A 56562-nucleotide genomic window follows, 5' to 3' on the forward strand; every position below is an offset into this window, starting at 1 on the left:
AAATCGTTTTCGATTAACTCAATACCTGTGAGTGTCCACACAGATTACTTGATAAATTGTTAAAGAGCATTTGCACATCTCGGTAGTTCCGAGTGGCTAGGGCTGCGTATTCTACGCAATCCCTTGTTCGCGTCAAGCAGTTTTTGCAAACTTTTTGAGGCTTCACTTTTCAGTGACTGACCACCCTATCGCCTTAGCTACCAAGTGTTTCGACGCTGCGTTATCTGCTTTGCCGTGTCAGTGGATGCGCATTATAGGCAGTTCTGATTTGGGCGCAAGGGCTTTTTCAACGATCGGCGATCGCAAGTCGATCTTTTAATCGCTTCGCTGAATTAAGAAACAAAATGAGGGGAAATCACACAGAACCAATCGGGATCATGCAATATCAAAGGCCGCTAAAGTTCGTTTTTTCATCAATATGCTAGTGTAATTGCTAATAATTCATTACCATATACGAGCTGTTAACAGTTAATTATCAATTCCTCAGAGAACCTATTATATGCAAAAGCCATTTCTTATTGTTTTGATTGTCGCCATCCTAGGCGCATTGGCAATATCTCAGTTCACACCAGAGCTTTATTCAGCGATCGCATTTTTTACTGGTGCTATTATTGCGAGTGTTATTTTCACACTTCAGCCATCTGCCGCTAACGCTACCGGCGGTGATACTTACACTGGACCAACCATGACACTCTATGTAGGCAATCTGCCTTACCGTGTACATGAAGGTGAAGTGAAAGAATTATTTGGCAAATATGGCCCTGTTAGCTCAGTGAGATTGGTTCGCGATCGCAAGACTGGACGTCGTAAAGGTTTTGGCTTTATTGAGATGTCTGAAGCGGGCGCTAAGAAAGCGATGGCCAAGCTGAACGAATTCGAATTCCAGGAGCGTACGCTCAAGGTTCGTGAAGCCAAGTCTCAAGACACAGATAAAAACGAAGCAGCACAGGCCAGCTAATTTAATCCAGCTTATCTGACATTAGCTTTATCTTTAGCGGCACCAGAGCTTAGCTGCCGGTTTTCATCAGGCTATCGTTAAAGGCGGTAGCCGAACTGAATCCCCAGGCAGCTAAGGTCTTACTTAACCCCTCGGAAATCGTGTTCGTCGTGAACAGCGCCCGGCTCTTACCTCTCTCTCCGCTATTATCAGCATCAAGCAGACTCACCACTCTAGCCGCGATAGCGTTGGATGAATCTAGTAGATGCACAGACTCTCCCAACTCACGCTGCAGCTCTTCTCTCAAAATCGGAAAGTGAGTACATCCCAAGACTAAGGTATCCAGTCCAGACGCCTTTATCGGCTCCAGGATACGATGCAGCGCCTCGCGATCGACCGGCTTCTGAGCCATCTTATCCTCTGCCAGATAGACCAACTCAGAGGAGCCAAATCTGTCTACACGACAATTACTGGCAAACTGATCGATCAGATCTTGAGTATATTGGCGATTGACTGTCCCTGGGGTCGCCAGCAACCCCAGATGTTTCTTGTGCGATAGGGCCGCCGCGGGTTTGATGGCCGGCACCACCCCTACCACAGGAATGGTCAGGCAGCTTCTTAGTGCAGGCAGGATAAGCGTACTGGCGCTATTACAGGCCACCACCATGATATCGGCCTGGCATTGGGCAACCGCTTGACTGATTAAGGTGACACAACCCTGTATCAGCTCCTGTTCATCGAGTTCGCCATAGGGCAGCCTGGCATTGTCAAACAGATAACAGTAATTCGCACTGGGAAGCTGTTCTCGCACTGCCGCCAATATCGACAGTCCTCCTACCCCAGAATCGAACACGAGTATATTTGCTGACAAATTGGCTCTCCTATCACTAAAAAGGCTGGTACATAGAAGCAGGGATTTTTTCACATTCCCGGTTAAAGCTAAAGCCATTGCGCTCACAATTGGCTTTTCAGGCGGGTTAATCGCCCGGGAAAGTCCGCTACAATGTTAGCCACCCCCTAGACATCAACGACAAGTAGTATACTATTTGCGCCCCCATAGACAGCAACGGTGTTAAGAAATGAATCTAGAAGCAATGGATCCTCAGCAATACGACGCGCAGCTCGATGTGAAACGTCAGAAACTAGCGCAGCTATTTGCCGACTTCGAGACACCCGAGCTGGAAGTGTTTGCCTCACAGAAGGCCCATTACCGCATGCGCGCCGAGTTCCGTGTCTGGCATGAGGGTGAAGATCTCTACTATTACATGTTTGATAAGGCGCTGAACCAGAAGGTTCGTTGCGACCAATTCTTACCGGCGAGCCAACTGATCAACGACATGATGCCCGAGCTGATGGCGGCCTTGCGCCCCAATCAGGTCCTGCGTCACAAGCTGTTCCAAGTGGACTTTCTCTCAACCCTCAGCGGTGAGATCTTAGTTTCACTGCTTTACCACAAGCAGCTCGATGCCCAATGGCAGCAGGAAGCCGAGGCGCTTAAGCAAGCATTATCGGCTAAGTTCAAGGTGAACATCATAGGCCGCGCCCGTAAGCAGAAGCTGGTGATGGATCGCGACTTCGTCATCGAATCCCTGCCGGTCAATGGCAAGGAGCTTATCTATAAGCAAGTTGAGAACAGCTTTACCCAGCCCAATGGTGAGGTAGCGATCAAGATGTTGGAGTGGGCCATAGATATCACACGTAATAGCAGTGGTGATCTATTGGAGCTCTACTGCGGCAACGGTAACTTCTCTATTGCCCTGGCGCAGAACTTCAACCGGGTATTGGCTACCGAGCTGGCCAAGCCATCAGTCGACTCGGCCCAGTACAATATCGAGGCGAACCAGATTGAAAACCTACAGATCATCCGCATGTCGGCGGAAGACTTTACCGATGCCCTCGCCAAGAAGCGCAGCTTCAGACGTTTAGAAGGCGTGGATTTGGACAGCTATGATTGCAACACCATATTTGTCGACCCACCGCGAGCCGGCCTAGATGACAATACCCTGTCTATGGTGCAGGGCTATGAGCGGATCCTCTATATCTCTTGTAACCCCAACACCCTGCTGGATAACCTCAAGGTGCTGGACAAGACCCACAAGATCACCCGCTTCGCGCTGTTCGATCAGTTCCCGTACACAGATCATATGGAGTCAGGCGTGTTGCTAGAACGCCGTTAATCTAAAACGAGCATCAAAAAAGGGGCCAACTGGCCCCTTTTTTAACGCTAGCGATGTTCCATCTTCTGCTGCAGGCATTCGGCGCCCTTAGCCACCATGCGCAGCTGAATCACCAGACGATCGGCCAAGATCTTACGATCGACCCGCTTCATGTCCAGCGCTGCCGCCCCGGCGTTAAATACTAAGGTCACTAAGGCCTCCGCCTGAGCCCTGGCCAGCTCGGGGGTTCGCTTGGTGGTGGCCTCTGTGTAGTGAGCTAACTCTGAGATGAAGTGTTCTATCTCTCTGGCCACTGCCGCGCGAAACGGTGCCGAGGTGCCCGAGCGTTCATGCAGCAGGATACGAAAAACGTTGGGATTAGACTCCAATACCTCCATAAAGGTATCGACTGAGATGCGAATCACGCTACCACCGGCCTCGGCACGCTGGCGGCCCTTGCGCATCATCTGTCTTAGGGTCAGACCCCCCTCATCCACCATAGTGAGCCCCAGCTCATTCATATCTTTAAAATGACGATAGAAAGAAGTTGGCGCTATGTTGGCCTCGCGTGCCACTTCCCGCAGACTCAGGCTAGAAAAGCTGCGTTCGGCACTTAATTGATTAAATGCCGCATCGACCAAGGCGCGACGCGTTTTTTCTTTCTGCTGTGCTCTGATACCCATCATGATGAATCCACTAGATAAAACTCAATCTGGCAATCATACCTTCTTTAAGGCAAAAACGCAGCCCGCCTTGACCTGCCCTATTAAGTCGGTAGAATTGGCGTACAGATGTACGCTCAAGTAAAAAAGAATCTGGACATTATAATGAAAAAACCTCCCCTCATCTGGACCAATATTCTCCTCTTTGCCATCACCTTCTTAGGTGCTGTCATTCTCGTACCTTGGTACGGCATCACCTATGGCTATGGCATGGCAGAATGGGTTGCCTTTGTCGGGCTCGCCTTCGCCAGCGGTTTGTCGATAACCGCCGGATACCACAGGCTCTGGTCCCATCGCACCTATAAGGCGCACTGGTCGGTACGTTTTCTTTTTGCCTTGGGCGGTGCCTTAGCACTGCAAAACAGCGCCCTGCATTGGTCGTCGGATCACCGCATCCACCACAAGCATGTGGATAACAACGACAAGGACCCCTATTCGGCTAACATGGGTTTCTGGTACAGCCATATCGGCTGGATGCTTAGAGAGTATCAGGCGCAGCGTTATCACGATTATAAGAACGTCCGTGATCTGCAAAATGAGAAAATTGTGATGTGGCAGCACAAATATTACCTGCCGCTACTCCTCATCATGAATATTGGCCTGCCAGCACTATTGGGCTGGCTCAACGGCGATGTGTGGGCCATGTTGCTCATGGCGGGTCTGCTACGCCTGGTCGTCGTGCATCACTGCACCTTCTTCATCAACTCGCTCGCGCATATCTGGGGCAGCCAGCCATACACAGATAAGAACACGGCACGAGACAACGGCGTGTTAGCGCTGTTTACCTATGGCGAGGGTTACCACAACTTCCACCACATCTTCGAAAACGATTATCGCAACGGCATCCAATGGTGGCATTACGATCCTACCAAATGGTTGATCAACGCCATGGCCTGGACCGGACTGGCCAACAACCTCAGGGTCACCCCCCAGGAGCGCATCGAGAGTGCCAAGCTACAGATGCAGTTGAAAAAGGCGCAACACAAGGCCACACAGCTTGCCAACCACGAAGAGATCCTGGAAAAAATTCAGGCGGAATATGAGCTGCTCAAGACGCATATTGCCGATTACTATCAGGCGCATAAGGAGCTACTGGAAGCCAAGCGCAAACAGCTGACCACACATCAGCTGATGCAACAGGTAGAGCACCTGAAACAGGAGCTACTAACGCGCCAGAAACAGTGGAAGTCACTCACCACAGGCTTTGCCTAACCCATTCTCGAAGAGGCCATCCCAAGGGGTGGCCTTTTTTCACTCTGAAATAAACAGGAATGATAGCGGCCTCCCGCCATTCATATCTAAGTTAGGCGATTGAAGTGCCGCACCTATGGGTCTATCATGAGCGGCTCTCCATTTTATCCAGAGATAGTTTGCGGTTATGTCAGTAGAAAAGATTAAACTCACCGAATACAGCCACGGTGCTGGCTGTGGTTGCAAGATTTCACCTAAGGTACTAGGCACCATACTGGCCTCTCAGCTACCCAGCTTTGACGATCCAAACATTCTGGTAGGCAATCAGACTCGTGACGATGCCGCCGTCTATCGCCTCAACGATGAGACTGGCATCATCAGCACCACAGACTTCTTCATGCCGATAGTGGATGATCCCTTTACCTTCGGGCGAATCGCGGCGACCAATGCCATCAGCGATATCTACGCCATGGGTGGCACGCCCATGATGGCCATCGCCATTCTTGGCTGGCCGGTCAATGTCTTGCCAGCGGAAATCGCCCAGCAGGTGGTCGATGGCGGACGTCAGGCCTGTAAAGATGCGGGGATCATGTTGGCTGGCGGCCACAGTATCGATGCGCCAGAGCCTATCTTCGGCCTCGCGGTAACAGGCCAGATCCCCTTAAACGAACTCAAACAGAACGACACGGCCAAGGCGGGTGACAGACTCTATCTGACCAAGCCGCTAGGTATCGGCATACTCACAACGGCGCAGAAGCAGAAGAAGCTTGCCGAGCAAGATATCAATATTGCCCCTGACGCCATGTGTCAGCTGAACAAGATAGGCGCCACCATTGCCAAGATCCCAGGCGTTAACGCCATGACAGATGTGACAGGCTTTGGCTTGGCAGGCCACCTCATCGAGATGTGCCAAGGCGCAACGCTGGCGGCCAGGGTCGATCTGAGCGCCCTACCCATGCTGCCTAAGGCAATGGACTACCTCAAGCTTGGCTGCATTCCAGGTGGCACCCATCGCAACTACGACAGCTATGGCGAGCATCTGCCCCAGGTGAACGACGAGCAGAAAGCCCTATTGTGCGACCCGCAAACCAGCGGCGGCTTGCTGATTGCCGTATCAAACAGCCATGAGGCCGAACTGCTTGCTCTGCTAGAAAAACAGGGGCTGCCCACACAGTGTATTGGTGAGCTAGTGCCTCAAACCGAGTCGCAGCCACTGGTGGAACTGATCTAATGGGCCATCTAAACGACAAGATTATCCCCGCGAGTGAATATGCTCGCATCCTGGCATCTGACCATCCCATCATGGATGTACGCGCTCCCATAGAATTTACCAAGGGCGCCTTTCCCGCCAGTAGCAATCGTCCCCTGATGCAAGATGATGAAAGGCAACAAGTGGGGACCTGTTATAAGGAGCGAGGCCAGGACGCCGCCATCGCCCTCGGCCATTCTCTGGTATGTGGCGAGGTCAAACAGCAGCGGGTCGATGCCTGGCTCGCCTATCTCGACGCCCATCCCGAAGCCTATCTCTATTGCTTTCGTGGCGGACTGCGCTCTCAGCTGACTCAACAGTGGCTAGCCGAGGCTGGCAGAGCCGTGCCCTACATTCAAGGCGGCTATAAGGCGATGCGTCAGTTCCTTATCGACACCATAGACAGGGCGCCAGAGGTGAAACCTATGTTGATCCTCAGCGGCATAACCGGCAGCGGTAAGACAGACTTTCTGCTGCAGCGGCAAGAGGCGGTCGATCTCGAAGGGCTCGCCCATCATAGGGGCTCGAGTTTCGGTCGCTACCATGAGGCGCAGCCGACGCAGATCAACTTCGAAAATAGCTTAGGGGTCGCCCTGTTGAAACACCACCAGAGCGCCGCGCGGGATCTGCTGCTAGAAGATGAGAGCTATCTCATTGGACGCTCTGCGCTACCCAAGGCTTTCTACATGGGGATGCAGACCGCCAGTGTCATCATCCTTGAGGAGCCGCTCGAGGCCAGGCTGACACGCCTGCTGGACGAATATGTCCACAAGATGCACAAGGGCTATATCGAGCGTCTGGGCGAAGAGGCCGGATTCGACGCATTTAGTGAGTATCTGGCAAACAGCATCTCAGGTATCAAGAAACGCCTCGGCGGTAAACAACACGACGAGCTGCAACAGCTGATAAGAGACGCATTAGCGGTGCAGCTACAGTGTGGCGATACCCAGGCGCACCTTGAGTGGATCGAATTGCTACTGAGCAAATATTACGATCCCATGTATCAGTATCAGATAGCCAAGAAAGCCGAGCGGGTGATCTTCCAGGGCGACCATAAGGCCATGCATCAATGGTTGGATGAATACGCCGTTCGCTAGGGCCTGTTTATCTTTCGCGTTCATTTTTGCAGCATTCTGTATCGCTTTTATACAAGGCAGAGCGATTGTAATGTGGTGTGCTACATCAATGAGCGATAACGCAGTAGAAAAATGATACAGACGCTGCCCGCAGGATTCGTCTTGAGCACGTTCAACTCTTTGTTACTCGGTTTTTATATAGAATAACTATACTACAAGCCTCATGCCGCGATTTGAACGTGCTCAATTAGAACAAAATTTGTTATCAAAAGGTCAACAGGCCCTAGCACACTAAAACCTTATAAAGTTAAACCACCGAAAACATAAAGCCAGGCATCATGCCTGGCTTTTTCTAGCAAAAACGGCAAGCCGCTAGGATGAGGGCAGCATGGCCTCGACCCGCTCGCGCAGCAGATGGCGGTTAGCCTCGGTACCCGACACCACATCATCGAGATCAACCGATATCTTAGACCAGAAGCGTTTGGGTCTGGTGCTCAGGGCATGACCATCCTTATGACTGAAGTAGGAGCCCCAGAGACCACTGAGCGCCATGGGGATCACTGGGACAGGATCGCGGGCGAGGATCTTGTCGATGCCGGGGCGGAATTCGCCCAGCTCACCGTTAGGGGTCAGGCGCCCCTCGGGGAAGATACACACCAAGTCTCCATTGGCCAGCGCCTGATGAATAGCCTCAAACGCCTGATTATAGGTTGCCTCACACTGACGCGGGGAACAGATGGGGATCACTCCCGCGTGGCGAAACAGATATTTAAGCAGTGGCATCTCGCTGATAGACTTATCCATCACGAAACGGATCGGACGGGTCGAGGCGCCCATGATGATCAGCGCGTCCACATAGCTGACGTGATTGCACACTATGATGCCGGCGCCCTCGCTGGGGAGTTTGTCGCGGCCGGTCACGGTGACGCGATACAAAATATGGCTCAGCAGATAGCTGACAAATCTCTGGGTAAACTCAGGCACCTGACTATAGACATACAGGGCAACCACGGCATTGAGCAGCGCCAACAATAAGAAGAGATCTGTGATGGCCCAACCTAGGCCCTCCAACAGCAGAATAGACAGCGCAGCCGAGACCACCATGAACAGGGCATTCATTATGTTATTTGCGGCGATTGCCTGAGCACACTCGCCCCTATTGGCGCGCGACTGAATGAAGGCATACAGAGGCACGATAAACAGACCACCGCTCACCCCCACCATAAACAGGGCAAACATCACCCGGTAATGCTGCGACTCGGCGATGAAGCGACTAAAGCTATAGACGGTCTCGGCCTGGGCCGGCAACTCGGGGAGTGACCACAATAGATCCACACCAAACAGGGTGAGCCCGGCCACACCGAAGGGCAATAGACCCAGTTCGACGTGTCCAAAAGAGAAACGCTCACACAGGAAGGAGCCCACCGCGATACCGATAGAGAACAGGGCCAACAAGAGCGACACCACGGTCGCATCGGCATGCAGGTGCAGCTTGGCAAAGTTGGGAAACTGGGTCAGATAGGTCGCCCCAAGAAACCAGAACCAGCTGATCGCCAGGATCGCCATCCAGATACTCGGGGTTTTTCTGACCTTAGCTATGCTGCGCCAGGTTCCCGACAAGGGCGCGAAACGAATCTTAGTGATCGCGCCTTGAGGCGGCATGGCTGGAATCGCCCGGCTGGCCAGGTAGCCGGCAACGGCCAGTACAAACACGGTCGCTGCGGTAGCGATAATGCCCTTGTCGCTGGCCACCAGAAGCCCGGCGCTGAGTGTGCCTATCAGGATCGATAAGAAGGTGCCCATCTCTACCCAGGCATTGCCCGTCACCAGCTCATCTTCCGCTAAGGCCTGAGGCAGGAGCGAATATTTTACCGGCCCGAAATAGGCGGACTGACTGCCGGTTAAGAAGAGCAGCACTAACATCACCATATAACTCTGGCTCAGAATCGCCATGGCCGCGCAGGACATGATCACCAGTTCCAGCTGTTTTAAGCGTCTGATCAATTTGGCCTTATCCATGTTGTCGGCCACCACTCCCGCGTGGGCGGAAAACAGGAAGAAAGGCAGGATAAACACGCCGGCGGCAAGGTTAACGAACAGGTTTACGCTGATGGGCAGATCCTCTATCTGGCTATAGGTCACCATCAGAAGCAGCACATTCTTGTAGATATTATCGTTGAGTGCCCCCAGGCACTGAGTGGCAAAATAGGGAAAAAACCGCTTGGTTAACAGCATAACGCCTCCTTGTGATAACCCAATCCTTTAAGTTGAACCGCGATATGGTGGCGAATGGCCTCCTCGATACTTATCCCGGGAGCAAAGAGCTTATCGTCCAGCGCCAGACACACCAGGCCATGCACGCCCCCCCACAGGGCTCGGCTCGCCAGTAATCGTTGCTCACCGGATAGCTCGGGCAACAGCTCGCCCAGGCAAGACTCTATCAAGGCAAACAGCTGCGCAATAAGCCGGGCATGATGCTCGCTCAGCCCCAGCTCATCGGTTGCCTTAAGCTCGAAGATCAGCTGAAAGGCTCTAGGCTGCTCGAAGGCAAATTGCTGGTAGGCGTTGGCCATTGCCTCGAGTGGATTCGAGTCATAGGCTTGAGAGACTTGTGCATTAGAAGCCAGGCGCTGGTATAGCTGATCCAGCGTCAACTCGGCGACGGCTAGCAGCAGACCCTGATAGCTCCCGAAGAGATTCACCAGGGTGCTGGGCACATAGCCGACAACTTGAGCCACCTTGCGCAGGCTCAGGCTATCGAGTGGCTCGACCGCCAAATGCTGCAGCACGGCGGCGATTGCCATCGCCCGAATCTCATCATGAGTATGTTCCTTACGTCTTGCCATCTCGGCCCCATCCCTCTGTCAATTTGCGTTCAAGTTACCAGCAAGCAAAATAAAAAACAACGTTCATAATAAGATTATTTTTCGGCGACCAGAATAAAGAGGGAAATTTATCGGCAGAGTGTCATGAGAACTCTGTCTTCGTCTGGACCGAAGTAGTCGGCCTCCAGCCCTTGCTCAACAAAGCCTAACCTGGCATAGAGGTACCTGGCAGGATTATCCGGCGCCACGGTGAGCTTCACCTGTGTCACGCTAGCGGGTAGCGCGCTTAAGGACTCTACAATCAAACGCCTGCCTATGCCTCGCCCCTGAGCAGCACTATCGACGGCGACCGAGAGGATCCAGGCACTGTCTACCCGTTCGCTCCTGGCCAGCAGTATGTAGCCCAGTAGACATTCGTTTTCGTCACAAGCGACTCGCAGGCCGCTTGGCCAGCAGTCGAAACTCTGGCGAAAGAAGAAGTCTGGATAGGCATGAGCACCAAATAGTCCCTGCTCCAGACGATAGAGCGCCTGCAGCTGGTGCTTACCAGCCGCCTTGATAGAAATATGAGGGAGATTATTCACGGGTTAACAGCTCGTCCCATGGCAGGTGGGTCGATCCCACGACGATAAAGTTGGGATTCTCCAAGGATTCACGCTCGTTATAACTCAGTGGCTGTAGCTCGAGATCCATCACCTGGCCGCCTGCCTCTTCGATAATGATCTGCGCCGCGCCCGTATCCCACTCACCCGTAGGACCGATACGCACATAACAGTCGGCGCGGCCTTCCGCCACCAGACAGCTCTTAAGCGCCGCACCGCCCAGCACCACTAGCTCGCAGTGTTTGGGATGATTGAAAAGCTTCAATACTGACTGGGGATCCTGACGACGACTCACCGCCAGGCGCAAACAAGGCTCATCGTCTGTGGTGAGCTGTTTGCTGGCGATACGCACCTCGCCCTTGCTGCTGCGCTTATAGGCGCCCAGCCCCGCAATGGCGTAATAGACCACGCCCGTCATAGGCACATAAACCACGCCCATGATAGGGCGATTGTGCTCGACTAGGGCGATGATCACCGAGAAGTCACCGCTACCGGCAATAAACTCGCCTGTGCCATCTAGGGGGTCGACTAACCAGTAGCGCTGCCAGTCGGCGCGCTCGACGTAGGGGATATCGGCATCTTCTTCGGATAAAACCGGGATCTCAGGGGTGAGACTGTTAAGCTGGGAAGCGATGATCTTATGGGCCGCGATATCGGCAGAGGTCACCGGGGTATTGTCGGATTTCACCTCTTTGTCAAAACTGCCCTCGAGGTAGATCCCTTTAATGGCTTCTCCCGCCTCGATGGCAATCGAAATCGCCTGCTCAACATACTCTTCTGGCTTCATCACAACTCCAACAGCCTACATCTGGCAATGCCTAATATGATAATTCGGATTAACTACTTTAGTTTTAGATGTTTCTGTGCCAAAAACAAGGCGCTAACGCTTCGAGATTCGGAAAAGTCATCTTCTAATAACAACTCAGACCACTGGCTCAATGGCCAGCGCACCAGCTCTATGGGTTCGGGCTCGTCACCCTGCAATCGGCTCTCGTACAGATCCTCGGCAACGAAGATCTGCATCTTGCTGGCAAAGTAGCCCGGCGCTAGGCTCAGCTCCATCAGATGGGTCAACTTACGGGCACCAAAGCCGATCTCCTCCTGCAGCTCTCGGTTGGCCGCCTGGGCATGGGTCTCGCCTGGATCCACCAAGCCTTTGGGAAAGCCCAGCTCGTAACTATGGGTGCCTGCCGCATATTCGCGTCCCAGCAGGAGTTCCTCGCCATGCACAGGCACCACCATCACGGCGCCGCGGGTATTACCCTTCATGCGCTCATATTGACGCTCAACCTGATTCGAAAATTTTAAATGCACCTGCTCTATCTGAAACAGACGGCTCTGGGCAACAACTTCGGCATGTAGGATCTGCGGCTTTTTGTCCGACATTGAACTTCCTGAAAAATGGCGTTTGCTTAACCACTCAATCTTACTATGATGGGCCTAATCCACAACTCAAACCAAGGAATTTTTTTACTACCTTTATGTTTCCCTGGAATAAGATAGACACCGTATTGTTAGACATGGACGGTCCCCTGCTGGATCTGCATTTCGACAACCACTTCTGGCTCAGCCTGGTGCCTCAGGCCTTGTGTCAGCAGCGGCAAATTCCACCGACCGAGGCCCAGCAACTGGTAGAAAGCGCCTATGCCAAGGTCTTCGGCACCCTGGAGTGGTATTGCCTCGAATATTGGCAACAGGAGTTGGGCCTGGACATTCTGGCGCTGCATCACACCCTGGTCGACAGGATCCAGCTGCGTCAGGACAGCATGCCCTTTCTCGGCACGCTCGCCAAATACGGCAAGCGGCGCATCTTAGTCACTAACGCCCATCCCCACAGTCTGGCGTTGAAGCTCAAACATACCGAGCTGGCTAACGGGTTAGACGAGATGCTCTCCAGCCACACGACCGGCTATCCCAAGGAGCATCCCGAGTTCTGGCGTCACCTGTTTAATGAGTTTTCCCTGGATCCCAGCCGCTGCCTGTTTATCGACGACAGTGAGCCCATTCTACTGGCGGCCCAAAAAGCCGGCGTAGGCTATCAGCTAGGGATCAAGAACCCCGACAGCCAAAAGCCGCACAAGCAGTTTGCCGACTTCCCGGCCATCGACGATTACCATCATCTACTCGTCTCCCTGGAACAGGCTCAACGAGACTAGCCGCCTGCGCTTTACGCGTTAATCGCTTGATGCGACTGGCAGAAAATCTGGTTAATACTTGCACTGTATAAAATACTGTATATACTGACAGGTACTGTATGGAAAGACAGGATTAATCATGAGACCCTTAACCCCGAGACAAGCCGAGATTTTAGATCTGATTAAACGCAATATTGCCGACACCGGCATGCCGCCTACCCGTGCGGAAATTGCGCGTCGCTTAGGCTTTAAGAGTGCCAATGCTGCCGAGGAACACCTCAAGGCGCTGGCCAAGAAAGGTTGCATCGAGATCATGCCCGGCACCTCACGCGGCATTAAGCTGACCCAAGAGGAAGAGCCTGAAGATCTCGGTCTGCCTCTCATTGGCCAAGTCGCCGCCGGTGAGCCAATCCTGGCTCAGGAGCATGTGGAGCAACACTATCAGGTTGACCCAAGCATGTTCCGCCCCAGCGCCGACTTCCTGCTGAGGGTCAAGGGGGACAGTATGAAGGATATCGGCATTCTCGAAGGCGATCTGCTGGCGGTACATAAGGTCGAACAGGCCAGAAACGGTCAGATCATCGTTGCCCGTGTGGAAGACGATGTCACGGTTAAGCGTTTCGAGAAGCGTGGCAGCACTGTGTTCCTTCATGCAGAAAACGAAGAATATTCCCCTATCGTCGTCGATCTCACCACTCAGAGCCTGAGTATAGAAGGCCTGGCCGTTGGCGTTATTCGAAATGGAGACTGGCAATGAACAACCTCATGGGCATGGCGCCACGCCATCCAGGGCTGTGGGTCGATCTCGACAGCTCGCTTAAGCGCGGCGATAGAAACACTATCTCGACGACGGCAAGTTCGACTCAGGGCAAACAGGAACTTCAGGCTCTCACTCCTGAACTGGCCAGACTCAGTCAGCAGGGGCAGTGGGTGGTGCTGATCAGCCCACCAAACATAGGCTACAAACAGATGCTGGCCGACGGCGGTGTTCGCATGGATCGTATATTACTTGTGCACACCAAGGATGAGGTCGAAACTCTGTGGGCGATGGAAAAAGCCCTCACAAGTGGTACATCCAGTGCGGTGATCTGCTGGGCGCAAACCTTGGATGCCCGTGATAGTCGTCGGCTACAGATCGTCGCCAAGAATACCCGCGCGTTAGGAGTAGTGATCGAAGATGCGAACGGTCACTTACCTGCCAGCCCGTTTTCCCAAGAGGATCGCAGCGATCAGCCCTCGAATCTGTTTAGCTCGCTACACTGATCATCCTCGCACTACCTTTCCATACAGACGCCCCGCAAGGGGCGTTTTTGTGTCTGTTTTGTTTAGCAAAATAAAATAAAAGTGATCTTGATCAATATTTAAACAGCCATTAAGTTAGTAATAGATATCAACGATTATTTGTTATATCGCACAATTTGGTTGTCGGCTTGAGCGGCGAAAATAATCCTGTAACACCTCGCCCACGGAAGCTGAAATTGGTCTGATATATTCAGCCGTAAGTGCAAGCGTGGTCACCACCAACAGAACAAGAGTTTCACCACCGACGCACTTTGAAGTCATCGTTGCTTTTTTGGGAACTGAAGAGTTTGCATAGAGCCGAGACATACTGTGTGGCTCTTCTTTGTAGTTGCCTTCGCAATTGACAGAGGAGAAGTCTAGTGAAGCAAGTGTTGTGTTGTTTGCTGGCGTTGCTATTTACGCCCACCATACTCGCAGCAGATATGCCCCTGAATATGACATCAGGGGTCACAGAGATCAGTAATAAGGTGTTTAGCCTGCATATGACGATTCTCTATATCTGTTGCGCCATAGGCCTGGTCGTCTTTGGCGTGATGATCTACTCCATCATCAACCATAGGCGTTCTAAGGGTGCCGTCGCGGCAAACTTTCATGAGAGCACTAAGGTAGAAATCGCCTGGACGATCGTACCTTTTGTCATCTTGATCCTTATGGCCATCCCAGCCACCAAGACACTGATCGCCATGGAAGATCCCAGCAATGCCGATCTCACCATTAAGATCACAGGCTCCCAATGGAAATGGCACTACAGCTACTTCGATCAAGACATTAGCTACTACAGCCTGCTCGCCACTCCCAGAGAACAGATAGAGGGCAAGGAGGACAAAGGCGAACACTACCTGCTGGAAGTCGACAAGCCGCTGGTGCTACCGGTCAATCGTAAGATCCGTTTCCTGATGACCTCAGAAGATGTGATCCACTCCTGGTGGGTCCCCGCCTTCGCGGTAAAGAAAGATGCAAACCCAGGCTTTATCAACGAAGCCTGGACCCGTATCGACAAGCCCGGCATCTATCGGGGGCAATGCGCCGAGCTCTGCGGCAAAGACCATGGTTTCATGCCCATCGTGGTGCAGGTACTCTCGGAAGCCGATTTCGATAACTGGATTGTAGAACAGGAGGCCAAGGCCAATGCGGCCGCCGCCGAGGCTCAGGCCGCCCTGTCTAAGACCCTGTCGAAAGATGAGCTGATGGCCCAGGGTGAGCAGGTCTATATGGCCCGCTGCGCCGCCTGCCACCAGCCAAATGGCGCCGGCCTGCCGGGTGTATTCCCCTCGCTCATCGGCAGCCCAATCATCAAAGGCCCTGTCGCCGATCACCTCTCTGTGGTGCTACACGGTCGATCTGGCACGGCGATGCAGGCCTTCGCGCAGCAGTTGACCGCCACAGAAATTGCCGCCGTGGTGACCTACGAGCGTAATGCCTGGGGCAACGACAGCGGCGATATGGTTCAGGCAGCCGACGTTAACCAGGCAAGCTCAGGTGCGCCAAGCGGCACAGATGCCGGTACAAATGCCGAGACGGCTCAACCGACACCTCCACCAGCAGCCACAACGACCGAGTCAACCGAGCCGGCCTCCTCTAATGATGACGCTAAAGCAGTGGTTTTAGACGACCTCAGCATGGATGAGCTGATGGCTAAGGGCGAGCAGGTTTACCTCGGCCACTGCGCCGCCTGCCACCAGGCCACAGGCATGGGTCTGCCGGGCGCCTTCCCGGCACTCAAGGGCAGTGCCATCGCCACAGGGCCCGTTGATAACCACATCGACATAGTGCTTCACGGCAAGCCGGGTACCGCCATGCAGGCCTTTGCCAGCCAGTTAACGCCTCAGGAACTCGCTGCGGTGATCACCTTTGAGCGCAACGCCTGGGGTAATAACACAGGCGATATGGTTCAGGCAACAGACGTCAATCAAGCAGGTCAATAGGGAGGCATTATGAATGCAATAACGCGTGAAGCAGATATGGATGCCACTCATATTGGCGAACATTCGACCCACCATGAGGAGCATCCCACGGGAATAAAACGTTGGCTGTTTACCACCAACCATAAAGATATCGGTACCCTCTACCTCTGGTTTAGTTTCATCATGTTCTTAACCGGCGGCGCCATGGCCATGGTGATCCGTGCCGAGCTATTCCAACCGGGTCTGCAACTGGTGGAGCCTAACTTCTTCAACCAGATGACCACGGTACATGGTCTGATCATGGTATTTGGCGCCGTGATGCCAGCCTTTACCGGCCTGGCTAACTGGCTGATCCCTATGATGATAGGGGCGCCAGACATGGCCCTACCCCGCATGAACAACTGGAGCTTCTGGATCTTGCCCTTCGCCTTTGCGATCCTGATTAGCTCGCTGTTCATGGAAGGTGGCGGCCCTAATTTTGGCTGGACCTTCTATGCCCCGCTGTCGACGGCCTATAGCCCGGACAGTACGGCCTTGTTTGTCTTCTCGGTACACATCATGGGGATCAGCTCCATCATGGGCGCCATCAATGTGATCGTCACCATAGTCAACATGCGCGCCCCCGGCATGACTTGGATGAAGCTGCCACTGTTTGTCTGGACCTGGCTGATCACCGCCTTCCTGCTGATCGCCGTGATGCCAGTGCTCGCCGGTGTGGTCACCATGGTACTGACAGACAAGTTCTTCGGCACCAGCTTCTTCGATGCCGCCGGCGGTGGTGATCCTGTGATGTTCCAGCATATCTTCTGGTTCTTCGGCCACCCCGAGGTCTATATCATGATCTTGCCATCCTTCGGCATCATCTCGGCCATAGTACCCGCCTTCAGCCGCAAGAAACTGTTTGGCTACTCCTCCATGGTATACGCCACCGCCAGCATCGCGATCCTCTCGTTCCTGGTCTGGGCGCACCACATGTTTACCACAGGGATGCCTGTGTTCGCCGAGCTCTTCTTCATGTACTGCACCATGCTGATCGCCGTACCGACCGGGGTGAAGGTATTCAACTGGGTCGCCACCATCTGGCGCGGCTCACTTACCTTCGAGACCCCCATGCTGTTCTCGCTGGCCTTCATCATCCTCTTCACCATAGGCGGCTTCTCCGGGCTGATGCTGGCCATCACGCCGGTGGATTTCCAGTACCACGATACCTACTTCGTCGTGGCTCACTTCCACTATGTACTGGTGTCGGGCGCCATCTTCTCCATCATGGCGGCGGCTTATTACTGGCTGCCTAAGTGGACGGGACACATGTATAGCGAGAAGCTCGGCAAGCTGCATTTCTGGTGCTCCGTCATCTCGGTGAACGTGCTCTTCTTCCCCATGCACTTCCTGGGGCTGGCAGGCATGCCGAGACGTATTCCGGACTACTCGATTCAGTTTGCCGATGTTAACCAAATTGTCTCTATCGGCGGCTTCGCCTTCGGCCTGTCGCAACTGATCTTCCTGGTGGTGGTGATCAAGTGCATTCGCGGCGGTGAGGCAGCACCCAGCAAGCCGTGGGATGGCGCCGAAGGTCTGGAGTGGACCCTGCCGAGCCCGGCCCCCTACCATTCATTCTCGACACCACCCGAGGTGAAATAGCATGACGGACACTAAGGCGTACTCCAACCGTAAGCTGATCGGCCTATTGCTACTAGGTTGCGTGGGCATGTTTGGCTTCGGATTCGCCTTGGTACCCCTATACGATGTGCTATGTGAAAAATTAGGCATCAATGGTAAGACGCAATCGACCGCCGCCGAATATAAGGCGGTGACCATAGACACCAGCCGTACGGTAACGGTCGAATTTATGGCTCAGACTCAGAAAGATATGCCCTGGGTCTTCGCCCCCGAGATGAAACGTATTCAGGTGCATCCGGGTGAGGTGGTCCGCACTCAGTTTCACGCCAAGAACCTCTCGGCGCAGCAGATTGTCGGACAGGCGATCCCCTCTGTCTCTCCGGGTCAGGGCGCGGCCTACTTCCACAAGACGGAGTGCTTCTGCTTTAACCAGCAAAGACTCGAAGCCAATGCCGATGCGCAATTACCCTTGATCTTCTACGTCGATACCGAGCTGCCCGAGCAGATCTCGACACTGACCCTCTCTTATACGCTATACAACATCACCGACAAGGGGTACGTAGGTGATGTTGAGCAAGGAGCTGCGAAATGACAAGCAAACATGAACATTACTATGTCCCCGCCCAGAGTGCCTGGCCCATCATAGGTGCCTTCGGCCTCTTCCTGATCGCCTATGGCGCCGGCAGTTATGTACAGCAGTTACAGACGGAACAAACCAGTGGTGGCTATATCCTCACCGCAGGCATCGCCGTTATCCTCTACATGGTCTTCGGCTGGTTTAGGACCGTGATCGGCGAGTCCATGTCTGGCCTCTATTCCAAACAGATGGACCGCTCCTTCAGGCAGGGCATGAGCTGGTTTATCTTCTCCGAGGTGATGTTCTTTGCCGCCTTCTTCGGTGCCCTGCTCTATGCCCGCACCATTGCCGTGCCTTGGCTCGGCGGCGCCTCTAACAATGCCATGACTCACGAGGTACTCTGGCCCAATTTCCAGGCGGTTTGGCCCCTGGTGACCACACCGGACGGCACCAAGACGGAAGCCATGGGATGGACGGGCCTGCCCCTCTACAACACCATCATACTGCTGACCTCGTCGGTCACCCTGCACTTCGCCCACGTGAGCCTGGAGAAGAGTAAACGCACCGCGCTCACCCTCTGGCTGGGGATCACTATACTCTTAGGTCTCGCCTTCCTCTTCCTCCAGGCGAAAGAGTATGCCCACGCCTATCAGGAGATGGGGCTGACCCTCTCCTCCGGCGTCTATGGCAATACCTTCTTCCTGCTCACTGGATTTCACGGCATGCACGTGACCCTGGGAACCATCTTCCTGTTCGTGCTCTTCTTGCGGGTATTAAAGGGGCATTTCACGCCTGATAAGCATTTCGCCTTCCAGGCGGGCAGTTGGTATTGGCACTTTGTGGATGTGGTCTGGCTATGCCTGTTCGTATTCGTCTATGTCCTCTAAGGAGGCTAGTGATCGCCTATTAATAGGGTCTGGGATTTGGGGTGATCACCCCAAGTCCCAGGGCTATCAACAGCAAGAGCACCACCAGCACAGAGAAAAGCACGCGCCGCCCCAGATACTGACTCATGGGCGCCTTACTTTCTCCCTTCACCAAGACAAATAGGGCCCGGCCAAGATTAAAGATAATGAAGACCAACAGCAGTACTAAAACGACTTTAAACAGCAATATTTCGCTCATGAAGGCTCCCACAATTCGCGGCGGCACGATTTTTCTCGTTTTAGTTACTTTGCTGGTATTCACCATCTTGGTCAAGTTGGGGCTGTGGCAGCAAGGCAGAGCCGCCGAGAAGCAGGCACTGCAACAGGCGCTCGAACTCAAGCAGGCCGCCACGCCGCTGGATTATCGGCAACTACTTAGCCTAGCCGAGCACGAATCCCTCACCGGATACCGATTGGAGGTCACCGCGACGCCTATAGACGCCCCCGCCATACTGCTGGATAACCAGGTCTACGAGGGTCGCGTCGGCTATCTGGCCTATCAGGTGATGCGTGTCGAAGCCGATGCGCCTTTACTAATGATCGAACTCGGCTTCATCGACAGTGGCCTAGACAGACAAAAGTTACCCCAAATAACCCGAATAAGTCAGACGGTGACATTAAGCGGGCGTGTCTATCAGAGGGCTAGTAACCCCTTGAGCCGACATCTACTGGCCGAAGTGGGCGCTCCCATGCGAATTCAAAACCTTAACCTGACCGAGCTATCTCAGCAGCTAGGCATGCCGTTGGCCCCCGCCATACTGCAACCCGAGGCGATACCGGGCGGCGCACTGCCACATCCCTGGCAGCCGATCCCCATGAGTGCACAGAAACACCAGGGCTATGCCCTGCAGTGGTTCTCCATGGCGACTGTCTTTCTAATACTCATGACTTACCTTCTGATATTTAAGGGAAAAATAAGAAATCCAGTGAAAACGAATGAGTGTCGTAACTTGTTGCGTAAAGACATCTGACCCTGTAGGTTAATCAATAGGCACCTTGATAAAGACGGTGCCTACCCAGGTAAATGGTCACTTCCTAGCCGTCTCGGGGAGTTGATATTTTTCGGTGTCTGGCGCGTGCTAACCCATAAAATAATCAACCAGAGGATTAAGATGAGATCCCCAAAGAGCCGAGGCGCAAAACCCCTAATTATCTTACTGCTGGTCTTTGTCTTGCCCGTGGCGGTAGCAAAACTGGTGCTGAGTCTGAACCTCTATCATGGCGGCGCCACCAACAAGGGGGAGCTTCTGCCGCCCGACACCAACTATGCCCGCCTGGCCATGACCAATCCCATGCCCAAACACTGGCAGATGATCTACCTGCTTCCGGCACAATGCGATCAGGCCTGTATGAACCGACTCTACATACTGCATCAGAGCCAGATCGCCCTGGGGCGAGACCAGCACAGGGTCAATCCCATTATATTATTGCAAGCTGACAGCGATCTCATGGCGCTGCAGGAGAGTGAGTTCGACTTCACCACGGCCCAGGCCACCGAGGCGGTCAGCCAGATGCTGACCCGGGAGGAGATCATCATAGTGGATCCGCTGGGTTCGCTGGTGATGCGCTACCCCCAGGTTGAAGATGAACAGGCCCAGCTGATGCTCGGCAAAGCGTTGATCGCCGACTTAAGAAAGATGCTTAAACTGTCGAGGGTCGGCTAATGCAGATGACATCGGTACTGAAACTCACCTTAGTCTTTACCCTGTGCGTGATCTTAATGGGGGCCTACACCCGACTCTCGGACGCCGGCCTAGGCTGTCCCGACTGGCCGGGCTGCTACGGCATGATCAAGGTGCCCACCCAGAGCCATGAACTGGCCAAGGCCCAGGACAGCTTTCCCGAACATACGGTAGAACCAGAGAAAGCCTGGCTGGAGATGATCCACAGGTATATTGCCGGCACCTTAGGCCTACTGGTCGCCTTCATCCTCTTCATCAGTTTCAGGCAGCCCGACGCCCCTAAGAAGCTCCCCAGCTTTATCGCCCTATTGATCCTGTTCCAGGCGGCGCTGGGGATGTGGACGGTCACCATGAAACTCATGCCCGTGGTGGTGATGTCGCACCTGATCGGCGGTTTCACCCTGATCTCCCTGCTATGGCTGCTCTACCTCAGAACCAAGCCACTGCGACTACCCGGCGGCGAACCCAGGCTGAGAAAACTCGCCCCCTACGCCCTCTTCTGCCTCGGCTTACTCGTGCTGCAGATCATCCTGGGCGGCTGGACCTCATCTAACTATGCGGCGCTGGCCTGCACCACACTGCCCATCTGCGAAGGGGACTGGGTAAGCAATCTCGACCCACTGCATGCCTTTTACCCCCTACATAAGACGGAAGGCAGCTATGAGTTTGGCATACTCGACTACTCCTCCCGCATGACTATCCATGTGGCGCACAGATTCGGTGCCATCATTACGGCGACAGCCCTGCTTTGGCTGATCTACCGCATGATCAAACTGTCTCACTCTCAGCTACTCAGACGCAGTGCCTGGGTGCTACTAGGCTTGTTGTGCCTACAGATAGCACTTGGCATCAGCAATGTTGTGCTGCACCTCCCCTTGGGAGTTGCCGTATCCCATAACGCGGGCGCCGCACTCTTATTACTCACCCTGGTTTTCATCAACTACGCCCTGTGGCGTAAGGCATAAGGAGGCATCGCCATGGCCAAACCTATGACAATCACCAAGCATGCCGTTACCCCTCTCCCCTGGCGCGCCTATCTGGAGATGACCAAGCCAAGGGTAGTCGCCCTGATGCTGTTGACCGTATTGGTCGGCATGTGCCTGGCGGTACCTGGCGCCGTACCGGTTCAACCCTTAATCGCCGGTCTAATTGGCATAGGCATGATGGCGGGGGCGGCTGCGGCCTATAACCATCTGATCGACCGCCGCATCGACGGCCTGATGGCCCGAACCTATAATCGTCCGCTCCCCAAGGGGCGCGTCTCCATCACCAAGGCGTTGACCTTTGCGACCGGGATGGCGATTCTCGGCTTTATGCTGCTCTACTGGGCCGTCAACCCGCTCACCGCCTGGCTCACCTTCGCCAGCCTCATAGGCTACGCGGTGATCTATACCGCCTATCTCAAGCGTGCCACGCCACAGAATATCGTCGTCGGCGGCCTGGCCGGAGCCATGCCACCGCTGCTGGGTTGGACGGCGATAACCGGCGAGTTTCACGGCCATGCCCTGCTGTTAGTGATCATCATCTTCGCCTGGACGCCGCCCCATTTCTGGGCGCTCGCGATCCACAGACGCGCCGAGTATGCCAAGGTCGATGTGCCCATGCTGCCAGTGACTCACGGCGTCGAATTTACCAAGACCTGCATCCTGCTCTACACGGTTTTACTGGCGCTGGCCTGTCTATACCCTGTGCTCGTTGGCATGTGCGGTCCCCTCTATCTGGTGGGGTCTACCCTGTTAAGCTGCGGCTTTATCTATAAGGCCTGGCAGCTCAAGTATAGAGACCAACTGGGACTGGCGATGCAGGTGTTTCGCTTCTCCATCTACCACCTGATGCTGCTCTTCTTGCTGCTCTTGGTCGACCACTATCTCTGGAGCTAACGATGAAGCCAATACTGGTCATCATTACCTTACTCATCTTCAGCGGCCTGGGGGCGATCGCGGCGGTTAACTACACAGCTAAGCCCACGCCGCCCGAGTTGCTCACCAGCTATCGCTATCCCCAGCAGCGCCCCTTGTCCCCCTTCGAGCTAACCGATCAGAACGGCAAGGCCTTTACCAACGAGCAGCTTAAGAACAAGTGGAGCCTGTTCTTTGTGGGCTATACCTCCTGCCCGGATGTGTGCCCCACCACGCTTGGCAAACTGGCGGCGGCCTATCAACAGCTGGAAGGTGTGGTGGATCTGCAGGTGGTGTTTCTGTCGGTCGACCCTGCACGGGATACCCAGGCAAGGCTCAAAGATTACATCAACTTCTTTAATCCCAACTTCGTTGCCATCACGGCGCCCCATAGCCAGTTGCTCCCGCTGACCCGGGAACTTGGCTTCGTCTATACCATGGTGGGCGAAGGCGAAAATTATCAGGTGGATCATAGCGCCTCCATGGTGCTCATCTCTCCCGACGGCACCCGAATGGCGACGGTTAAGCCCACCAGCCTAGATCCTCGTCAGCTACCTCAAATCCGCAACAAGCACCTCATTCACGATGTGATCGCCCTGGCGACCCACTATGGTGAGTAACAAAATCCTTCACTGTCGGCTCCCACACGGGAGCCGACTTAGTTAAAAAACTGTTATTTTTCAGGCAAGCCTCTTATTTACCGTCTATCTTTTGATCCTAGTGGAGTCTTAATGACAGGGATTGTAGAGGAGCCCCCCGATGACCCAGAGTCCGATCCGCTTGGCGTCTGAGCTGACGATTCGTAACATCCAGCAGGTCCACCATGATATTGCCGAACAGCTCACCGCGTCTGATACCTTGAGTATCGACGCCAGCCAGTTGACCCGGGTCGATACCTCAGGTGCCCAGCTGCTCTACTTTTTGCATCACTATTGCCAAACGCACCACCACGCCATCGAATGGACACCTCCCGCGGAAGAGGTCGGGCATACCTTGGCCGAGTTGGGGCTCGACGCGGCACAGATCTTTGCGCTTACTCAGGAGACAATTCAAGAATGAAGAAAATACTCGCAGTGGATGATTCTGCCTCCATGCGTCAGATGGTGGGCTTTACCCTTAAGACGGCTGGATTCGAGGTTACCGAGGCCTGCAATGGTGACGAGGCGCTGACCCAGGCCAAGAGCCAGGACTATGACTTAGTGATCTCAGACGTCAACATGCCAGTGATGGACGGTATCACCCTGATCCGTAACCTGCGCACCCTACCCAACTACAAGTTTACCCCTCTACTGATGCTCACCACCGAGTCGGGCAGCGACAAGAAGCAGGAGGGACGATCGGCCGGTGCCACCGGCTGGATAGTCAAACCCTTTAATCCCGACCAGTTGCTTGCCACGGTCAACAAAGTATTACGTTAATTTGATTGGATGGTGAGATATGGAAATCGATCTGAGTCAATTCAGCCAAGTCTTCTTCGAAGAAAGTCTCGAAGGCTTGGAAAGCATGGAATCAGAGCTGCTGAAATTAGATATCGCCGCGCCGGATCCTGAGGCGATCAACACCATCTTTCGCGCCGCGCACTCCATCAAGGGCGGCAGCGCGACCTTCGGCTTTACCCAGGTTGCTAACTACACCCACCTGCTGGAGACATTACTCGACGAGATCCGTGACGGTCGCCGCGAGATGACCAGTCATCATCAGGACATCTTGCTGCTGTCGGTCGATCTGCTGCGCAACATGCTCGATGCCGTGATGCACCAACAGACCTTCGACGACCCTATGCTCAGCGAACTTGAGCAGAAATTTGCCGCCGAGCTGAACCAGGCTAACTCGCCAGAGCAAACACCAAACGACCCCGAGACGCCAGAGCTAACCACCTGGCAGATCACCTTCAAGGCGGGGACGGACATACTCAGGTACGGTAACGATCCCCTGCTGATGTTCAACGAGCTCAACCTGTGTGGCGAGCTTAGGGTCGAGCTTGTCCCCCAGGAGATCCCCGACTTCACTCAGTATGACCCCGAGGCCTGCTATCTCACCTGGTCGCTCACCCTCACCACTGACCAGCCCCTGTCCCGTCTCAAGGAAGCCTTCGAGTGGGTCGAGGATGAATGTGAAATCGATTATCAGGCGCATACGCAAGAGAGCGCAACACCGCCAGCCGAGGCTGAAGCCCCATCAGAACCGGTTAGCCAAACCGATACACCAAACAAGGCTGCCAGCCCGGTAAAACCCAGCGTGGTGAGTAGTAAGAACCAAGATGCGGGTTCGATTCGTGTCAGCATCGAGAAAATAGATCTGCTGATCAACATGGTGGGCGAGCTGGTGATCACCCAGGCCATGCTCGGCCAGATTGGTCAGCAGGAGGAGATGACACCAGAATCCTTCATCACCATGAAGCAGGGACTGGAGCAGCTGGCCAGCCACACCCGGGATCTGCAGGAGAGCGTCATGCAGATCCGTATGCTGCCCATCAGCTTTGCCTTTAACCGCTTCCCCCGTCTGGTGCGGGACATAGGTCAGCAACTGGGCAAGCAGGTGGAACTGATCCTCAAAGGGGAAGATACCGAGCTGGACAAGACGGTAATGGAGAAGATTGTCGACCCTATGGTGCACCTGGTGAGAAACTCCCTCGACCACGGCCTCGAGACTCCAGAGGTGCGTCGCCACAAGGGTAAGCCCGAGACAGGCACCCTCACACTGAATGCCTTCCATCAGGGCGGCAACATCATCATAGAGATCATCGATGACGGCGCCGGCCTGAATACCCAAAAGATCCTCGACAAGGCACGGGCCAAGGGGCTGGTAGGCAGCGATGAAGAGCTCAGCGAAGAGGCCATTCACCAGCTTATCTTTAAACCCGGCTTCTCTACCGCAGAGACAGTCTCCGACCTCTCGGGACGAGGCGTCGGCATGGATGTGGTGCTGAGAAACATCCACGAACTCAACGGCACCATAGAGCTGAAATCCACCCAGGATAAGGGCAGCCGCTTTACCATACGCCTGCCGCTCACCCTGGCGATCCTCGACGGCCAGTTGGTCCGCATAGGCAGACACACCTATGTCGTTCCCCTAGTCGCGATCCATGAGTCACTCGAGGTACCCACGGCCCACATCAATCGCCTGAGTGAAGAGCATGAGGTGGTTCGTCTACGGGACGAATATCTGCCAGTGCTCAAGGTCTACGAGGCCTTCAATCATGAGGCCGACGCCAAACAGATTAAAGATGGCCTGGTGATGGTGGTCGATGCCAACAACGACAAGGTCGGGCTCCTGGTCGACGAGCTTCTGTCTCAGCAGCAAGTGGTGATCAAGAGCCTAGAAGACAACTACAGCAAGGTGCCCGGCATCTCGGGGGCCACCATACTCGGCGACGGCACGGTTGCCTTGATCATAGATATTGCCGGATTAGTCGGCCTCGCGGGCATCAACAGCACCCAAGAGCACGCCGCCTAGGGAGCCAAATGATAGGGAACCAAATGAAAAGGGAGATTCATCCATGACACAGGCAGATGAAGCAGGCATCACACTCACCGCCAAAGACGATGCCAGCGACCAGTATCTAACTTTCATCATGGCCGATGAGGAGTATGGCGTCGACATTCTCTCGGTACAGGAGATACGAGGCTGGGAGCCCACGACCGTCATTCCCAACTCCCCGGGCCATGTCAAAGGGGTGATCAACCTGCGCGGCACCATAGTGCCCATCATAGATCTGCGGCAGAGATTCGGTATCGCCAGCCTGGACTATGGCCCTACGACTGTGGTGATCGTCATCAAGGTCTGCGTCGGCGACGAACACAAGGTGATCGGCATAGTGGTCGATGCCGTCTCCGATGTATTCAGCGTCAATCACAAGGATCTTCGCGATGCTCCCGACTTTGGCGAAGAGACAGATCTCACCTTCATCAAGGGACTCGCCAACCTGGCGGACAAGATGGTCATCCTTTTGGATATCGACACCCTACTAAGCAGCGAGGTGTTGCCCGAGGCCGCCCAACTGTCAAACATCATCAATACTATCGACGCTGCATCGACACAGGCTGTCAGCGCCTAAACCGGCAAGAGAGGAACAGAGAATGGATGCAATGAACAGCAAGACTGGCAACGCAAACAATCTGCCAATCATTGGACTGCTTATCGCCGCCGTCGCAGCCCTATTAGCCTTCACCCAGCAGCCCTCGCTCTGGGTTGGCATAGCTCAGGTGATAGCCATCGCCGTCATCGCCCTGGGTGTTCAACAGCAGGGACAGCTGCAACACAATCTGCGACAAGCCTTCGACGAGATCCGCCAGGCAATCAATGGCAAGAATCCCCCCAGCTTTTCCGCCTTCGACTATCCTCATTGGCCGGAGATCAGCCACAGCCTGACCCAGCAATGGCATGCCAATCAAGCCAGCCAGGCGCAGCTGAGGGCGCTGGAGATCTGTCAGGCCAACGTGATGTTAGCCGACCCGCAAGGCAATATTAACTTCCTTAACCAGTCGCTACGCCACACCCTGGAGCAGGCCGAGTCAGACATACAGCAGGCCATTACCAGCTTCAGCGTCGACACGCTGATTGGCACCAACATGGACACCTTCCACCAGCAACCCAGCCATCAGCAAAACATCATAGCCAGCTTGAAGCGACCTCACTCCGCGCAGATTAAAGTGGGCAGTCGCATCTTCTCGCTGATCGCCTCCCCCGTGTTTGACGATGAACATCAGCGCATCGCGACCGTGGTCGAATGGCAGGATAAGACGGAGGCACTGGCCAAGGCCGACGCAGAGAACAAGCTGGCTCAGGAAAACAGCCGCATCAAGCAGGCATTAGATGTCTGCCGTGCCAACGTCATGGTGGCGGATGCCGATTACAACATCATCTACCTCAACGACTCTGTTACCCAGATGCTTAAAGACAATGAGCAGACGCTGCAACAGACGCTGACCAAGTTCAACACAGATAGCCTGATCGGCAGCAATATCGATCTCTTCCACCAGAACCCGGCCCATCAACGTAAGATGCTCGACAGGCTCACCGGCAGCTATGACACCAGCATTCAGGTCGCCGGACTCGACTTTACCCTGATTGCCACCCCAGTGTTTCAGAACGGTGTGCGCACGGGCACAGTGGTCGAATGGCAGGATGTGACCGAGAAGCTGGCCAAGGAGACTACAGAACGTCAGCTGGCCGCCGAGAACGCCCGCATCAAGCAGGCGCTGGACAACGTATCCTCCAATACCATGGTGGCCGACGCCGATCTGAATATCATCTACATGAACAAGGCCGTCAGCCAGATGTTCAAGCAGGCGCAGAACGATATCGCCAAGGATCTGCCGAACTTCGATGCCGGCAACCTCATCGGCGTCAACATAGACAACTTCCACAAGAATCCCAGCCACCAGCGCAACCTGCTCAAGACGCTGACCAACACCTATACCAGCCAACTCAAGGTGGGCGGACGCACCTTCCAGGTGGTTGCCAATCCCATCCGCGACCCTAACGGCGCCAGCATAGGCACGGTTGTAGAGTGGTCCGACAGAACCGCCGAGGTAGCCATAGAGCATGAGATAGACTCCATCATCAGCGCCGCCAGCAAGGGCGATCTCTCCCTGAGGGTCGGCACCCAGGATAAAGAGGGCTTCTTCCTCAACCTCTCTAACGGTCTCAACCGTCTGGTCGGCATCGCCGATCAGGTGATCGGCGATGTGGTCAATATGTTCGATGGCCTGGCTAAGGGGGATCTCAATCGTCAGATCCAGGGCGAATATCAAGGCCAGTTTGGTAAGCTGCAGGCCGATGCCAATGCCACCGCCTCCAAGCTGACCGAGGTGCTCGACGGCATCAACCAGTCGGCCAATACCGTCACCTCCGGGGCGGAGGAGATAGCCCAGGGTAACGCCGATTTGAGTCAGCGTACCGAGGAGCAGGCCGCCTCCCTCGAAGAGACCGCCTCCAGCATGGAGGAGATGACGGCGACGGTCACCCAGAGTGCGCAAAACGCGACGGTCGCCAACCAACTGGCCCAAGAGGCCAACACTAAGGCCGCCCATGGTGGCAAGGTGGTCGACCAGGCCGTGACCGCCATGGAGGCGATCAACGAGTCGAGCAAGCGCATCGCCGACATCATAGGGGTGATCGATGAGATCGCCTTCCAGACCAATCTGCTGGCCCTCAATGCCGCCGTCGAAGCCGCCAGAGCGGGCGAGCAGGGTCGCGGCTTTGCCGTGGTGGCGGGCGAGGTGCGTAATCTGGCCCAACGCAGCGCCGGCGCCGCCAAGGAGATCAAAGAGCTGATCCGCGACAGCGTGACCAAGGTAACCGACGGCACCCAGCTGGTTAACCAGTCTGGCGAGACCCTGGAAGATATAGTGCAAGCCGTCACTAAGGTGGCCGACATGATAAGCCAGATCAGCATAGCCTCAGATCAGCAATCGGCGGGCATCCAGGAGGTCAACAAGGCGATCTCCCAGATGGATGAGATGACGCAGCAAAATGCCGCCCTGGTCGAACAGGTGTCGGCCGCCGGCGATGCCATGGCGGAGCAGGCACGCAACATGAAAGCCCAGCTCGGCTTCTTCCAGTCCCAGACCCCGGTACATTCGGGCATGACCTCGGCGCCGCTCTCACTGGTATCCGGCGACAGCCATGGCCCCTTGAATATCAGCAACGAGGAGTGGAATGAGTTTTAATACCAATCACAGTAAGTAAGCGATCAGTTATTGATTACGATTGGTATAAGGTCTGTGGGCGCCAAGGGAAGGCGCCCCCATTGAGTCGAATCGATCGCCAGGAACCGAGATCAGGCTAGGGGAAACAATTGGAACAGAGCAACGAAAAGGAATTTCCGATGGCGCAGCAAGACTTCGAATTTATTCGACAGCTTGCCTATCGCGAATCGGGCATAGTGTTGCCAGACAGGAAGCAGCACATGGTCTACTCGCGCCTCAGCAGACGCCTGCGTGCGCTCAAGTTGAATAACTTCAATCAGTATTGCCAAAGATTAGCGGACGATGGCGGCGAGCTGATCAACTTCATCAACGCCCTGACCACTAACCTCACCTCCTTCTTTCGCGAAGCGCACCACTTCGACTATCTCGAGCGGCACCTGGTGCCTCAGTGGCAACAGAGACGAAACCGTCGCCTGCGCATCTGGTCATCGGCCTGCTCTAGCGGCGAAGAGGCTTACAGCATCGCCATGACTCTGGCGAAACACTTTCCGCCGGCCAGCTGGGATCTGAAGATACTCGCCACGGATCTCGACACAAACGTGCTGGACAGGGCCAAGGCCGGGATCTACAGCCAGGAGGCCATGGCTAACCTACCCAAAGCGTTGCTAAACCAGTATGTCGAGCCAGGACCTAATGCCGATGAGGTCAGGCTTTGCGACTCGCTCAAGCGACTGATCCACTTCAAACAGTTGAACCTACTGGGCGAGTGGCCCATGCACGGCCCCTTCGATCTCATCTTCTGTCGCAATGTGCTCATCTACTTCGATATCCAGACCAAGGTGAAGATCATCCGCCAGTTTCGACAGCTGCTCGCCGAAGATGGCCACCTGTTTATCGGCCATTCGGAGACGCTGCATAATATCTCTAGCGATTTCAAACTGATCGGTCAAACCATCTATCAACCTCAACATGCCGCCCTGGTGCGGCAACGACTCGGTGCCAGAGCATGAGACAGATGACGCGAGAGGATGGCGCCAGATGATTAAAGCATTGATCATAGATGACTCACCTCTGGTCAGGCAGCTGCTTACCCATATGCTCTCACAGGCACCGGATATCAAGGTGGTCGCCTCAGCCGAAGATCCCTACGAGGCCAGGAGCCTGATCAAGCAGTTCAACCCAGATGTGCTGACCCTAGATATCGAGATGCCCAAGATGGATGGCATCGCCTTCTTGCGCAACCTAATGAAGCTCAGGCCCATGCCGGTCGTCATGGTCTCAACCCTGACCCACAAGGGCGCCGAGGTCACCCTGGAGGCCTTGGCCTTAGGAGCGGTAGACTTCATCTCTAAACCTAAGTCGGATCTCACCAACACCCTGCTGGATTATACCGATGAGCTGATCGACAAGGTGCGCACCGCCGCCGTCAGCCATGTTAAGCCGCTCAACCGTCCTGTTGCTCGGGTAACCACAAGTAATAAGTTTGAAAACACAGGGAACAAGTTGATCGCCATCGGCGCCTCCACCGGCGGTACCGAGGCGATCCAACGGGTGATCACTCCGCTACCGGCAAATACTCCTCCCATCGTCATTACCCAGCATATTCCCGCCGCCTTTAGCCTCTCTTTCGCCAAGCGACTGGATACCCATTCGGCGATGAAGGTGATCGAGGCCAAGGGTGGAGAGCTGATAGAGAGCGGTACCGCCTATCTGGCGCCGGGGGATGCCCACCTAGCGGTGGAGAAGCGTGGCACCAGGCTCTATACCAAGCTGCTGGACTCAGATCCGGTCAATCGCCATAAGCCCGCCGTGGATGTGTTGTTCAACAGCATCGCCGAGTGCTATGGCGCCGACACCATAGGCATACTGCTGACAGGCATGGGAAGAGATGGCGCCCTGGGGCTGGAACGACTCAAGACCGCCGGCAGTCACACTATAATACAAGATGAAGCCAGCTCTGTGGTCTGGGGCATGCCGGGCGCAGCCGCTGAGCTCAATGCCCACAAGGAGATATTACATCTGGATAAGATCCCCACCCGGCTGATGGAGCTACTCAACAGCAGTAAGACGGCGGAGATCTCCTAGCACTCATTACTCCTGTATCCAGGTACCATCGTTTTTCGGCCTAACCCAGGCCTGGGAGAACCAGTAGTAACGACCACTCGCCTTGCTTGGCGCGGTGCAGTTATAACGTGAACGACCCGGCGGCAGATCCATCAGCGCGCGAATACTAAAGGTATCCTCACTCGACCAGGTCGGCTTCATGGCACCTTGCCCCTGTACGAAGCACATCACCTGCCTAGCAAGGATATCTGTCATATCCAGGGTCACCTGCATCTCGGGTCGCCACTGCCCCTGCTCGAGCTGCGTATTACGCGGCGTTATCGCCAGCACTGGCATGTTCAGGCTATAGAGCTTGGCCTTGAGTGAGGTAAGATCCGCATAGGCACCCGCCACAGGAAAACGCGGTAAGGCGGTAAGCGACGAGTAACCTCCAGCGGCGCCCGACTGCTGCCCCAAACCCACGAAACCTAAGCTTTCCATCAAGGTCTCTATGGCCGTATTATATTCGCCATAGGGATAGGCTAACATCTTTACACTCTGGCCGGTTTTTGCCTGTATCTCTGCCTCGGTGGCGAGTACATTGCCTTTAATCCGGGCCAACCAGGCCTGCTCATTCTCACCGTGCAGGCGTCGGATCAGATGCTCATGGCCCCAGCTGTGATTGGCCAGCGTCACTCCGTCATCGCTGAGGCGTTTCAGGGTCGCCCAGTTCATCACATTCTTATGCTTGCGCATTATGGGATCGATGGAGATAAAGATGGTGTAGGGATAGCCGAACTCCTTCAAGATAGGATGGGCGGTATCGGCAATATTCTGATAACCATCGTCGAAGGTGATGGCCACCGTCTTGTCGGGCAGGTCCCGTCCCTGCTTTATCGCCTCGACCACCTGGGCCAAGGCCTTGACCTTGAAGCCGTTCTCCCTCAGATAGCTCATCTGCTCTCTGAACTGAGCGGGTGTCACGCTGGTCACCTTAGGGGTATCCTCGGATACATGATGATATTGTAGAATCACCACCGCCTGAGCCGAATAACTGAGACAGGCCAATAGCGCTGCTATCACGCTTCTAAACATATTGAGTAACCTCTGAGAGTCTATGTCGCCACTAAACTTATTGTTAAATAAACAGAAAAATAGCCAGCTGTTCGCGCTCGCCGTCCCCATGATTCTGTCTAACATTACGGTTCCCCTGCTGGGGCTGGTCGATACTGCCGTCGTGGGACATCTGAGTAACGCCTATTATTTAGGGGGAGTCGCCGTTGGGTCAACGGTGATCACCCTGATTTTATGGATTCTGGGCTTTCTGCGCATGTCGACAACGGGCCTAGTAGCGCAAGCCTTCGGCGCCAAAGAGATGCAGACCCAATACCGACTGCTGATTCAGTCGACCAGCCTGGCACTGCTACTCGCCCTCTTGGTACTGCTTCTGCAGCAACCCATCATAGACACGGCCATGGCGCTCTCCGATGCCAGCGAGCAGGTACAGTATTACAGCCAGGCCTATTTTAACATCCGCATCTGGTCTACCCCATTCGCCCTGGTCAACCTGGCACTGCTAGGTTGGCTACTGGGCCGCCAGCAACCTAAGGCCGCCATGTGGCAGCTCATCGCCGCCAACATCATCAACATACTGCTGGACCTTCTGTTTGTGATGGGGCTAGGCTGGGGTGTCGAGGGTGCGGCCTTGGCCTCTGTACTGGCCGACATGACAGGTTTTGCCGTGGCTGCCAGCATGGTACTTCGCACCATCAAACAGGAAGGTGACTTCGCCTTTATGCCACTGTGCCGCAGCCTATCGTTCAACTGCTACCAGAGATTGGTGCGCCTCAACCTGGATATCTTTGTGCGCAGCCTCTGCCTGCAACTCGCCTTCGCCTTCATGACCTTTCAGGGAGCCAACCTGGGTGACAATACGGTGGCCGCCAACGCCGTGCTGCTCAACCTACTGCTGCTCATCTCCTACGCCTTGGATGGTATTGCTTATTACGCTGAGGCAGAGGTGGGCCGCGCCGTGGGTGAGCACAACGGCATGCGCCTGACCCAAAGCGTCACCCTCGCCGGGCTATGGTCGGCCATCTTTGCCCTGCTGTTTACGCTGTTTTTTGCCCTGTGGGGCGAGCAGATAATCCATCTTCTGACCAACATACCTAAGGTGCGCCAGGAGGCTCAGGCCTATCTTGCCTGGGTCGTTGTCCTGCCGCTACTCGCCTTCGGCTCCTACCTGTTTGACGGCGTCTATATCGGCGCTGCCCAGGGCAAGGCCATGCGCAACACCATGATACTTGCCACCTTCGGGGTGTTCTTCCCCTCCTGGGCGCTGCTGCAGGACTATGGCAACCATGCCCTGTGGGCTGCCATGAGCCTGTTTATGCTCACCCGCAGCCTCAGCATGGCTTTGGATTACCGCTATCGGTTGACCAAGACCCTAACGAAAACGGGATGACCTAAGTCATCCCGTTGTGTTCCTGCTTACTCTTTACTGATAAGAGTGCTCACCGTGTTGGTGTTCGGTGACATCACGTACCCCGGTCAGCTCGCCAGGGAACATGTCCAGTAGCTGCTTCTCGATGCCATCTTTCAGGGTCACGTCGACCATGGAGCAACCGTTACAGCCACCGCCAAATTGCAGGATAGCGATACCGGCTTCGTCGATATCCACCAGCATGATGTTACCGCCGTGGCTGGCCAGCTGAGGGTTGATTTCAGACTGGATCACATACTCGATACGCTCTTTCAGCGGCGCATCGGCATCGACCTTACGCATCTTGGCATTAGGTGCCTTCAGGGTCAGCTGCGAACCAAGTTGATCGGTAACGAAATCGATCGAAGCGTCTTCGAGGAAAGGTGCACTCTTCTCATCCACCATGGCATGAAAACCATTAAATTCGAGTTCGATGTCGTCTGCCTCTACGGCATCCGGCGGACAATAAGACACGCCACACTCAGCCGAAGGGGTACCTGGGCTGATAACAAAAACGCGAATATGAGTTCCTTCAGGCTGGTCAGCGAGTAGCTTAACAAAATGCGCCTGAGCTGCATCGGAAATGGTGATCATTAAGACATGCTCCGTCAGGATAAACCCGAGTGTTTTAGTAAGAATTAAGACTATGATACTCCGACTATCACCAGCTTTGTAGCCCCTTTGTCTAATAGTCGTGAGATTTTTGCCTTGGCAGTATGGCTAAAGTCAGGCCGTAAGCTGGAAACTCACTGGTCTAACTGTTAATTTAGCCTTTATATACAATAATAAAGAGCATTACCATGCTGCGACTCTGCCTTTTGCTGCTTTCTATCGTTCCCCTGCTCGCGAGCTTTGCGACAAATGCCCAAAGCGTGATCTCAGTCTCGTCCGCCTACCAGACAAACAGCAGCCTGGCGTCACCCAGCGAGTTCCTCGGTTACCCACTTGGCCAGTGGCATCTGCGCCATGATCAGATCAACTTTTATCTCAAGCAGCTCGCCCAAAACAGTCCCAGAGTCAGCCTGGAATCCACCGGACAGAGCCACGAAGCCAGACAACAGCTCACGGCGGTGATCACCTCGGCCGCCAATCAGGCCAAGTTGGCACAGATCATCCAAGGACGTCAGCAAGTAAAAGCGGGTAAGGCCCCCGATGGCCCACTGATCATCTGGCTGGCCTATTCGATCCATGGTGACGAAGCCAGCGGCGCCCATGCGGCGCTCGAGGTCGGCTATCGCCTCAGCCAGAGCCAGGAACCCTGGGTGCAGGAATTACTGGATAAGGCCGTGGTGTTGATCACCCCGTCTCAGAATCCAGATGGTCTGGATCGTTTCTCTACCTGGACCAACAACTATACCGGCAAGGTAAAGGTGAGCGACGAGAATCACAACGAGCACAGACAAAACTGGCCCGCCGGCAGACGTAACCACTATTTTGCCGATCTCAATCGTGACTGGCTGTTCCTGCGCCACCCCGAGTCTCAGGGCCGCATCGCCCTGTTCCACAAGTGGCAGCCTCACTACCTGGGCGACTTCCACGAGATGGGCCACGATCAGACCTTCTTCTTCCAGCCTGGGGTACCGACACGCACCCATCCGCTGACCCCCAAGGAGAATCAGGCGATCACCCAAAAACTCGCCAGCTACCATGCCAAGGCATTAGACGAGGGCAAACAGCGCTATTTTACCAAGCAGATGTTTGACGATTTCTACTATGGTAAAGGCTCGACTTACCCGGACATTAACGGCGCCGTAGGCATACTGTTCGAACAGGCCAGCGTGCGCGGACAGCAGCAGAATTCAAAGAATGGCCTGCTGCGTTTCAGCCAGGCCATAGACAACCAGATAGCCACCTCCCTCTCCAGCCTCAAGGGAGCCCTGGCACTGGCCGATGAGCTGAAACAATACCAACGCCGCTTCTACCAGCGTAAAGACAAACACCCGCCCTCGGGCCGTGAGGCCGGCTTCCTGCTCGGCGCACCGGGCGATCCTGCCAGACGCGACGACCTCGCCCAGCTGCTGCGCCGCCACGGGATAGACTTCTTCTATCTCAAGGACAGGATGCAGCAGGGCAGACATCAGTACGGCCAGGACGACAGCCTGTTCGTGCCCATCAATCAGCCGCAGAAGACGCTGCTACTGGCCATGTTCGATCTGCGCACCGAGTTCGATGATGCCACCTTCTACGACGTCTCCAGCTGGAACCTGGCCTTCTCCTACAATCTGCAGATGGCCCGCAACGTCAATCTGAATGTCGACGATCTGCTGACCGAGCCGCAAGCCAGATCGCTAGGCAAACTGAGTAAGAACAATGTCGCGGCATTGGTCGATTGGCGACAGCAGAATGCCGCTCCCCTGCTGCAGGCCCTGCTCGGCGAGGGGGTTCGGGTCAAATTTGCCGCCAAGCCCTTCAGCCTGATGGTCGATGGCCAGCCCCTCAGCATGGCGGCAGGCACCCTGCAGATCCCAATGGCACAGGCCGCCTTAGCGCCGGACGCCCTGCTCGAAAGGCTCGCGGCGCTGGCTAAGCAACATAGGGTGCAGCTAGTGGGCGTGGATAGCGGACTGGCCAGCTCAGGCATAGACCTCGGCAGCCCGGATTTTCACGATATTGCCCCCATCAAGGCGCTAGTGGTGACCGGCTACGGCACCTCGTCGACCGAAGTGGGTGAGCTCTGGTATTTCATGGATAACCTTATCGGTGCCCCCCTGACTCAGGTGGATGTCAGCCGTCTGCCCAGCATAGATCTGACGCCATACACCCATGTGTTCCTCATGGACGGCAGCTATGCCAACCTGGAAGAGAAATACGCCCGCAAGCTGGGACAATTCGCCATAGAAGGCGGCGTCATCGTCGCCCAGAAAGGCGCGCTGCAGTGGCTATCCAAGGGCAACCTACTCAAGAGCGATATCAGAGAGAAACGTTATTTCAGTCAGCTGTTTGCCACCGATGGCCTCGCCTTCGGCGATAAGGGCAAGCTGGATGCACGCCAGGCGATCGGCGGCGCCGTACTGGCACTGAATCTGGACACCAGCCACCCCATCACCTTCGGCCTGGGTGGCAATCGCCTGCCTGTGCTGAAGAACAAGGCGTTTGGCCTGAGCAAGAACCAGCCGCCTTTCGTCACGGCCGCCACCTACGCCGACGAGCCCCTGCTGGACGGCTTCCTGGCCGAGGAGTATCAGCGCAGCCTGAGCCAGACCCCCGCCATTCTCGTCGAACGACACGGCAAGGGCGCCCTGGTGGCCCTGGCGGACAACCTCTTGTTTAGAAATATCTGGCTTGGCTCGCAGAAGGTGTATGCCAACAGCCTCTACTTTATTCCGGCCCTACATTGATCTTCGCACTTAACCCTTTTTCGACGCGGCAACGTTATAAAGGGTTAATCGCTAATCAGAGAATAGGAAAATGACATGAAGTTAACTCACACCATAGCGGCACTGCTTTTCACCCTAGGCTTAGCGGCTTGTCAGACCCAGGTGGACAAGGCGCAAGACTCGACAGAGTCCAAGCCACTGTCTATGGCGAACCCAGCCGCCGTCTACTGCGAATCCTTAGACGGCACACTCGACCTCGAGAGCGGAATCTGCACCCTGCCCAGTGGCGAGCAGATAGAACATTGGACCCTGTATCGCAGGGATCATCCTCAGGCAGAGGGCCAATAGCAAAAAAGCACCCTAGGGTGCTTTTTTAATACTTAGCGAGTAAGGCTAGCCGATAAAGCTGAGATAGCCCTGCAATATGATGGCGTTGACTATGTCGATGAAGAAGGCACCGACGATGGGCACCACCATGAAGGCCTGTGGCGATGGCCCCGTGCGTGACACCAGGGCCCCCATGTTCATCACAGCCGTCGGCGTGGCACCCAAGCCGAATCCACAGTGACCACCGGCCATGACGGCGGCGTCATAATTGGCGCCCATCAGCTTGAAGGTGACCCAATAGGCAAACAGCGCCAGCACGGCGGTCTGCACCAACAAGATAATGAGCAGCGGCACCGCCAGATCGAAGATCTCCCACAACTTAAGATTCATCAGCGCCATGGCTAGGAAGAGCGCCAGGGAAACCGTCCCCAAGACGTCGACACTCTCGCGGTTGATCTTAAAGCCGCGCGAGACCTCTGTGATGTTGGTGATCACCACACCGAAGAAGAGCGCATAGACGAACTCAGGCATCTTCAACCAGCCGATATCCAGATAGTCCACCAGGGAGCCAAACCACTTGGCACCGGCCACACACAACAAGAGAATAAAGAGCACCTCAAGGATACTCTTGGCCGTCACCCTGTCTTCTTCGAGCTGGTCATAGGTCACCAAATCCGGATGGTCCTTGTGGTGATTGCCACCGACACCGTAAGCGGAGACGAGACCATTCTTGTTGATCAGGCGCTGCGCCACTGGACCACCTATGATACCGCCCATCACCAGGCCGAAGGTTGCCGCCGCCATCGCCAGCTCCAGGGTGTTGATACCATACTGCTCGGAGAAGGTCTGCGCCCAGGCCGCACCTGTGCCGTGGCCACCCGACAGGGTGATCGAACCGGCGATCAGTCCCATCAGCGGTTCCAGCCCCAGGGCGGTGGCCATACTGACCCCCACGGCATTCTGAATTATGATGTAGAGCGAGGCGATAGCCAGAAACAGGAACACCTTGGTGCCACCCTTCATCAATAATTTATAACTGGCCGCCAGTCCCACGCTACTGAAGAACATCAGCATCAGGGTATTCTGCATCGACAGGGAAAACTCCAACGAGATGTTGTAGGAATGCAGCACGGTGATCACCGCCGCCACCAACAGACCACCCACTATGGGTTCGGGAATATTATATTTACGAAACGCTGCCACGTGACGATTAACCGAATGGCCAATAAAGAGCACTAAAATCGCCACCAGAAACGACTCCAGCTCTCCAACGGTATAAACAGTATTCATGGTTCTCCTTATTTAGGCGATAGCCATATCGGCCTATCTTGCCTTGTCATCGGACGCGCTACATCAAGCCGCCCAAGCATTGCCCTTTCTTAGGTCGCTCACGCCGGGCACTACTCCAATGTGTATCTCATCAGGAGATTCAAGATAGGAAGGTGTCGGCAATAAAGCGCCCCAACGGGACGAATGAAAATAAATTGAGGAAGGTCTCTAACCTAAGAGACGAGTTCAGCGGGTGGTTCGGCCGCCTCAGCGAGTCGTTCGCGTTCGGCCTTGGCGATATACTTAGGCTTACCTGTGCGATGAAGTTTAGCATTCGCCTTCTTCGCCTTGGCCTTAAGTGTTTGATTGATTTTCTTCTTTCTGTTCATGGCGGCGATTATAGCCTAAAACGCCGCCCCATTGGGTTATCAGAAAGTTAACAGTACAAATTTAATGCAAGTCAGTTCGGCTAAAATTGGGCGCCGACGGCCTAATCCCCCTAGAAAGCCTTAGCCGCCTGCGCCTCGATCTCTACCCGCCAGCGTGGGTCAAACAGCCCCTGGACGAAGAGCAAGGTGGTTGGCAATCCGCCCACATCAAACCCCAGACGCGCCTTGGCGGCTTGGTAGGCTGGTAGATCACCTCTGTCGACAAGGTAGATACGCACCGACACCAAGTCTTTCAAATCCATCTCGTTGGCCCGTAACATGGCGCGTAAGTTCTCCCACGCCTGCACTATCTGCCCCTCTGTGTCGGGCGCAAGCTTGCCCTGCCTGTCTATGCCCAGCTGTCCGGCAATATTCAGCCAGCGCGAGGGCCCTGGGATTAGCGCACATTGATGGTAGTTGGCCGCGGGGGCCGCCAAGGTATCCGGACTCCAGATCTTATTCACCTTCTCTCCTTTACTCGCTTGAATTAGACCCAGCGAGTCTGGCAAGTCGGGATACGGAGAAAAATGGAGGTGGCTTGAACTCACAGTTCAGGCCAGGGTTAACAATCTGCCATAAAAAAGCGCAGCCTATGCCGCGCTCCATTACTTAATATCGAACAAGACTTAATCTCGAGCAAGATTTAGCCTCGAACAAGACTTAAGATTTGGTCACCACCCACAGGGCGTGTAACAGGCCTGGAATGAAGAACAGCAGGCAGAGAATGATATTGATCAGCAGATCCTTACCGACACCACTCTTCAAGAAGACGGCAACCCGTGGCAGCAGAATAGCGATGATGACGAGCAGCAGTTTGTTGGTATCCATAGACAGGCTTCCTTAATTGACTCAATTTCGTTTTGGCCAATCTAACTTCTCAGGCTTACCCCATGTTTGCAACTGGTTTTTTACCCCGTTTAGGCCAAATGCCTCGCCCTGCTCAGGCGCGTGCCGATAGGCATACGCCTGCCCCTGCCATTCGAACCCCAGGGCGAAGGCGTGCAGGTAGCCACGATCGGCCTCCTCACCACCATAGAGGCTATCGCCGAGGATCGGCACCCCCAGGCTGGCCAGCGCTACCCTAAGCTGATGTGTCTTACCACTGAGCGGCTTGAGCAAATAGAGACGCAGTCCCTCGGCCACGGATTGCGAGAAAAACTGAGTGATCGCCGGGTTTTCCTTGCTGCGCAGCAGCTTATACATGCTGCGACGAGACTTGGCCATGTCGCCCACTATGCTGCCCTGCTTCTTCTTAGGCTTGCCCTTAGCCAGCGCCACATAGTACTTCTGCACCTTGTGCTCGCTGAAGAGACGGGTAAACCCGGCCGCCGCCTCGCTCGACTTGGCGAACAGCAGCAGGCCAGAGGTCATGGTATCCAGGCGATGTACCGAGTAGAGCTTGATGTCGAGATCCCGTTCTAGCTGTGCCATCACGCCTGCACTGCCGTCCTGGCTATGAAAGTGCACCCCGGGTGCCTTGTCGATCACCAGGAAGTCTGCCTCATCGGCAATGATCTGATACATGGATTGTCGCCCTTATGAAAAACGTATGCTCACCTGCAGCCCAGGCTGGTTATCGGAGAGTTCGATGCGGGCATTATGACGTTGCAAAATCGCCTTGACCAGCGAAAGTCCGAGCCCCGTGCCCTTGTTGTGACGGCTGGGATCCAGGCGCACCAGACGATCGAACACCTTCTCGGTGGCATCATCAGGGATTCCGGGTCCATTATCGCGGATCAATATGCGGTTCCCCTGCTGCGCTATCTCTATCTTGGCTCCCTCGCCGGAGTACTTAATCGCGTTGTCCACCAGGTTAAACAACGCCTGGAACAGCAGGTACTTATCCCCCATCACGCTATGGTCTTCGTCCAGCGACAGGGTCAATGTCTGGCCGTTGGATTCGGCCATCGCCTCGGCCATCTCAAACAGATCCTGACACAAATCGTTCAGACTCAAGGGTTGTAGTTCGAGATCTTGCTGCCCCTCCTCGATTCGGGTGAGGGATAACATGGCATCGAAGGTCGCCAGGCAGTGATCCAACTCCTCTATCAGGATGGCGCTGGCCTCATCCAGCTCCTCGACCGGCTTTTGCGGTAGCTGTTCCAAGCCGATTCTCAGGTGAGACAGTGGCGTCCTGAGATCGTGGGCGATATTGTCTGTGGCACCACGCACCGCATGCAGGTTGGCCTCCAGGGTATCTAGCACCTGGTTAAAGTTGCCCGCCAGCATATCGAACTCATCCTGTCGCCAGCTGATTGGCAGTCGAGTGGAATACTCGCCACGCTCGATGCGACGACTCAAACGGTTATACTGCACCAGTCGGCGCAGAATCGCCTTGGAAAACAGATAACCCAGAGCAAGGGTGAGCACTATGGTCAGCATCAGCGCCGTGATGGCCGCGTTGACGAAGCGCTCGATCAGGGTCGCCAGCTGGTCGGTTCGGGTGGCGATAAGCACTGGGCCGTAACGGGTGATCACCAGGCCGCCGGTAAGAATGTGCAACTTGTCCGGACCGCTGGTGAGAATAGGAAAATCTCGCGTCTCGGGCAGCAGTGGCATGTCATCTGGCATCAGGCTCAGCGCCCCCACCAGATCCAAGGAGCTACGCCACACCACCAGGGCCGTCTTGGGATCGGCGGTGCGGATCTGGGTGGCAAAGCTGCGTCTGTCCAGGGTCAGCGCCATCTGCTGATAACGTACCTTCTCCGCCGCCAGGTGTTGGTTGGTCTGCAGCTCCTGCTCGTTGATCAGCTGACGATACATGCCAAACAGCAGGGTGCCGATAATCAGGGTCACCAAGGCAGAGAAGATGATGGTAATGCGCCAGGCACTACTCTGATAGGGTCTAATGCCCTTGACGGAGGCGATAGCCAGCCCCTCGAACCGTTTCGATCAGCTCGCCAAAGCCCTGCTCTTCAAACTTGCGTCTCAGCTTGGCGATATGCACGTCGATCACATTGGTCCGAGGATCGAAATGGTAATCCCACACCGCCTCGAACAACAGGGTGCGGCTGATCACCTGATTAGGGTGTTCCATCAGGTACTTGAGCAGTTGAAACTCTTTGGGCTGCAGCATGATCTCGCTGCCCGCCAGGGTGACCTTACGGGTCAGCAGTTCCATCACCAGTTCGCCCACCTTAAGCTCGGTTTGTGCCGGCACCGAATTGCCGCGCTGCATCAGTTTCTCGGCGCGCACTAAGAGTTCGGAGAAGGCAAATGGCTTAGTCATATAATCGTCGCCACCGGCCCTGAGCCCCTTGACGCGCTCATCCACATGGCTCAGCGCCGACAGGATCAGCACCGGGGTCTGATTGCCGGTCGCACGCAGCGCCGCCAGCAACTTAAGGCCATCGAGCTGCGGCAACATGCGGTCCAGTATCACCAGGTCATACTGCATACTGGTGGCCAGCAAGAGTCCCTGATGACCATCGCTAGCCGTCTCGATATTGTGCCCCTGTTCGGCAAATCCCTTGACCACATACTCTTTGGTGGTCGCATCATCTTCTACCAGTAATATTTTCATCTGTTAATCCCACTTCAACAGGGGCAAAGGCCGCTGATTTTCGATATCGAAGGCTATTCTATGTTTAACGTTGGCATCGATAAGCTTAAGTTCCAGATAGCTGATGCCCAGGTCGTGATCCAGCTGCGCCTCCAGAATATGGGCGTTGCTGTCACCCATGGCCAACTTGAGCAGTTGCGAGAAGGTCTGCTCCATATCCCTGAGCATCCTCACCGCCTTGAGCTCATCCTTATCGTCCGCCTCCAGGGCTTCCACCTTCTGACGAATGAGTCGGCCATCTTTGGCCCAGAATTCAAATTCGCTGATGGTATCTTCCTTGGTGTTGATCATGCTGATCTCATAGATCAGCTGACCATTTTCCACATCGATCTGAAACTCGGATATCACCCCAGGGTAGCTCTTCTCTGCCTGCTGGATCATCTTCTGTGGAGTCAGGCTTTGGCTATCCGATAGCAACTCAAGCACTGCCGGGTTGGCTTGGGCCAAATTCGCCCCCGCCAGTCCAGACAACAGCATTAAACTGATAAACCAACGAGCCATAGCTCCTCCATTAAATTCTTCAATATCGGTATCTTACACGCAAAAAATCCCTGTACCAATGGGATAGACGAGGGGCTTTGGGCTTTCAAGATTAAATTTAGTTTAAACTCATTTGGCCGATTTCACTCATCTAGGCACCAACGCCTGGACTTATTCCGCTTGATCGACCAATTCGATGCTATCTATCTCAATCTCAATGCCGCGCCATTCATCATCCACCTCGCCCCTCAGGGTCACTGTGGTATCGCTGGAGACCTCTATGTTGCGCCACAGGGCATTGTCTATCTCCACCTCGACTTCACCGCTGCTATCGCGAAACAGGTACTTTTCATCCCCCAGGCTCTTGATCAGCTTACCTATCAGCTCCACCTGTGTATCGTCTTTGGCCGCATGGGCATCGCTGGCGTGCTGAATCACACCACCCGCCTTAGGGCCGTTATAGGCGGCAAAAGCCGGTAGGGTGAGTACGCAAGAAAGGATTAGGGTACCGGTCAGTTTCTTCTGCATCATATTTCTCCTCGAGTCTTAATACCCAAGAATAGATGACGGCAAATATCGGGGAGATGGAAGCCGTATTAAGGATTGATCATATTCTATTCGGCGGCCAGAAAAGCTGACTCATTCTCGAGAATCAGTCATTCTCCAGGATATGGATCAGCTCAGACTTGAGCGCCACCTCGGTCTCGACGCCAGGCGCCAGGCCCATCTTCTGGGCGAAATGCAACGGCACCTCGGCATTGAGGTGATACTTAACCCCCTTGATGCTGGCAAGAATGCGCATGGTCTCACCCATACTCAGGCAGGACTCTATGGTGATACTGAGCTTGTTGAAGCTGCGGCACAGACGCCCCTTGGTGATCGAGTTAAACCTCACCCCCTGATTAGGGATCACCCAGCGCACCTTGGCGCCTATATCTAACTCTTCACGGTAATTACCGGCAATCAGGTGCTCACCAAACTTAAGCCAGGTGATCTGTCGCTCCGCCTCTTGGGCCACCACGTGCGCATCGAACAGGTTTCTTAGTCCCATCTGCTTGGCGACCTCCTCGTTACGTGGCTGGCTCAACACCTCCCGCGGACTGCCCTGTTGCAGCAGGGTGCCCTGGCTGATGAGGATCATGCGATCCGCCAGCAGCAGCGCCTCGTTAAGATCGTGAGTCACCATGATGACGGGGATCGCCAGCTGCTCTTTGAGTCTGGCCAGCTCCAGGTAGAGACGCTCGCGGGTCTCTCTGTCGACCGCCGAGAAGGGCTCATCCAGCAGCAGGACTCTGGGCTCCCGGGCAAGGGCTCGAGCCAGGGCCACCCGCTGACGCTGACCGCCGGACAGGTTGGCCGGCAGACGATCCGGCAGACCGTGCAGGTTCACCCGCTCCAGCCAGTCTTTGGCCCGCGCGACCCGCTCCGCCTTGGGAATATGATCCAGCGCCGCCACCACGTTGGCCAGCGCCGTCATGTTGGGAAACAGGCCAAAGTGTTGCGGCACATAGCCGAGATGACGCTGCTGAGGCGTCAGATAGCGCCCTGTGTCGCTGCTAAACCAGACGCTATCGCCATAGCGGATCTCGCCCGACTCGGGCTTGGTCAAGCCGGCGATCATCCGCATCAGGGTCGACTTCCCCCCCCCGGAGGGGCCGACCACGGCCAACACCTCGCCGGCACGGCAGACAAACTCGGCATCCAGGGCGATGCCTTCCTGCTGGAAGATCTTACAGCTGAGATCAGCGACGTCTTGAGACACTCACGCCTCCTAATCGACGGGACAGACTGGTGGTGAGTGCCAGCGCGGTAATGGCAAACAGCAGGAGCAGCAGAGACATCTGCCCCGCGGCGGCGAAATCGAACGCCTGCACGCTGTCGTAGATGGAGATGGCGATGGTCTTGGTCTCACCAGCGATATTACCGCCCATCATGAGCACCACTCCGAACTCACCCAGCACATGGGAGAAACAGAGCACCAGCGCGGTCAATACGCCCGGCCATACCAGGGGCAGCTCTATCTTAAACAACACCTTGGCCGGACTCATGCCGCAACAGGCGCCTGCATCGCGCACCTCTTCGGGCACCGCCTCGAAGGCGCGCTGAATCGGCTGTATGGCAAAGGGAATATTGACCAGCACGGAAGCCACCACCAGCCCAGAGAAGTGGAACACCAGCTGTTGCCCCAGCAGGGCTTCAAGCGCCTGCCCCAACCAGGACTGACTACCCAGGCCCACCAGCAGGTAGTAACCGATCACGGTCGGGGGCAGCACCAGGGGCACCATGATCAGCGCTTCCAGCCAGGACTTGCCCCTAAACTGACGATAGGCCAGAAAGCGACCGGCCCAGATGGCAAAAGGGATCAACACCAGCACAGTGACACAGCTTAACTTGATCGAAAGCAGCAGCGCCTGCCAATCCATCAGTGATCTCCACCCTGTTTGTCGACCTGACTAATACTCGCGCCATCGGCTGAGGCGCCATCAGTCCCCTCATCGGGCAGGCCGAAGCCAAACTCGAGGAACACCGCCCTCGCCTTAGGCTGACTCAGATAGGCATAGAAGGCCTTGGCCGTCTCACCCGCCTTGGGGGTGAGCACCATGCGCTGGTTCATGGGTGAGTGCCATTCGCTCGGCAGCGCCACATAGTGGCTGGCGGCGCGAAACTGCGGCGCCATTGCCAGCGACAAGGCGACGATACCGCCATCGGTGGAACCGCTCAAGGCAAACTGCGCCGCCTGAGACACATTCTCACCAAAGATGAGGTGGGGCTGCAGGGCTTGCCAGAGTCCCAGATGCTGCAGCGCCTCTCTGGCTCGCTCGCCATAGGGGGCATGATCCGGATTGGCGATGGCAAAACGCTTTAATCCGCCCTGCTCCAGCAGTGTCTTAACGCCGACGAGTTCGGCATCTAAGGTCAGGGGCGAACGCTTGGGCGCAGCGAGTGCCAAGCGGCCGATGGCGTAGATCTCGCCATCGCTCTGGGTTACCCCAAGCTTATGCAACTGATAGATATATTTATCGTCGGCAGACAGAAACAGCTCGAACGGCGCACCGTGGCGCAGCTGCGCCACGAAGTTGCCCGAAGAACCATAGGAGATGCGCACCCGCTTGCCCGTATCCTGGGTGAAATCGGCGGCTATCCTATCAAGGGCAAACTTGATGTTAGAGGCGGCTGCGATAGCCGGCACCTCTGCCGCCCAGGCGGGCGTCATGCCAAACAACAGCAGACAGCCTAAGACAAAACCTCTGAATAAATCCATTTCAACCCTTCCTCATCACCAGGGAGCTCGCCCCGGCTTACTGCTTGTCCCACATCTTGGCCGCCTGTTCGTCGGCGTCTTTGGCCTCAACCCAGTTCTTGCCCTGATCGCCGGCCTCCAGCTTCCAGAACGGTGCCTTGGTCTTGAGAAAGTCGATCAAGAACTCACAGGCCGCAAAGGCCGCCTTGCGGTGGGCACTGGTGACGCCGATGAAGACGATCTGCTCGCCCAGAGCCATGGTGCCGACACGGTGAATGATGGTCACGTGGGTCAGTGGCCAGCGCTCTCTGGCCTCGGCAGCGATCTGGTTGAGCACCGCCTCTGTCATCCCAGGATAGTGCTCCAGGGTCAGGTCGGTCACCGCGCTGCCGTCATTGAAGTCGCGCACCTTGCCTACGAAGGTGACCACGGCGCCGTCGCTGTCATCGGACGCAATACGGGCATACTCCTCGGGCACGCTAAAATCTTGCGTCTGCACCAATACTCGGTCAATCGCCTGGCTCATACTAACCTCCGGTAACGGGGGGGAAGAAGGCCACCTCGTCGCCATCTTCGACCTGGGTATCCCAGCTGCTGATGGTCTGATTGACCGCCACCAACAGCTTATCGGACGCCAATACCTTGCCCCACTTATCGTCTTTGGCCGCCAGCAGCGCACGCAGGCCTTCGGCGGTAGTGGTCTGTTCGCTCGCTTCGACTTCGAGCTTGCTCTCACCTAATAGTTCGCGCACCTGGGCGAAAAACAGCACATGAATCATAAACTTTCCCCTAAATACTCGTGTCGCTTAAACCTTAAAGTGCCCAGACTTGCCACCCCGCTTCTCCAGCAGGCGTGTCTGAGAGATCACCATATCTTTCTGCACCGCCTTACACATGTCGTAGATAGTCAGTGCCGCCACAGAGGCCGCGGTCAGCGCCTCCATCTCGACCCCTGTCTTGCCCGACAGCTTACACAAACTGGTGATGCGTACCCGGTTGTGTGCCGGCTGCGCCTCGAGATCCACCTCGACCTTGGTTAGCATCAAGGGATGGCACAGCGGGATGAGATCTGAGGTCTTCTTCGCCGCCTGGATCCCCGCGATGCGAGCCGTGGCGAACACGTCGCCCTTGTGGTGGCTGCCGCTCATGATCATCTCAAGCGTCTCGGGCGCCATCTCGATGAAGGCCTCGGCGCGGGCCTCGCGCTCGGTAACCGCCTTCTCGGTGACATCCACCATGTGGGCATTGCCATCGGCATTAATATGGGTAAATTCACTACTCATCGATTGCTACCTTCTTCACGTGCATCACAAAGTTACAGGGTCTGTGAGTGGCATCCAGTTGTTCTCTTAAGATCTTGTTCCAGCCCGTCTTGCAGGCACCGGTAGAGCCAGGCAGACAGAAGATGGCTGTCTTATTGGCGAAGCCGCCCAGGGCGCGGGACTGTACCGTCGAGGTGCCCAGCTCTGTGTAGGTAATATGCCGAAACAGCTCGCCAAAGCCCTCTATCTCGCGATCCAGCAGCGGCTTGACCGCCTGTGGTGTGTTGTCCCGCTCGGTAAAGCCTGTACCGCCGGTGGTGATGATCACCTGCACATCACTCGAGGCTATCCACTGAGACAATACCGAACGTATCTGATACTTGTCATCTTTAATCAGTCGGCGCTCGGCAAGCTTGTGTCCGGCCGCTAGCAGGGCCTCTTGTAAAAACTGTCCCGAGGTATCTTGGCTCAGATCCCGGCTATCGGAAAGGGTTAATACCGCGATATTGAGCGGTTCAAATTCGGTTCTCGTGCAATGACCCATAACGTCTCTCTTCACTCTTGGTGTTGTTTGCGGTTAACTGGCGCGTCTACAGGAATATGGGCAGAGTATACCCAGACAGCGAAAGCAAGTTCTTGCGCTGGCGCAAGCCAGCCTAGCCTCCGATAGAGGCCAGATGCTGTGTCACGCCTGTGATGCCATCGTGGAGGAAGTGGGTTTCCTTCTTCGCCCTCAACTGGCCGTAAAGTCGTTCGATCAACTCACCACGCTGCTCGTGGGATTGCAGTAGATCCCGCAAATCGACACCGTGTTCGGTGAAGAGGCACAGGTGCAGTTTCCCCTTGGCGGAGACCCGCAGGCGGTTACAGCTGGCGCAGAAGTTCTTCTCATAGGGCATGATCAAGCCGATGCGCCCCTTGAAGTCGCCATGGCTGAAGTTTTGCGCCGGACCATCGTCTACCGCCGACTGGTCCAATTGCCAGCCATCCTGAATCAGCTGCGACTTGATGTCGGCACCCGCCAGGTGGTGGGCCTTGAAGTAATCACGTCCCAGGCCGGTTTCCATCAGCTCGATGAAACGCAGATCGATTGGTGTGTGCTTGATCCAGTGCAGGAAGCGTGGCAAGTCTTTGTCGTTTAAGCCCTTGAGCAGCACGGCATTGATCTTCACCCGCTCGAAGCCCGCCTCGAGGGCCGCGTCGACGCCGCGCATCACCTCGTCGAACTTATTCTCGCCGGTGATCTGATAGAACATGCGAGGGTCCAGGCTGTCCACCGAGACATTGATGCGTCTCAGGCCGGCATCGAACCACTCTTTGGCATGCTTCTCCAAACGATAACCATTGGTGGTGGTTGCCAGCGTCTTGATCTTGTCGTTATCGGCGACGATACGCACGATATCGGTAAAGTCTTTGCGCAGGGTGGGCTCGCCACCTGTGATGCGGATCTTCTGGGTACCGACCTCGGCAAAGGCGCCCACAAGATTCTCGATCTCATTGAGATCTAAAAACTTAGGCTTACCGTCGGGGCGATAACCATCGGGGAGGCAGTAGGTGCATTTGAAATTACAGACATCGGTAACCGACATCCGCAAATAGTGAAATCTTCGACCAAAATTGTCTTGTAGTTGAGACATGATCACCTTTCCAAGTAAGGGGAGGTGAGTCAATTTCTTTCCTCACCCCGGTGGCACTATTGCCACGGCTTAATCTCCCTATCTGTAGACGTAGGAGAGAAAGCTCGGAGAACCGTCGTTTCCCAATTATAGGCCGATATAGACCGGCTTTTATAGCAAAAACTTCCCGTTTCTTGTCTGAGATCAATCGGGCGTTAACATAATGTGACACCGCTCACGAAGATAAATACCATCAATTAGTCTATCCTGACTGCTTAAACTCTGTGCCATTTCGCCATTTTAGGGTAAGGTGGATGCAAAGAATAAAACACCCGTTTCAATCGGGGGAAAGCTAAAAGAGGTGAAGTGATGGAACGCGAATCGATGGAGTTCGACGTCGTTATCGTTGGCGCAGGCCCTGCCGGCCTGGCTACCGCATGTCGACTAATGCAAATCTCTCAAGACTCTGGCCAGGAGCTCAGCGTCTGTGTGGTCGAGAAAGGTTCGGAAGTAGGCGCGCACATACTTTCAGGCGCCGTGTTCGAGCCTAAGGTACTCGGCGAACTGTTCAGCGACTGGAAAGAACAAGGTGCACCACTGCACACGGCCGTCACCCACGACGAGCTGCACATGCTCAGTTCAGACACGGCCTCACGCGCCATGCCCAACGCCTTTATCCCTAAGACGATGCATAACGATGGCAACTATATCATCAGCGTCGGCAACCTGGCCCGTTGGCTCGCCGAGCGCGCCGAGGCCTTAGGCGTAGAGATCTTCCCCGGCTTCCCTGCCAGTGAACTGCTGTTCAACGAAGATGGCAGCGTAAAAGGGATCATCATAGGTGACATGGGTGTCGGCGCCGATGGCGAGCCCAAAGACAGTTATGAACCCGGCATGGAGCTGCACGCCAAGTACACAGTATTTAGCGAAGGCTGCCGTGGCCACCTGGGCAAACAACTGATCGAGAAGTTCCACCTGGATAACGGCAAGACGCCGCAGCACTATGGCCTGGGCTTCAAGGAGATCTGGAAGGTGCCCAGCGAGCAGCACGAGCAAGGTAAAGTGGTACACACGGGTGGTTGGCCGCTGACAGAAGGCGCCTCGGGCGGCGGCTTCCTCTACCATCTGGAAGACAATCAGGTAGCCGTGGGTCTTATTATCGATCTCAACTATCAGAACCCACACCTGAGCCCATTCGATGAGTTCCAGCGTTACAAGACGCACCCGGTGATCAGTCAATACCTCAAGGGCGGCGAGCGTATCTGTTACGGTGCCCGCGCCATCACCAAGGGCGGCCTCAACTCACTGCCCAAGATGAGCTTCCCTGGCGGCCTCATCATAGGCTGTGACGCCGGCACCCTGAACTTCGCCAAGATTAAGGGTACCCATACCGCGATGAAGAGCGGCATGATCGCCGCCGAAACCATCTGCCACGCCCTGCATGCCGGCGTAGAAGGTGGCAAAGACCTCGACTGCTACCAGGAGAAGTTCGAACAGAGCTGGCTGCAGGATGAGCTCTACTGCTCACGTAACTTCGGCCCGGCGATGCACAAGTTCGGTGCCTACCTGGGCGGCGCCTTCAACTATATCGATCAGAACTGGTTTGGCGGCAAGTTCCCTATCACGCTCAGAGACGAGAAGGCCGACTATGCCCAGATGGCCGAGGTGAGCGCCTACAGCAAGATAGAGTATCCCAAGCCAGACGGTAAGCTGAGCTTCGACAAGCTCTCTTCTGTCTACCTGTCGAACACCTTCCACGAGGAAGATCAGCTGTGTCACCTGCGTCTCAAAGACGAACGAATTCCTATCGAGGTGAACCTGGTTAAGTTCGACGAACCGGCGCAGCGATACTGCCCGGCCGGGGTCTATGAAGTGGTGGAAGACGCTGGCGAGAAGAAGTTTGTCATCAATGGTCAAAACTGTATCCACTGTAAGACCTGTGACATCAAAGATCCGAGTCAGAACATCACCTGGGTCACCCCAGAGGGCGGCGGCGGACCTAACTACCCAAATATGTAAGTCCGGCATCGCCGAAAAATAATACAGACGACAAACGCGCCCTTGGGCGCGTTTTTACTTGCGCTTAACATCCCCGGCCACCATAATGGCCCCATACCTACAAGCGTCACCAAGACGCACTCTGTGATCCAGAGTGGATCGCCCTACCCTCAAAAAAGTTCAATGGTTTAGCGTGTTTAGAAAACAGCGACTAACCTTAATAATCAAGTTGTCACACTCCGAGGGATGCTCGGACAGAGTAGATGCGAGTCATAAAAGATGAAACTAAACATGCTCACCATCAAGCAGAAAATATTACTCACGGTTACGGTCGCGGTATTGTTGTCTACCGTGCTAGTGGGTGTCTTGAGTCAACGCAGCGCCAAGGAAGTCGTCGAGCAGCGCATGCTCACCTCGGAGCTGCCCAACACCTTGCAGGCGATCCGCAACAAAGTAGAGATGGATATCGCCACCCTGATGAACGCCGCCGAGCAGCTGGCCAACAGCAAGATGCTCAAGCGCTGGCTGGTCGATGGCCGCCCGGCGGAGACAGAGCCTCTGGTGATCGCCCAGCTCAAGGATGTGCAAGCGCAATATAAGCTGGTTCAGGCCTCCTACGCCGACAGACAAACCGCCGCCTACTACACTCAGGACGGTTTCCTGCGCATCCTCACCCCAGAGCAGGACGGCTGGTTCTTCAACTATAAAAACAGTGGCACCGAGCGTATGCTCAACGTCTTCACCGAGGCCAATGGTGATGTGAAACTCTTCATCAACTATCAGCAACCCAACGACCGCGGTTTAGTGGGGTTGGCCAAGTCACTGGATGACATGGTGCGCCTGCTGAAGTCCTTCAAGATCGAAGATACCGGCTTCGTCTACCTGGTGGATGCCAAGGGCGACGTTAAGCTGCACTCGGACACTAGCCAGATAGGCAAGGCCAGCCTGGCCTCCCTCTATGGCGGCGATGTGACCAGGCAACTGCTGAGCAAGGGCGACTTCGGCCTGACACAGACTGAGCAGGATGGTGAAACCCTGCTGGTCGCCAGCAGCTATATTCCGTCGATGGACTGGTATCTCATCGCTCAGGTGCCAAGAGCCGAGGTGTTTGCCCTGCTGGAAGAGTCGGCCTATCAGATCCTCATCTGGACTCTGCTGATCGCCGCCGCCTTCATCGGCTTCTCTACCTTCGTCTCCGCCTCGGTGAGCCAGCCCATCGCCAAGGTAGCCGACATGCTACAAGACATAGGTCAGGGTGAGGGCGATCTACGCCAGCGCCTGCCCGTCGAAGGCAACGACGAGTTGGCCCAGCTCGCCAAGGGCTTCAACAGCTTCATCGAAAAGATCCAGCACTCCATCATAGAGGTGACGGACACCAGCGTGCAGCTGAGTCATGCCGCCAAGGATGTGGCCAATCAGGCCCAGCAGACCCAGGACGACAGCCAGCTACAGAAAGATCAGACCATGATGGTGGTAACCGCGATCAACGAGATGGGCGCGACCGTACATGAGATTGCCGGTAATGCCGCCCAGGCGGCCGACAACGCCAAGGACGCCGACAACGCCTCAAGCAACGGTCAGATAGTGGTCACCCGCGCCCGCGACACCATCAATCAACTCTCGGAGGATGTAGAGCAGGTAGGCAATGTGATCGAGTCGCTGGCCACCCACACCACCTCTATCGGCAGCATCCTGGATGTGATCCGCGCCGTGTCGGATCAGACCAACCTTCTGGCCCTCAACGCCGCCATCGAGGCCGCCCGTGCCGGTGAGGCAGGCCGAGGCTTCGCCGTGGTCGCCGAGGAAGTCCGTAACCTCGCCTCACGCACCGCCGCATCGACCGATGAGGTGCAGAAGATGATCGACAACCTGCAGAGCGAGGCGGCCCGCGCCGTCGAGGCGATGACCCAGAGCAAGAGCCGCAGCCAGGAAGGGGTACAGGCGGTCGACGAGGCCAGCCATACCCTGACCGAGATCAGCCAGCAGATCGGCGCCATCACAGACATGAACATTCAGGTTGCAGCCGCGACCGAAGAGCAGTCTACCGTGGTGGAAGATATCAACCGTAACGTCACCGAGATCAGTGAGATCACCCAGCATACCAGCGAAACCTCTCAGGCGGTGGCTCAGGCAAGCCAGTCGCTCAACCAGCTGGCCCACAGACTCGACACCCTGGTCGCCGGCTTCAAGGTCTAAGTCTAGGTTCTGGTTTAGATTTAGGCCTGAGTCAGGCCATAAAAAAAGCCCGCTTTTGCGGGCTTTTTTCTATTTAACTTTCTTCATGCTTAAGGCTTAAGAAATTTAATCGTCAGCGGATACTGGTAACTAATGCCCTCGCTGGCCTTCATGGCCGCGATGATGGTTACCACGATATCAAAGATCGCCAACACACCGAGCAGGATGAAGCCGATGCCGACGAACATGAGGATCATGCTGATGATGGCGTATACCATCACGCTTATCTTAAAGTTGAGACAGTTGCGACCACAGCTGTCGACAAAGGCGATCTCCTCGCGCTTCATTAGCCAGACAATCAGGGGCCCCAGGATGGAACCGAAGGGGATCAGGTAGCCGGAAAAGCTGGCCAGATGCACCGCCACCCCCATGTTTCTATCGTCGCGGGACAATTGTTCGAAATCAGACACGAATTACACTCCTTGATGATTCATTCTCTTTTTATTTATTATTACAGGCGGTTAGGCCCAAATAAACGCATTTCCCAAGCTTCAATCTTGCGACTTTCCAGGCGGCGCTGCAAGCTATTTACCCAAGACTGGGCCAAGCCCTCACAACTCACCAGACGATCATAGGCGACAGCGTCATAGGTGGGCGAGAAATAGATCCCCATCGCCTCGCGCAGGCTGATGTCGGTGCGCCGCTCGACGAGGCGAATATCATCCTCCAGGTGGATCACCCCAGGCGTCACCACCCGATAGAACCAGCCGCACATGCCACTAGTCTGCATGGCGAGAGCAAACCCGGGATGACCAAACTGATGGTTGAGCTTGAAGCAGGGCGAGCGGGGCTGAGTCACCTGCAGTTGTACCTCGCCGATGGCAATGATGTCGCCGACATTCACCTGAGTCTCGTCCAGACCAACTGTGCTGATGTTCTCACCCATGGCGGGCACATCCTTAAAGCCCTGCATCATGTCCCAGCGGCGAAACTGACCATAATGCTCACGGGGAAAGTGATGTAATACCCTATCGGCACCGCCGTGATGCTTGGGATCCGCCTGAGCATCCCCCTCGACGCCCAACGCTCCCACCACCAGGCGGCTATATGCCTGCTTGGCGTCTATCATGCTGGGTATTCCTTCAAAGGCCTTGGCCTTATCGCCACGATACAATCCCGAAATCTTGTCTACTAACCGCGTCATATCCTTCACTCCCCTGACTACTGCTTACGCCTCTCGCCCTCAGACAAAGGCGAGACGATTCGATACAAACTCCCTCTGTCGCCTCAGGCATTGCCCCTGAAAAATAGCGGCCTAGGGCCTGTTTATCTTTCGCGTTCATTTTTTGCAGCATTCTGTATCGCTTTTATACAAGGCAGAGCGATTGTAATGTGTGCTACATCAATGAGCGATAACGCAGTAGAAAAATGATACAGACGCTGCCCACAGGGTTCGTCTTGAGCACGTTCAACGCTTTGGTACTCGGCTTTTATATAGAATCACTATACTTCAAGCCTCATGCCGCGAATTGAACCTGCTCAATGAGAACCAAAATTGTTCTCAAAAGGTCAACAGGCCCTAATTTTCCCTCAAGAAGATATCATGAAACAACACCTATTAGCCGTCTTACTACCTAATTTCATACTCTTGCAGGCCCAGTTAGGCATAGGCCATAGCAACAGGCGCTAGACAAGGAACAAAGAACAAGAGGCAAGAAACTGCAGGCAAAAAAAAGCCCCAGAAGATGGGGCGAGAGAACAGAAAAACACACTATGTTTGAAAAGAAGCTACACAAAACAAGGTCAGGGAACCGCTTACGACCAATGGCGTTACTCTAATCTGAGTAAATGACACTATGATGACAAATCTAGCCCTTTTGTGTGACCGCCTGCTCCAGGTATGCCTTTAACTGTTCTCCGGGTATCGAACTCTCTGTCGCCACCGCAAAGGCCGCCCAGCGCGCCCCCTCGGCCATGGCCTGACAATCGCCATCACCACGCACTAATCCATGGATCAAGCCAGCCGCATAGGCATCTCCGGCCCCAGTGGTATCCACCACGATGGCGGCCTCGGCGGCGACATGCGTCTCGCCTTCTGGCTGATAGAGCATGGCGCCCTCGGCGCCATCTGTCACGATAAACGCCCGTAGGCTCTCGCCGGCGATGGAGAGACCGAACTGCCAGGGCGACAGCTCGCTACGCCCCTGCATATCGGCGCGCGAGGCGATCAACACATGGCAGGGACGCTCACGGTTGTCTTTGGCCAGTTGCGCCACGACTAAGCTATGAGGCAAGGCCGTCTTGGCCCAGCTGACGGCACCTTCTGCCGAAGAGTTAATATAGAGGGCGTCCCAATTTCGCCAGTTAGGCGGGGCGGCAAGCTCAAACCTTGGCCGCTCGGGGCGTATGATGGTGCGCTCGCCATCTGGGGTCATCACCAGCAGCATCTCACAGGTATGTTGTTGATAGCGCTGCATCAGACGGCAATCTATGCCCAGGGTACTTGTCTCGGCCAGCAACCAGTCGCCTATCTCGTCGCGACCCACCTGACTCACCAGCGCCACCTCGTGACCGGCCCACACCAGACCTATGCCTGTATTGGCACCACCGCCACCGAGGCGCTGACCACCATCCTGATAATGAAAACGTCCCCCCATCTTCAAGGGCTTATCGAGTCTGAGAATACGATCGCAGTTGAGGTTGGCAACCAGCAGAATATTAGCCATGCATGCTCCGGGTAACGGGGAGATGGAAAGATTAGGCTCCCCTAACGAAAAGGTTACTGGCCCCTAACCTCGTGTATCGGGGCCTGCCGTGCCTCCTTTATACCAAGCAAGAAAGGAGGGCTCAACAGATTAGGGCTGCAGCAGATACATGCCCTCACTCGCCGGTCGCGAGAGTTTAAAA

The 56562-nt window shown here is 55.2% G+C and carries 60 protein-coding genes and 1 riboswitch (1 of these 61 only partly in view); of the genes, 29 read left to right on the forward strand and 31 right to left on the reverse strand.

All coding sequences use genetic code 11. The features are described 5' to 3' along the window. Positions 1-499: 499 nt before the first annotated feature. Entirely contained in the window at positions 500-958 is a 459-nt protein-coding gene (locus L1D47_RS03675) for an RNA-binding protein (RefSeq protein ID WP_239882614.1), read from the forward strand. A 49-nt stretch (positions 959-1007) separates the two neighbouring features. Here the strand turns inward: L1D47_RS03675 and murI are convergent, their stop codons facing one another. Further along, positions 1008-1808, reverse strand: a complete 801-nt coding sequence (gene murI / locus L1D47_RS03680; protein WP_239882615.1) for a glutamate racemase — start codon at positions 1806-1808, stop codon at positions 1008-1010. 208 nt (positions 1809-2016) lie between these two features. Between murI and trmA the strand changes: the two genes are divergently transcribed. Continuing rightward, a complete protein-coding gene (gene trmA, locus L1D47_RS03685) occupies positions 2017-3114 on the forward strand; it encodes a tRNA (uridine(54)-C5)-methyltransferase TrmA (protein WP_041509717.1) in 1098 nt (365 codons plus the stop codon). 47 nt (positions 3115-3161) lie between these two features. On the opposite strand, the gene fabR is transcribed toward trmA, so the two are convergent. Continuing rightward, positions 3162-3776 (reverse strand): HTH-type transcriptional repressor FabR, encoded by a 615-nt coding sequence (fabR, locus tag L1D47_RS03690; RefSeq protein WP_041509741.1) that lies wholly within the window; start codon positions 3774-3776, stop codon positions 3162-3164. 144 nt (positions 3777-3920) lie between these two features. Here fabR and L1D47_RS03695 point away from each other — a divergent pair, with 144 nt between their 5' ends. The 3 genes from L1D47_RS03695 (at position 3921) to mnmH (ending at position 7352) form a co-directional block, all read left to right on the forward strand. Beyond that, positions 3921-5027 carry a fatty acid desaturase gene (locus L1D47_RS03695; protein ID WP_239882616.1) on the forward strand — a complete coding sequence of 369 codons (1107 nt, stop codon included), beginning with the start codon at positions 3921-3923 and terminating at the stop codon, positions 5025-5027. Between the two features lie 166 nt (positions 5028-5193). Beyond that, positions 5194-6237 (forward strand): selenide, water dikinase SelD, encoded by a 1044-nt coding sequence (gene selD / locus L1D47_RS03700; RefSeq protein WP_239882617.1) that lies wholly within the window; start codon positions 5194-5196, stop codon positions 6235-6237. Then, on the forward strand, positions 6237-7352 hold the full coding sequence (gene mnmH / locus L1D47_RS03705; RefSeq protein ID WP_239882618.1) for a tRNA 2-selenouridine(34) synthase MnmH: 1116 nt from the start codon (positions 6237-6239) through the stop codon (positions 7350-7352). Before selD ends, mnmH begins: the two co-directional genes overlap by 1 nt. A 351-nt stretch (positions 7353-7703) precedes the next feature. Here the strand turns inward: mnmH and L1D47_RS03710 are convergent, their stop codons facing one another. From L1D47_RS03710 to nudE, 5 genes are all read right to left on the reverse strand, one after another. Next, positions 7704-9566 carry an MFS transporter gene (locus L1D47_RS03710; RefSeq protein ID WP_239882619.1) on the reverse strand — a complete coding sequence of 621 codons (1863 nt, stop codon included), beginning with the start codon at positions 9564-9566 and terminating at the stop codon, positions 7704-7706. Then, positions 9557-10177 (reverse strand): TetR-like C-terminal domain-containing protein, encoded by a 621-nt coding sequence (locus L1D47_RS03715; RefSeq protein WP_239882620.1) that lies wholly within the window; start codon positions 10175-10177, stop codon positions 9557-9559. The genes L1D47_RS03710 and L1D47_RS03715 overlap by 10 nt, the downstream gene beginning before the upstream one ends. Before the next feature lie 107 nt (positions 10178-10284). After that, on the reverse strand, positions 10285-10740 hold the full coding sequence (locus L1D47_RS03720; RefSeq protein WP_239882621.1) for a GNAT family N-acetyltransferase: 456 nt from the start codon (positions 10738-10740) through the stop codon (positions 10285-10287). Next, positions 10733-11545: a 3'(2'),5'-bisphosphate nucleotidase CysQ gene (gene cysQ / locus L1D47_RS03725; protein WP_041509710.1), complete on the reverse strand. Its 813-nt coding sequence runs from the start codon at positions 11543-11545 to the stop codon at positions 10733-10735. Before cysQ ends, L1D47_RS03720 begins: the two co-directional genes overlap by 8 nt. Before the next feature lie 53 nt (positions 11546-11598). Next, positions 11599-12144 (reverse strand): ADP compounds hydrolase NudE, encoded by a 546-nt coding sequence (gene nudE, locus L1D47_RS03730; RefSeq protein WP_041509709.1) that lies wholly within the window; start codon positions 12142-12144, stop codon positions 11599-11601. 95 nt (positions 12145-12239) lie between these two features. On the opposite strand from nudE, the gene yrfG reads away from it, so the two are divergent. The 7 genes from yrfG to L1D47_RS03765 all read left to right on the forward strand — a co-directional run bounded on the left by yrfG (position 12240) and on the right by L1D47_RS03765 (position 19183). Then, entirely contained in the window at positions 12240-12914 is a 675-nt protein-coding gene (gene yrfG / locus L1D47_RS03735; RefSeq protein ID WP_239882622.1) for a GMP/IMP nucleotidase, read from the forward strand. A 118-nt stretch (positions 12915-13032) separates the two neighbouring features. Beyond that, positions 13033-13650 carry a transcriptional repressor LexA gene (gene lexA, locus L1D47_RS03740; RefSeq protein WP_041509707.1) on the forward strand — a complete coding sequence of 206 codons (618 nt, stop codon included), beginning with the start codon at positions 13033-13035 and terminating at the stop codon, positions 13648-13650. Further along, positions 13647-14156 (forward strand): SulA-like leucine-rich domain-containing protein, encoded by a 510-nt coding sequence (locus tag L1D47_RS03745; protein ID WP_239882623.1) that lies wholly within the window; start codon positions 13647-13649, stop codon positions 14154-14156. The genes lexA and L1D47_RS03745 overlap by 4 nt, the downstream gene beginning before the upstream one ends. A gap of 398 nt (positions 14157-14554) precedes the next feature. Continuing rightward, positions 14555-16120, forward strand: coding sequence for a cytochrome c oxidase subunit II (gene coxB / locus L1D47_RS03750; protein WP_239882624.1), 1566 nt, complete (start codon positions 14555-14557; stop codon positions 16118-16120). A 36-nt stretch (positions 16121-16156) separates the two neighbouring features. Further along, positions 16157-17740: a cytochrome c oxidase subunit I gene (gene ctaD, locus L1D47_RS03755; RefSeq protein WP_041509704.1), complete on the forward strand. Its 1584-nt coding sequence runs from the start codon at positions 16157-16159 to the stop codon at positions 17738-17740. A 1-nt stretch (position 17741) separates the two neighbouring features. Continuing rightward, positions 17742-18311, forward strand: a complete 570-nt coding sequence (locus L1D47_RS03760) for a cytochrome c oxidase assembly protein (protein WP_041509703.1) — start codon at positions 17742-17744, stop codon at positions 18309-18311. Next, complete coding sequence (locus L1D47_RS03765; protein ID WP_239882625.1) at positions 18308-19183, forward strand: cytochrome c oxidase subunit 3; 876 nt, start codon at positions 18308-18310, stop codon at positions 19181-19183. Before L1D47_RS03760 ends, L1D47_RS03765 begins: the two co-directional genes overlap by 4 nt. Positions 19184-19202: 19 nt before the next feature. Here the strand turns inward: L1D47_RS03765 and L1D47_RS03770 are convergent, their stop codons facing one another. Beyond that, entirely contained in the window at positions 19203-19421 is a 219-nt protein-coding gene (locus tag L1D47_RS03770; RefSeq protein WP_041509701.1) for a DUF2909 family protein, read from the reverse strand. On the opposite strand from L1D47_RS03770, the gene L1D47_RS03775 reads away from it, so the two are divergent. The 12 genes from L1D47_RS03775 (at position 19420) to L1D47_RS03830 (ending at position 31540) form a co-directional block, all read left to right on the forward strand. Beyond that, entirely contained in the window at positions 19420-20193 is a 774-nt protein-coding gene (locus L1D47_RS03775) for an SURF1 family protein (RefSeq protein WP_239882626.1), read from the forward strand. The two genes, L1D47_RS03770 and L1D47_RS03775, sit on opposite strands and share 2 nt — an antisense overlap. 141 nt (positions 20194-20334) lie before the next feature. Next, complete coding sequence (locus L1D47_RS03780; protein WP_239882627.1) at positions 20335-20886, forward strand: hypothetical protein; 552 nt, start codon at positions 20335-20337, stop codon at positions 20884-20886. After that, positions 20886-21869 carry a COX15/CtaA family protein gene (locus tag L1D47_RS03785; protein WP_239882628.1) on the forward strand — a complete coding sequence of 328 codons (984 nt, stop codon included), beginning with the start codon at positions 20886-20888 and terminating at the stop codon, positions 21867-21869. Before L1D47_RS03780 ends, L1D47_RS03785 begins: the two co-directional genes overlap by 1 nt. Before the next feature lie 12 nt (positions 21870-21881). Continuing rightward, the gene (cyoE, locus tag L1D47_RS03790) at positions 21882-22784 is read left to right on the forward strand and encodes a heme o synthase (RefSeq protein ID WP_239882629.1); all 903 of its coding nucleotides are present in this window, start codon (positions 21882-21884) and stop codon (positions 22782-22784) included. A 2-nt stretch (positions 22785-22786) separates the two neighbouring features. After that, positions 22787-23422, forward strand: a complete 636-nt coding sequence (locus tag L1D47_RS03795) for an SCO family protein (RefSeq protein WP_239882630.1) — start codon at positions 22787-22789, stop codon at positions 23420-23422. Positions 23423-23561: 139 nt separating this feature from the next. Beyond that, a complete protein-coding gene (locus tag L1D47_RS03800; RefSeq protein WP_239882631.1) occupies positions 23562-23861 on the forward strand; it encodes an STAS domain-containing protein in 300 nt (99 codons plus the stop codon). Next, positions 23858-24220 (forward strand): response regulator, encoded by a 363-nt coding sequence (locus tag L1D47_RS03805; RefSeq protein ID WP_041509694.1) that lies wholly within the window; start codon positions 23858-23860, stop codon positions 24218-24220. Before L1D47_RS03800 ends, L1D47_RS03805 begins: the two co-directional genes overlap by 4 nt. Positions 24221-24239: 19 nt before the next feature. Further along, a complete protein-coding gene (locus L1D47_RS03810) occupies positions 24240-26258 on the forward strand; it encodes a chemotaxis protein CheA (RefSeq protein ID WP_239882632.1) in 2019 nt (672 codons plus the stop codon). 43 nt (positions 26259-26301) lie between these two features. After that, positions 26302-26859, forward strand: a complete 558-nt coding sequence (locus tag L1D47_RS03815) for a chemotaxis protein CheW (RefSeq protein WP_041509692.1) — start codon at positions 26302-26304, stop codon at positions 26857-26859. Between the two features lie 22 nt (positions 26860-26881). After that, entirely contained in the window at positions 26882-29476 is a 2595-nt protein-coding gene (locus tag L1D47_RS03820) for a methyl-accepting chemotaxis protein (protein ID WP_239882633.1), read from the forward strand. 158 nt (positions 29477-29634) lie between these two features. Next, positions 29635-30465, forward strand: coding sequence for a protein-glutamate O-methyltransferase CheR (locus L1D47_RS03825; protein WP_239882634.1), 831 nt, complete (start codon positions 29635-29637; stop codon positions 30463-30465). A 28-nt stretch (positions 30466-30493) separates the two neighbouring features. Then, on the forward strand, positions 30494-31540 hold the full coding sequence (locus L1D47_RS03830; RefSeq protein WP_239882635.1) for a chemotaxis response regulator protein-glutamate methylesterase: 1047 nt from the start codon (positions 30494-30496) through the stop codon (positions 31538-31540). Between the two features lie 6 nt (positions 31541-31546). Here L1D47_RS03830 and L1D47_RS03835 read toward each other — a convergent pair whose 3' ends face one another. Continuing rightward, complete coding sequence (locus L1D47_RS03835; RefSeq protein WP_239882636.1) at positions 31547-32593, reverse strand: polysaccharide deacetylase family protein; 1047 nt, start codon at positions 32591-32593, stop codon at positions 31547-31549. 22 nt (positions 32594-32615) lie between these two features. Here L1D47_RS03835 and L1D47_RS03840 point away from each other — a divergent pair, with 22 nt between their 5' ends. Continuing rightward, a complete protein-coding gene (locus L1D47_RS03840) occupies positions 32616-33962 on the forward strand; it encodes an MATE family efflux transporter (protein ID WP_239882637.1) in 1347 nt (448 codons plus the stop codon). Positions 33963-33995: 33 nt separating this feature from the next. On the opposite strand, the gene nfuA is transcribed toward L1D47_RS03840, so the two are convergent. Then, the gene (nfuA, locus tag L1D47_RS03845) at positions 33996-34574 is read right to left on the reverse strand and encodes a Fe-S biogenesis protein NfuA (protein WP_011863915.1); all 579 of its coding nucleotides are present in this window, start codon (positions 34572-34574) and stop codon (positions 33996-33998) included. 206 nt (positions 34575-34780) lie between these two features. Between nfuA and L1D47_RS03850 the strand changes: the two genes are divergently transcribed. Both L1D47_RS03850 and L1D47_RS03855 read left to right on the forward strand, forming a co-directional pair. Then, positions 34781-37318: a M14 family zinc carboxypeptidase gene (locus L1D47_RS03850; protein WP_239882638.1), complete on the forward strand. Its 2538-nt coding sequence runs from the start codon at positions 34781-34783 to the stop codon at positions 37316-37318. 75 nt (positions 37319-37393) lie between these two features. Then, a complete protein-coding gene (locus tag L1D47_RS03855) occupies positions 37394-37645 on the forward strand; it encodes a DUF333 domain-containing protein (protein ID WP_239882639.1) in 252 nt (83 codons plus the stop codon). Between the two features lie 45 nt (positions 37646-37690). On the opposite strand, the gene gltS is transcribed toward L1D47_RS03855, so the two are convergent. From gltS to moaA, 17 genes are all read right to left on the reverse strand, one after another. After that, positions 37691-38914 (reverse strand): sodium/glutamate symporter, encoded by a 1224-nt coding sequence (gltS, locus tag L1D47_RS03860; RefSeq protein WP_239882640.1) that lies wholly within the window; start codon positions 38912-38914, stop codon positions 37691-37693. A gap of 212 nt (positions 38915-39126) precedes the next feature. After that, positions 39127-39282 carry a DUF2986 domain-containing protein gene (locus L1D47_RS03865; protein WP_239853918.1) on the reverse strand — a complete coding sequence of 52 codons (156 nt, stop codon included), beginning with the start codon at positions 39280-39282 and terminating at the stop codon, positions 39127-39129. A 110-nt stretch (positions 39283-39392) separates the two neighbouring features. Beyond that, positions 39393-39785, reverse strand: coding sequence for a RidA family protein (locus tag L1D47_RS03870; RefSeq protein ID WP_239882641.1), 393 nt, complete (start codon positions 39783-39785; stop codon positions 39393-39395). A 196-nt stretch (positions 39786-39981) separates the two neighbouring features. Further along, positions 39982-40149: a YqaE/Pmp3 family membrane protein gene (locus L1D47_RS03875; protein ID WP_239882642.1), complete on the reverse strand. Its 168-nt coding sequence runs from the start codon at positions 40147-40149 to the stop codon at positions 39982-39984. A 21-nt stretch (positions 40150-40170) separates the two neighbouring features. After that, a complete protein-coding gene (locus L1D47_RS03880) occupies positions 40171-40845 on the reverse strand; it encodes a TIGR01621 family pseudouridine synthase (protein ID WP_239882643.1) in 675 nt (224 codons plus the stop codon). A 12-nt stretch (positions 40846-40857) separates the two neighbouring features. Next, a complete protein-coding gene (locus tag L1D47_RS03885) occupies positions 40858-42117 on the reverse strand; it encodes a HAMP domain-containing sensor histidine kinase (protein ID WP_041509738.1) in 1260 nt (419 codons plus the stop codon). A gap of 49 nt (positions 42118-42166) precedes the next feature. Continuing rightward, positions 42167-42844, reverse strand: a complete 678-nt coding sequence (locus tag L1D47_RS03890; protein ID WP_239882644.1) for a response regulator transcription factor — start codon at positions 42842-42844, stop codon at positions 42167-42169. A 3-nt stretch (positions 42845-42847) separates the two neighbouring features. Further along, positions 42848-43384 carry a PepSY domain-containing protein gene (locus L1D47_RS03895; RefSeq protein WP_239882645.1) on the reverse strand — a complete coding sequence of 179 codons (537 nt, stop codon included), beginning with the start codon at positions 43382-43384 and terminating at the stop codon, positions 42848-42850. Between the two features lie 150 nt (positions 43385-43534). Next, positions 43535-43894, reverse strand: coding sequence for a NirD/YgiW/YdeI family stress tolerance protein (locus L1D47_RS03900; RefSeq protein ID WP_239882646.1), 360 nt, complete (start codon positions 43892-43894; stop codon positions 43535-43537). Between the two features lie 121 nt (positions 43895-44015). Beyond that, positions 44016-45125: an ABC transporter ATP-binding protein gene (locus tag L1D47_RS03905; RefSeq protein ID WP_239882647.1), complete on the reverse strand. Its 1110-nt coding sequence runs from the start codon at positions 45123-45125 to the stop codon at positions 44016-44018. Next, a complete protein-coding gene (modB, locus tag L1D47_RS03910) occupies positions 45106-45786 on the reverse strand; it encodes a molybdate ABC transporter permease subunit (RefSeq protein ID WP_239882648.1) in 681 nt (226 codons plus the stop codon). Before modB ends, L1D47_RS03905 begins: the two co-directional genes overlap by 20 nt. Further along, the gene (gene modA / locus L1D47_RS03915; protein ID WP_239882658.1) at positions 45786-46577 is read right to left on the reverse strand and encodes a molybdate ABC transporter substrate-binding protein; all 792 of its coding nucleotides are present in this window, start codon (positions 46575-46577) and stop codon (positions 45786-45788) included. Before modA ends, modB begins: the two co-directional genes overlap by 1 nt. Before the next feature lie 85 nt (positions 46578-46662). Beyond that, positions 46663-47130, reverse strand: coding sequence for a molybdopterin synthase catalytic subunit MoaE (moaE, locus tag L1D47_RS03920; RefSeq protein ID WP_041509677.1), 468 nt, complete (start codon positions 47128-47130; stop codon positions 46663-46665). Position 47131: 1 nt separating this feature from the next. Next, positions 47132-47383 (reverse strand): molybdopterin synthase sulfur carrier subunit, encoded by a 252-nt coding sequence (gene moaD, locus L1D47_RS03925; RefSeq protein ID WP_239853910.1) that lies wholly within the window; start codon positions 47381-47383, stop codon positions 47132-47134. Between the two features lie 27 nt (positions 47384-47410). Beyond that, positions 47411-47887: a cyclic pyranopterin monophosphate synthase MoaC gene (gene moaC / locus L1D47_RS03930; protein WP_041509675.1), complete on the reverse strand. Its 477-nt coding sequence runs from the start codon at positions 47885-47887 to the stop codon at positions 47411-47413. After that, a complete protein-coding gene (gene moaB / locus L1D47_RS03935; RefSeq protein ID WP_239882649.1) occupies positions 47880-48410 on the reverse strand; it encodes a molybdenum cofactor biosynthesis protein B in 531 nt (176 codons plus the stop codon). The genes moaC and moaB overlap by 8 nt, the downstream gene beginning before the upstream one ends. Positions 48411-48522: 112 nt before the next feature. After that, positions 48523-49503, reverse strand: a complete 981-nt coding sequence (gene moaA / locus L1D47_RS03940; protein ID WP_239882650.1) for a GTP 3',8-cyclase MoaA — start codon at positions 49501-49503, stop codon at positions 48523-48525. After that, positions 49491-49625: riboswitch (molybdenum cofactor riboswitch) on the reverse strand. (Overlaps the previous gene by 13 nt.) A 226-nt stretch (positions 49626-49851) precedes the next feature. On the opposite strand from moaA, the gene L1D47_RS03945 reads away from it, so the two are divergent. After that, positions 49852-51501 carry an electron transfer flavoprotein-ubiquinone oxidoreductase gene (locus L1D47_RS03945; protein WP_239882651.1) on the forward strand — a complete coding sequence of 550 codons (1650 nt, stop codon included), beginning with the start codon at positions 49852-49854 and terminating at the stop codon, positions 51499-51501. 258 nt (positions 51502-51759) lie between these two features. Next, positions 51760-53676 (forward strand): methyl-accepting chemotaxis protein, encoded by a 1917-nt coding sequence (locus L1D47_RS03950; RefSeq protein ID WP_239882652.1) that lies wholly within the window; start codon positions 51760-51762, stop codon positions 53674-53676. A gap of 89 nt (positions 53677-53765) precedes the next feature. Here the strand turns inward: L1D47_RS03950 and L1D47_RS03955 are convergent, their stop codons facing one another. The 4 genes from L1D47_RS03955 to L1D47_RS21235 all read right to left on the reverse strand — a co-directional run. Beyond that, on the reverse strand, positions 53766-54086 hold the full coding sequence (locus tag L1D47_RS03955; RefSeq protein ID WP_144202491.1) for a DUF4870 domain-containing protein: 321 nt from the start codon (positions 54084-54086) through the stop codon (positions 53766-53768). An 80-nt stretch (positions 54087-54166) separates the two neighbouring features. Then, positions 54167-54859: an MOSC domain-containing protein gene (locus tag L1D47_RS03960; RefSeq protein WP_239882653.1), complete on the reverse strand. Its 693-nt coding sequence runs from the start codon at positions 54857-54859 to the stop codon at positions 54167-54169. A 664-nt stretch (positions 54860-55523) separates the two neighbouring features. Further along, entirely contained in the window at positions 55524-56381 is an 858-nt protein-coding gene (locus L1D47_RS03965) for a PfkB family carbohydrate kinase (protein ID WP_239882654.1), read from the reverse strand. Between the two features lie 129 nt (positions 56382-56510). Continuing rightward, positions 56511-56562, reverse strand: the 3' portion of a protein-coding gene (locus L1D47_RS21235; RefSeq protein ID WP_345778751.1) for a GNAT family N-acetyltransferase. Its footprint extends 332 nt past the window's final position; only the last 52 of its 384 coding nucleotides appear in the window; its start codon lies off the right edge, out of view — the gene reads right to left on this strand; it ends in the stop codon at positions 56511-56513.

This window comes from Shewanella sp. Isolate7, assembly GCF_022398425.1.
In the GTDB taxonomy this organism is placed as follows: domain Bacteria; phylum Pseudomonadota; class Gammaproteobacteria; order Enterobacterales; family Shewanellaceae; genus Shewanella.

Excerpts from the sequence above, each read along its gene's own strand:
- L1D47_RS03675 (WP_239882614.1), top strand. The coding sequence starts at position 500 with ATGCAAAAGCCATTTCTTATTGTTTTGATTGTCGCCATCCTAGGCGCA.
- trmA (WP_041509717.1), top strand. The coding sequence starts at position 2,017 with ATGAATCTAGAAGCAATGGATCCTCAGCAATACGACGCGCAGCTCGAT.
- fabR (WP_041509741.1), bottom strand. The coding sequence starts at position 3,776 with ATGGGTATCAGAGCACAGCAGAAAGAAAAAACGCGTCGCGCCTTGGTC.
- L1D47_RS03695 (WP_239882616.1), top strand. The coding sequence starts at position 3,921 with ATGAAAAAACCTCCCCTCATCTGGACCAATATTCTCCTCTTTGCCATC.
- selD (WP_239882617.1), top strand. The coding sequence starts at position 5,194 with ATGTCAGTAGAAAAGATTAAACTCACCGAATACAGCCACGGTGCTGGC.
- mnmH (WP_239882618.1), top strand. The coding sequence starts at position 6,237 with ATGGGCCATCTAAACGACAAGATTATCCCCGCGAGTGAATATGCTCGC.
- L1D47_RS03710 (WP_239882619.1), bottom strand. The coding sequence starts at position 9,566 with ATGCTGTTAACCAAGCGGTTTTTTCCCTATTTTGCCACTCAGTGCCTG.
- L1D47_RS03715 (WP_239882620.1), bottom strand. The coding sequence starts at position 10,177 with ATGGCAAGACGTAAGGAACATACTCATGATGAGATTCGGGCGATGGCA.
- cysQ (WP_041509710.1), bottom strand. The coding sequence starts at position 11,545 with ATGAAGCCAGAAGAGTATGTTGAGCAGGCGATTTCGATTGCCATCGAG.
- nudE (WP_041509709.1), bottom strand. The coding sequence starts at position 12,144 with ATGTCGGACAAAAAGCCGCAGATCCTACATGCCGAAGTTGTTGCCCAG.
- yrfG (WP_239882622.1), top strand. The coding sequence starts at position 12,240 with ATGTTTCCCTGGAATAAGATAGACACCGTATTGTTAGACATGGACGGT.
- lexA (WP_041509707.1), top strand. The coding sequence starts at position 13,033 with ATGAGACCCTTAACCCCGAGACAAGCCGAGATTTTAGATCTGATTAAA.
- L1D47_RS03745 (WP_239882623.1), top strand. The coding sequence starts at position 13,647 with ATGAACAACCTCATGGGCATGGCGCCACGCCATCCAGGGCTGTGGGTC.
- ctaD (WP_041509704.1), top strand. The coding sequence starts at position 16,157 with ATGGATGCCACTCATATTGGCGAACATTCGACCCACCATGAGGAGCAT.
- L1D47_RS03760 (WP_041509703.1), top strand. The coding sequence starts at position 17,742 with ATGACGGACACTAAGGCGTACTCCAACCGTAAGCTGATCGGCCTATTG.
- L1D47_RS03765 (WP_239882625.1), top strand. The coding sequence starts at position 18,308 with ATGACAAGCAAACATGAACATTACTATGTCCCCGCCCAGAGTGCCTGG.
- L1D47_RS03775 (WP_239882626.1), top strand. The coding sequence starts at position 19,420 with ATGAAGGCTCCCACAATTCGCGGCGGCACGATTTTTCTCGTTTTAGTT.
- L1D47_RS03770 (WP_041509701.1), bottom strand. The coding sequence starts at position 19,421 with ATGAGCGAAATATTGCTGTTTAAAGTCGTTTTAGTACTGCTGTTGGTC.
- L1D47_RS03780 (WP_239882627.1), top strand. The coding sequence starts at position 20,335 with ATGAGATCCCCAAAGAGCCGAGGCGCAAAACCCCTAATTATCTTACTG.
- L1D47_RS03785 (WP_239882628.1), top strand. The coding sequence starts at position 20,886 with ATGCAGATGACATCGGTACTGAAACTCACCTTAGTCTTTACCCTGTGC.
- cyoE (WP_239882629.1), top strand. The coding sequence starts at position 21,882 with ATGGCCAAACCTATGACAATCACCAAGCATGCCGTTACCCCTCTCCCC.
- L1D47_RS03795 (WP_239882630.1), top strand. The coding sequence starts at position 22,787 with ATGAAGCCAATACTGGTCATCATTACCTTACTCATCTTCAGCGGCCTG.
- L1D47_RS03800 (WP_239882631.1), top strand. The coding sequence starts at position 23,562 with ATGACCCAGAGTCCGATCCGCTTGGCGTCTGAGCTGACGATTCGTAAC.
- L1D47_RS03805 (WP_041509694.1), top strand. The coding sequence starts at position 23,858 with ATGAAGAAAATACTCGCAGTGGATGATTCTGCCTCCATGCGTCAGATG.
- L1D47_RS03810 (WP_239882632.1), top strand. The coding sequence starts at position 24,240 with ATGGAAATCGATCTGAGTCAATTCAGCCAAGTCTTCTTCGAAGAAAGT.
- L1D47_RS03815 (WP_041509692.1), top strand. The coding sequence starts at position 26,302 with ATGACACAGGCAGATGAAGCAGGCATCACACTCACCGCCAAAGACGAT.
- L1D47_RS03820 (WP_239882633.1), top strand. The coding sequence starts at position 26,882 with ATGGATGCAATGAACAGCAAGACTGGCAACGCAAACAATCTGCCAATC.
- L1D47_RS03825 (WP_239882634.1), top strand. The coding sequence starts at position 29,635 with ATGGCGCAGCAAGACTTCGAATTTATTCGACAGCTTGCCTATCGCGAA.
- L1D47_RS03830 (WP_239882635.1), top strand. The coding sequence starts at position 30,494 with ATGATTAAAGCATTGATCATAGATGACTCACCTCTGGTCAGGCAGCTG.
- L1D47_RS03835 (WP_239882636.1), bottom strand. The coding sequence starts at position 32,593 with ATGTTTAGAAGCGTGATAGCAGCGCTATTGGCCTGTCTCAGTTATTCG.
- L1D47_RS03840 (WP_239882637.1), top strand. The coding sequence starts at position 32,616 with ATGTCGCCACTAAACTTATTGTTAAATAAACAGAAAAATAGCCAGCTG.
- nfuA (WP_011863915.1), bottom strand. The coding sequence starts at position 34,574 with ATGATCACCATTTCCGATGCAGCTCAGGCGCATTTTGTTAAGCTACTC.
- L1D47_RS03850 (WP_239882638.1), top strand. The coding sequence starts at position 34,781 with ATGCTGCGACTCTGCCTTTTGCTGCTTTCTATCGTTCCCCTGCTCGCG.
- L1D47_RS03855 (WP_239882639.1), top strand. The coding sequence starts at position 37,394 with ATGAAGTTAACTCACACCATAGCGGCACTGCTTTTCACCCTAGGCTTA.
- gltS (WP_239882640.1), bottom strand. The coding sequence starts at position 38,914 with ATGAATACTGTTTATACCGTTGGAGAGCTGGAGTCGTTTCTGGTGGCG.
- L1D47_RS03865 (WP_239853918.1), bottom strand. The coding sequence starts at position 39,282 with ATGAACAGAAAGAAGAAAATCAATCAAACACTTAAGGCCAAGGCGAAG.
- L1D47_RS03875 (WP_239882642.1), bottom strand. The coding sequence starts at position 40,149 with ATGGATACCAACAAACTGCTGCTCGTCATCATCGCTATTCTGCTGCCA.
- L1D47_RS03880 (WP_239882643.1), bottom strand. The coding sequence starts at position 40,845 with ATGTATCAGATCATTGCCGATGAGGCAGACTTCCTGGTGATCGACAAG.
- L1D47_RS03890 (WP_239882644.1), bottom strand. The coding sequence starts at position 42,844 with ATGAAAATATTACTGGTAGAAGATGATGCGACCACCAAAGAGTATGTG.
- L1D47_RS03895 (WP_239882645.1), bottom strand. The coding sequence starts at position 43,384 with ATGGCTCGTTGGTTTATCAGTTTAATGCTGTTGTCTGGACTGGCGGGG.
- L1D47_RS03900 (WP_239882646.1), bottom strand. The coding sequence starts at position 43,894 with ATGATGCAGAAGAAACTGACCGGTACCCTAATCCTTTCTTGCGTACTC.
- modB (WP_239882648.1), bottom strand. The coding sequence starts at position 45,786 with ATGGATTGGCAGGCGCTGCTGCTTTCGATCAAGTTAAGCTGTGTCACT.
- modA (WP_239882658.1), bottom strand. The coding sequence starts at position 46,577 with ATGACGCCCGCCTGGGCGGCAGAGGTGCCGGCTATCGCAGCCGCCTCT.
- moaE (WP_041509677.1), bottom strand. The coding sequence starts at position 47,130 with ATGAGCCAGGCGATTGACCGAGTATTGGTGCAGACGCAAGATTTTAGC.
- moaD (WP_239853910.1), bottom strand. The coding sequence starts at position 47,383 with ATGATTCATGTGCTGTTTTTCGCCCAGGTGCGCGAACTATTAGGTGAG.
- moaC (WP_041509675.1), bottom strand. The coding sequence starts at position 47,887 with ATGAGTAGTGAATTTACCCATATTAATGCCGATGGCAATGCCCACATG.
- moaB (WP_239882649.1), bottom strand. The coding sequence starts at position 48,410 with ATGGGTCATTGCACGAGAACCGAATTTGAACCGCTCAATATCGCGGTA.
- moaA (WP_239882650.1), bottom strand. The coding sequence starts at position 49,503 with ATGTCTCAACTACAAGACAATTTTGGTCGAAGATTTCACTATTTGCGG.
- L1D47_RS03945 (WP_239882651.1), top strand. The coding sequence starts at position 49,852 with ATGGAACGCGAATCGATGGAGTTCGACGTCGTTATCGTTGGCGCAGGC.
- L1D47_RS03950 (WP_239882652.1), top strand. The coding sequence starts at position 51,760 with ATGAAACTAAACATGCTCACCATCAAGCAGAAAATATTACTCACGGTT.
- L1D47_RS03955 (WP_144202491.1), bottom strand. The coding sequence starts at position 54,086 with ATGGGGGTGGCGGTGCATCTGGCCAGCTTTTCCGGCTACCTGATCCCC.
- L1D47_RS03960 (WP_239882653.1), bottom strand. The coding sequence starts at position 54,859 with ATGACGCGGTTAGTAGACAAGATTTCGGGATTGTATCGTGGCGATAAG.
- L1D47_RS03965 (WP_239882654.1), bottom strand. The coding sequence starts at position 56,381 with ATGGCTAATATTCTGCTGGTTGCCAACCTCAACTGCGATCGTATTCTC.